This window comes from Halomonas sp. HNIBRBA4712, assembly GCF_043558675.1.
GTDB lineage: Bacteria > Pseudomonadota > Gammaproteobacteria > Pseudomonadales > Halomonadaceae > Vreelandella.
In genome coordinates this window covers 56,428-112,403 of the sequence record NZ_JBIFXR010000005.1, presented here as the reverse complement: position 1 = coordinate 112,403, position 55,976 = coordinate 56,428, and the positions used below count along the sequence as shown (strand labels likewise).

The 55,976-nt window shown below is 62.9% G+C and carries 54 protein-coding genes and 1 tRNA gene (2 of these 55 only partly in view); 31 read left to right on the top strand and 24 right to left on the bottom strand.

The features are described 5' to 3' along the window. The 4 genes in view from urtB to urtE are tightly spaced (at most 3 nt apart) and all read left to right on the top strand, a layout consistent with a single transcriptional unit that may run on beyond the window. On the top strand, window positions 1-1,005 hold the 3' portion of the coding sequence (urtB, locus tag ACGK9R_RS11410; protein WP_394581329.1) for an urea ABC transporter permease subunit UrtB. It extends 603 nt beyond the left edge of the window; only the last 1,005 of its 1,608 coding nucleotides appear in the window; the start codon falls outside the window, past its left edge; its stop codon occupies window positions 1,003-1,005. A 3-nt stretch (window positions 1,006-1,008) separates the two neighbouring features. Further along, a complete protein-coding gene (urtC, locus tag ACGK9R_RS11405) occupies window positions 1,009-2,145 on the top strand; it encodes an urea ABC transporter permease subunit UrtC (protein ID WP_394581326.1) in 1,137 nt (378 codons plus the stop codon). After that, window positions 2,142-2,978, top strand: coding sequence for an urea ABC transporter ATP-binding protein UrtD (urtD, locus tag ACGK9R_RS11400; RefSeq protein WP_394581324.1), 837 nt, complete (start codon window positions 2,142-2,144; stop codon window positions 2,976-2,978). Before urtC ends, urtD begins: the two co-directional genes overlap by 4 nt. Next, window positions 2,978-3,685: an urea ABC transporter ATP-binding subunit UrtE gene (gene urtE, locus ACGK9R_RS11395; RefSeq protein ID WP_394581322.1), complete on the top strand. Its 708-nt coding sequence runs from the start codon at window positions 2,978-2,980 to the stop codon at window positions 3,683-3,685. The genes urtD and urtE overlap by 1 nt, the downstream gene beginning before the upstream one ends. A 33-nt stretch (window positions 3,686-3,718) precedes the next feature. Here the strand turns inward: urtE and ACGK9R_RS11390 are convergent, their stop codons facing one another. Next, a complete protein-coding gene (locus ACGK9R_RS11390) occupies window positions 3,719-4,183 on the bottom strand; it encodes an RES family NAD+ phosphorylase (RefSeq protein ID WP_394581320.1) in 465 nt (154 codons plus the stop codon). Then, a complete protein-coding gene (locus ACGK9R_RS11385; RefSeq protein ID WP_394581318.1) occupies window positions 4,180-4,629 on the bottom strand; it encodes an antitoxin Xre/MbcA/ParS toxin-binding domain-containing protein in 450 nt (149 codons plus the stop codon). The genes ACGK9R_RS11390 and ACGK9R_RS11385 overlap by 4 nt, the downstream gene beginning before the upstream one ends. Before the next feature lie 488 nt (window positions 4,630-5,117). On the opposite strand from ACGK9R_RS11385, the gene ACGK9R_RS11380 reads away from it, so the two are divergent. The 7 genes from ACGK9R_RS11380 (at window position 5,118) to ureG (ending at window position 10,487) form a co-directional block, all read left to right on the top strand. Beyond that, complete coding sequence (locus ACGK9R_RS11380) at window positions 5,118-6,002, top strand: urease accessory protein UreD (protein ID WP_394581316.1); 885 nt, start codon at window positions 5,118-5,120, stop codon at window positions 6,000-6,002. A 30-nt stretch (window positions 6,003-6,032) separates the two neighbouring features. Then, entirely contained in the window at window positions 6,033-6,335 is a 303-nt protein-coding gene (locus ACGK9R_RS11375) for an urease subunit gamma (protein WP_394581314.1), read from the top strand. A gap of 37 nt (window positions 6,336-6,372) precedes the next feature. Next, window positions 6,373-6,702 carry an urease subunit beta gene (locus ACGK9R_RS11370; RefSeq protein WP_394581312.1) on the top strand — a complete coding sequence of 110 codons (330 nt, stop codon included), beginning with the start codon at window positions 6,373-6,375 and terminating at the stop codon, window positions 6,700-6,702. Next, window positions 6,699-8,411: an urease subunit alpha gene (gene ureC, locus ACGK9R_RS11365; protein ID WP_394581311.1), complete on the top strand. Its 1,713-nt coding sequence runs from the start codon at window positions 6,699-6,701 to the stop codon at window positions 8,409-8,411. Before ACGK9R_RS11370 ends, ureC begins: the two co-directional genes overlap by 4 nt. Before the next feature lie 201 nt (window positions 8,412-8,612). Beyond that, complete coding sequence (gene ureE / locus ACGK9R_RS11360; protein ID WP_394581309.1) at window positions 8,613-9,158, top strand: urease accessory protein UreE; 546 nt, start codon at window positions 8,613-8,615, stop codon at window positions 9,156-9,158. After that, window positions 9,130-9,831 carry an urease accessory protein UreF gene (locus ACGK9R_RS11355; RefSeq protein ID WP_394581308.1) on the top strand — a complete coding sequence of 234 codons (702 nt, stop codon included), beginning with the start codon at window positions 9,130-9,132 and terminating at the stop codon, window positions 9,829-9,831. Before ureE ends, ACGK9R_RS11355 begins: the two co-directional genes overlap by 29 nt. A 23-nt stretch (window positions 9,832-9,854) precedes the next feature. Beyond that, window positions 9,855-10,487 carry an urease accessory protein UreG gene (gene ureG, locus ACGK9R_RS11350; protein WP_394581306.1) on the top strand — a complete coding sequence of 211 codons (633 nt, stop codon included), beginning with the start codon at window positions 9,855-9,857 and terminating at the stop codon, window positions 10,485-10,487. Window positions 10,488-10,730: 243 nt separating this feature from the next. Here the strand turns inward: ureG and fdhD are convergent, their stop codons facing one another. From fdhD to ACGK9R_RS11330, 4 genes are read right to left on the bottom strand one after another with little or no spacing between them, the layout of a single operon-like run. Next, window positions 10,731-11,546: a formate dehydrogenase accessory sulfurtransferase FdhD gene (gene fdhD, locus ACGK9R_RS11345; RefSeq protein WP_394581304.1), complete on the bottom strand. Its 816-nt coding sequence runs from the start codon at window positions 11,544-11,546 to the stop codon at window positions 10,731-10,733. Between the two features lie 37 nt (window positions 11,547-11,583). Beyond that, entirely contained in the window at window positions 11,584-12,846 is a 1,263-nt protein-coding gene (locus ACGK9R_RS11340; protein WP_394581302.1) for a TRAP transporter large permease, read from the bottom strand. Further along, on the bottom strand, window positions 12,843-13,376 hold the full coding sequence (locus tag ACGK9R_RS11335) for a TRAP transporter small permease (RefSeq protein WP_394581300.1): 534 nt from the start codon (window positions 13,374-13,376) through the stop codon (window positions 12,843-12,845). The genes ACGK9R_RS11340 and ACGK9R_RS11335 overlap by 4 nt, the downstream gene beginning before the upstream one ends. Before the next feature lie 6 nt (window positions 13,377-13,382). Further along, a complete protein-coding gene (locus ACGK9R_RS11330) occupies window positions 13,383-14,381 on the bottom strand; it encodes a TRAP transporter substrate-binding protein (protein ID WP_394581298.1) in 999 nt (332 codons plus the stop codon). A 259-nt stretch (window positions 14,382-14,640) separates the two neighbouring features. On the opposite strand from ACGK9R_RS11330, the gene ACGK9R_RS11325 reads away from it, so the two are divergent. Beyond that, a complete protein-coding gene (locus ACGK9R_RS11325; protein WP_394581296.1) occupies window positions 14,641-16,026 on the top strand; it encodes an FAD-binding oxidoreductase in 1,386 nt (461 codons plus the stop codon). An 82-nt stretch (window positions 16,027-16,108) separates the two neighbouring features. Here ACGK9R_RS11325 and ACGK9R_RS11320 read toward each other — a convergent pair whose 3' ends face one another. Both ACGK9R_RS11320 and ACGK9R_RS11315 read right to left on the bottom strand, forming a co-directional pair. Then, a complete protein-coding gene (locus ACGK9R_RS11320) occupies window positions 16,109-16,723 on the bottom strand; it encodes an NYN domain-containing protein (RefSeq protein ID WP_394581294.1) in 615 nt (204 codons plus the stop codon). Between the two features lie 261 nt (window positions 16,724-16,984). Beyond that, complete coding sequence (locus ACGK9R_RS11315; RefSeq protein ID WP_394581292.1) at window positions 16,985-17,983, bottom strand: TRAP transporter substrate-binding protein; 999 nt, start codon at window positions 17,981-17,983, stop codon at window positions 16,985-16,987. A gap of 139 nt (window positions 17,984-18,122) precedes the next feature. On the opposite strand from ACGK9R_RS11315, the gene ACGK9R_RS11310 reads away from it, so the two are divergent. Continuing rightward, a tRNA-Arg gene (locus tag ACGK9R_RS11310) sits at window positions 18,123-18,199 on the top strand. Between the two features lie 63 nt (window positions 18,200-18,262). Here the strand turns inward: ACGK9R_RS11310 and ACGK9R_RS11305 are convergent. After that, complete coding sequence (locus tag ACGK9R_RS11305) at window positions 18,263-19,183, bottom strand: YihY/virulence factor BrkB family protein (protein WP_394581290.1); 921 nt, start codon at window positions 19,181-19,183, stop codon at window positions 18,263-18,265. Window positions 19,184-19,478: 295 nt separating this feature from the next. On the opposite strand from ACGK9R_RS11305, the gene ACGK9R_RS11300 reads away from it, so the two are divergent. Continuing rightward, window positions 19,479-19,964 (top strand): PepSY domain-containing protein, encoded by a 486-nt coding sequence (locus tag ACGK9R_RS11300; protein WP_394581287.1) that lies wholly within the window; start codon window positions 19,479-19,481, stop codon window positions 19,962-19,964. Window positions 19,965-20,041: 77 nt separating this feature from the next. Here ACGK9R_RS11300 and ACGK9R_RS11295 read toward each other — a convergent pair whose 3' ends face one another. Further along, window positions 20,042-20,341 carry a YciI family protein gene (locus ACGK9R_RS11295; RefSeq protein ID WP_394581285.1) on the bottom strand — a complete coding sequence of 100 codons (300 nt, stop codon included), beginning with the start codon at window positions 20,339-20,341 and terminating at the stop codon, window positions 20,042-20,044. A gap of 145 nt (window positions 20,342-20,486) precedes the next feature. Next, complete coding sequence (locus tag ACGK9R_RS11290; RefSeq protein ID WP_394581282.1) at window positions 20,487-22,790, bottom strand: TonB-dependent siderophore receptor; 2,304 nt, start codon at window positions 22,788-22,790, stop codon at window positions 20,487-20,489. A gap of 105 nt (window positions 22,791-22,895) precedes the next feature. Between ACGK9R_RS11290 and ACGK9R_RS11285 the strand changes: the two genes are divergently transcribed. Beyond that, on the top strand, window positions 22,896-23,630 hold the full coding sequence (locus ACGK9R_RS11285; RefSeq protein WP_394581280.1) for a winged helix-turn-helix domain-containing protein: 735 nt from the start codon (window positions 22,896-22,898) through the stop codon (window positions 23,628-23,630). A 45-nt stretch (window positions 23,631-23,675) separates the two neighbouring features. Here the strand turns inward: ACGK9R_RS11285 and ACGK9R_RS11280 are convergent, their stop codons facing one another. After that, on the bottom strand, window positions 23,676-23,804 hold the full coding sequence (locus ACGK9R_RS11280) for a putative transporter small subunit (protein ID WP_394581278.1): 129 nt from the start codon (window positions 23,802-23,804) through the stop codon (window positions 23,676-23,678). 50 nt (window positions 23,805-23,854) lie between these two features. After that, window positions 23,855-25,543, bottom strand: a complete 1,689-nt coding sequence (locus ACGK9R_RS11275) for a sodium:solute symporter family protein (protein WP_394581276.1) — start codon at window positions 25,541-25,543, stop codon at window positions 23,855-23,857. A gap of 724 nt (window positions 25,544-26,267) precedes the next feature. Between ACGK9R_RS11275 and ACGK9R_RS11270 the strand changes: the two genes are divergently transcribed. Then, the gene (locus ACGK9R_RS11270; RefSeq protein ID WP_394581274.1) at window positions 26,268-26,729 is read left to right on the top strand and encodes a DUF2243 domain-containing protein; all 462 of its coding nucleotides are present in this window, start codon (window positions 26,268-26,270) and stop codon (window positions 26,727-26,729) included. After that, entirely contained in the window at window positions 26,730-27,530 is an 801-nt protein-coding gene (locus ACGK9R_RS11265) for a cytochrome c oxidase assembly protein (protein ID WP_394581273.1), read from the top strand. Here ACGK9R_RS11265 and ACGK9R_RS11260 read toward each other — a convergent pair. From ACGK9R_RS11260 to ACGK9R_RS11235, 6 genes are read right to left on the bottom strand one after another with little or no spacing between them, the layout of a single operon-like run. Next, entirely contained in the window at window positions 27,527-28,903 is a 1,377-nt protein-coding gene (locus ACGK9R_RS11260; RefSeq protein ID WP_394581272.1) for a D-serine ammonia-lyase, read from the bottom strand. The genes ACGK9R_RS11265 and ACGK9R_RS11260 overlap by 4 nt on opposite strands. Before the next feature lie 47 nt (window positions 28,904-28,950). Then, complete coding sequence (locus tag ACGK9R_RS11255) at window positions 28,951-30,435, bottom strand: amidase (protein ID WP_394581270.1); 1,485 nt, start codon at window positions 30,433-30,435, stop codon at window positions 28,951-28,953. A 35-nt stretch (window positions 30,436-30,470) separates the two neighbouring features. Then, window positions 30,471-32,117: an ABC transporter ATP-binding protein gene (locus ACGK9R_RS11250; protein WP_394581269.1), complete on the bottom strand. Its 1,647-nt coding sequence runs from the start codon at window positions 32,115-32,117 to the stop codon at window positions 30,471-30,473. A 1-nt stretch (window position 32,118) separates the two neighbouring features. Continuing rightward, window positions 32,119-32,976 (bottom strand): ABC transporter permease, encoded by an 858-nt coding sequence (locus ACGK9R_RS11245; protein WP_394581267.1) that lies wholly within the window; start codon window positions 32,974-32,976, stop codon window positions 32,119-32,121. Between the two features lie 32 nt (window positions 32,977-33,008). After that, complete coding sequence (locus ACGK9R_RS11240) at window positions 33,009-33,950, bottom strand: ABC transporter permease (RefSeq protein WP_394581265.1); 942 nt, start codon at window positions 33,948-33,950, stop codon at window positions 33,009-33,011. A gap of 56 nt (window positions 33,951-34,006) precedes the next feature. Beyond that, a complete protein-coding gene (locus ACGK9R_RS11235; protein ID WP_394581263.1) occupies window positions 34,007-35,608 on the bottom strand; it encodes an ABC transporter substrate-binding protein in 1,602 nt (533 codons plus the stop codon). Window positions 35,609-35,824: 216 nt separating this feature from the next. Between ACGK9R_RS11235 and ACGK9R_RS11230 the strand changes: the two genes are divergently transcribed. After that, on the top strand, window positions 35,825-36,739 hold the full coding sequence (locus ACGK9R_RS11230; protein WP_394581261.1) for a LysR family transcriptional regulator: 915 nt from the start codon (window positions 35,825-35,827) through the stop codon (window positions 36,737-36,739). A 126-nt stretch (window positions 36,740-36,865) separates the two neighbouring features. Continuing rightward, window positions 36,866-38,248: an L-serine ammonia-lyase gene (locus tag ACGK9R_RS11225; RefSeq protein ID WP_394581259.1), complete on the top strand. Its 1,383-nt coding sequence runs from the start codon at window positions 36,866-36,868 to the stop codon at window positions 38,246-38,248. Here ACGK9R_RS11225 and speB read toward each other — a convergent pair. Beyond that, complete coding sequence (gene speB / locus ACGK9R_RS11220; protein ID WP_394581633.1) at window positions 38,235-39,149, bottom strand: agmatinase; 915 nt, start codon at window positions 39,147-39,149, stop codon at window positions 38,235-38,237. The genes ACGK9R_RS11225 and speB overlap by 14 nt on opposite strands. 145 nt (window positions 39,150-39,294) lie before the next feature. On the opposite strand from speB, the gene ACGK9R_RS11215 reads away from it, so the two are divergent. The 3 genes from ACGK9R_RS11215 to ACGK9R_RS11205 all read left to right on the top strand — a co-directional run bounded on the left by ACGK9R_RS11215 (window position 39,295) and on the right by ACGK9R_RS11205 (window position 42,551). Beyond that, the gene (locus ACGK9R_RS11215) at window positions 39,295-40,230 is read left to right on the top strand and encodes a LysR family transcriptional regulator (RefSeq protein ID WP_394581257.1); all 936 of its coding nucleotides are present in this window, start codon (window positions 39,295-39,297) and stop codon (window positions 40,228-40,230) included. Between the two features lie 132 nt (window positions 40,231-40,362). Next, complete coding sequence (gene hpxO / locus ACGK9R_RS11210; protein WP_394581255.1) at window positions 40,363-41,562, top strand: FAD-dependent urate hydroxylase HpxO; 1,200 nt, start codon at window positions 40,363-40,365, stop codon at window positions 41,560-41,562. Window positions 41,563-41,642: 80 nt separating this feature from the next. Then, on the top strand, window positions 41,643-42,551 hold the full coding sequence (locus ACGK9R_RS11205; protein ID WP_144981268.1) for a LysR family transcriptional regulator: 909 nt from the start codon (window positions 41,643-41,645) through the stop codon (window positions 42,549-42,551). Window positions 42,552-42,593: 42 nt separating this feature from the next. Here the strand turns inward: ACGK9R_RS11205 and ACGK9R_RS11200 are convergent, their stop codons facing one another. The 3 genes from ACGK9R_RS11200 to ACGK9R_RS11190 form a co-directional block, all read right to left on the bottom strand. Then, window positions 42,594-43,115, bottom strand: coding sequence for a gamma carbonic anhydrase family protein (locus ACGK9R_RS11200; protein ID WP_394581253.1), 522 nt, complete (start codon window positions 43,113-43,115; stop codon window positions 42,594-42,596). Between the two features lie 72 nt (window positions 43,116-43,187). Beyond that, window positions 43,188-45,383, bottom strand: coding sequence for a TRAP transporter permease (locus tag ACGK9R_RS11195; protein ID WP_394581250.1), 2,196 nt, complete (start codon window positions 45,381-45,383; stop codon window positions 43,188-43,190). A 170-nt stretch (window positions 45,384-45,553) separates the two neighbouring features. Continuing rightward, the gene (locus ACGK9R_RS11190; protein ID WP_394581631.1) at window positions 45,554-46,525 is read right to left on the bottom strand and encodes a TAXI family TRAP transporter solute-binding subunit; all 972 of its coding nucleotides are present in this window, start codon (window positions 46,523-46,525) and stop codon (window positions 45,554-45,556) included. Window positions 46,526-46,903: 378 nt separating this feature from the next. On the opposite strand from ACGK9R_RS11190, the gene ACGK9R_RS11185 reads away from it, so the two are divergent. The 9 genes from ACGK9R_RS11185 to ACGK9R_RS11145 all read left to right on the top strand — a co-directional run bounded on the left by ACGK9R_RS11185 (window position 46,904) and on the right by ACGK9R_RS11145 (window position 55,410). Next, window positions 46,904-47,761, top strand: a complete 858-nt coding sequence (locus tag ACGK9R_RS11185; RefSeq protein ID WP_394581248.1) for a MaoC family dehydratase N-terminal domain-containing protein — start codon at window positions 46,904-46,906, stop codon at window positions 47,759-47,761. Then, window positions 47,761-48,924 (top strand): acyl-CoA dehydrogenase family protein, encoded by a 1,164-nt coding sequence (locus ACGK9R_RS11180; RefSeq protein WP_394581246.1) that lies wholly within the window; start codon window positions 47,761-47,763, stop codon window positions 48,922-48,924. The genes ACGK9R_RS11185 and ACGK9R_RS11180 overlap by 1 nt, the downstream gene beginning before the upstream one ends. A gap of 97 nt (window positions 48,925-49,021) precedes the next feature. Then, window positions 49,022-50,422: an MmgE/PrpD family protein gene (locus tag ACGK9R_RS11175; RefSeq protein WP_394581244.1), complete on the top strand. Its 1,401-nt coding sequence runs from the start codon at window positions 49,022-49,024 to the stop codon at window positions 50,420-50,422. A gap of 34 nt (window positions 50,423-50,456) precedes the next feature. Beyond that, entirely contained in the window at window positions 50,457-51,659 is a 1,203-nt protein-coding gene (locus ACGK9R_RS11170) for a CaiB/BaiF CoA transferase family protein (protein ID WP_394581242.1), read from the top strand. Window positions 51,660-51,671: 12 nt separating this feature from the next. Next, entirely contained in the window at window positions 51,672-52,505 is an 834-nt protein-coding gene (locus tag ACGK9R_RS11165) for an HpcH/HpaI aldolase/citrate lyase family protein (RefSeq protein WP_394581241.1), read from the top strand. 17 nt (window positions 52,506-52,522) lie between these two features. Beyond that, on the top strand, window positions 52,523-52,942 hold the full coding sequence (locus ACGK9R_RS11160; RefSeq protein WP_144981294.1) for a PaaI family thioesterase: 420 nt from the start codon (window positions 52,523-52,525) through the stop codon (window positions 52,940-52,942). A gap of 30 nt (window positions 52,943-52,972) precedes the next feature. Then, on the top strand, window positions 52,973-53,722 hold the full coding sequence (locus ACGK9R_RS11155; RefSeq protein WP_394581238.1) for an electron transfer flavoprotein subunit beta/FixA family protein: 750 nt from the start codon (window positions 52,973-52,975) through the stop codon (window positions 53,720-53,722). A gap of 41 nt (window positions 53,723-53,763) precedes the next feature. Continuing rightward, window positions 53,764-54,690 (top strand): electron transfer flavoprotein subunit alpha/FixB family protein, encoded by a 927-nt coding sequence (locus ACGK9R_RS11150; protein ID WP_394581236.1) that lies wholly within the window; start codon window positions 53,764-53,766, stop codon window positions 54,688-54,690. Window positions 54,691-54,738: 48 nt separating this feature from the next. Continuing rightward, window positions 54,739-55,410 (top strand): alpha/beta hydrolase, encoded by a 672-nt coding sequence (locus ACGK9R_RS11145; RefSeq protein WP_394581235.1) that lies wholly within the window; start codon window positions 54,739-54,741, stop codon window positions 55,408-55,410. Here ACGK9R_RS11145 and ACGK9R_RS11140 read toward each other — a convergent pair. Further along, window positions 55,403-55,976, bottom strand: partial view of an NRAMP family divalent metal transporter gene (locus ACGK9R_RS11140; RefSeq protein WP_394581233.1) — the 3' portion only. 746 nt of this gene lie beyond the right edge of the window; the window shows 574 of its 1,320 coding nt (coding positions 747-1,320); the start codon falls outside the window, past its right edge; its stop codon occupies window positions 55,403-55,405. The genes ACGK9R_RS11145 and ACGK9R_RS11140 overlap by 8 nt on opposite strands.

The window sequence follows — 55,976 nt, the reverse complement described above, 5'->3', positions numbered from 1 at the left end:
AGCCTTCACCCGCGTGCCCGGGTAGCGCTCAACCGCGCCGCCAACGCCGAGAACCCGGCGGTGGCGGACGCCGCCCGCGCGGCGCTGACGAGCGTCGAGCAGAACCTGAAGATCAACCGCGGCGTCGAGACGCTCTACTTCGGCCTGAGTCTTGGCTCGGTGCTGGTGCTCGCCGCCATTGGCTTGGCGATCACCTTTGGCGTGATGGGTGTGATCAACATGGCCCACGGCGAGCTGATGATGCTCGGCGCCTACACCACCTGGATGATGCAGCAGCTGTTGCCCGGCCAGCCCGGCCTTGCGCTGCTGCTCTCGATCCCGTCGGGCTTTCTGGTCGCCGCCCTTGCCGGTATCGCCATCGAGCGCAGCGTGATTCAGTTTCTCAAGGGCCGCCCGCTGGAGACGCTACTGGCGACCTTCGGCATCAGCCTGATCTTGCAGCAGCTGGTGCGCACGGTGATCTCGCCGCTCAACCGCACGGTGGTGACCCCTGAGTGGATGAGCGGGTCGCTCGTCATCAACGATGCGCTGTCGTTAACGCTCAACCGCTTGTTTGTGATGGGCTTTGCGCTCTTCGTGTTTGCGGCGCTGATGCTGGTGATGCGCCGCACGCGCCTTGGCCTCGAGGTGCGCGCGGTGACGCAGAACCGCGCCATGGCGCGCTCGATGGGCATTCGCGCCACCCGCGTGGATATCCTCACGTTTGCACTCGGCTCCGGGGTGGCCGGGCTTGCCGGTGTGGCGCTTTCGCAGCTCACCAACGTCGGGCCGAACCTGGGCCAGAGCTACATCATCGACTCCTTCATGGTGGTGGTGTTCGGCGGCGTGGGCAACCTGTGGGGCACGCTGGTGGCGGGGCTGTCGCTTGGGGTGATCAACCAGGTCCTCGAACCCTGGGCGGGGGCGGTATTGGCCAAGATCATCGTGCTGGTGTTCATCATCCTGTTCATTCAAAAGCGCCCGCGGGGACTCTTCCCGCAGAAGGGCCGCGCGGCGGAGGGCTAATCGATGACGCCATCGCAATCGACTCGTTTCTGGCTGCTGCGCCCCTTCGGCGAGCGCACCACCCAGCTTTTCCTCGGCGTGCTGCTGGCCGCCCTTGCGCTCGTGACCGTGCTGCACGTGGTCGTACCTCAGGGCCATCCGCTGCATGTGAACGCTTACACCGTGAACCTGTTCGGCAAGTACTTGAGCTACGCGCTGCTCGCCGTGGCGGTGGATCTGGTGTGGGGGTATCTGGGCATTCTGAGCCTCGGCCACGGCGCGTTCTTCGCCATTGGCGGCTACGCCATGGGTATGTATCTGATGCGCCAGATCGGCGACCGCGGCACCTACGGCCATCCGGTGCTGCCGGACTTCATGGTGTTTCTCAACTGGGAGAGCCTGCCCTGGTATTGGCAGGGCTTCGACATGGCCTGGTTCGCGTTTGCCATGGTGCTGATCGCGCCGGGTCTTCTGGCGCTGGTGTTCGGCTTTCTGGCGTTTCGCTCGCGGGTGACCGGAGTGTATCTCTCGATCATTACTCAGGCGCTCACCTTCGCGCTGATGCTGGCGTTCTTTCGCAACGAGATGGGCTTTGGCGGCAACAACGGGCTGACGGATTTTCGCGAGATTCTCGGCTTCAACCTGAGAAGCAGCGATACGCGCCTGGGGCTCTTTCTGGCCTCCGGGGTGGCGCTGGCGCTCGGGTATCTTCTCTGCCGGGCGATCGTCACCAGCAAGCTTGGCCGGGTGTGCGTGGCCACCCGCGATGCCGAGGCGCGCACGCGCTTTCTCGGCTACCGGGTCGAGCGCTTTCAGCTCTTCGTCTTCGTGGTCTCGGCGATGCTCGCGGGCGTTGCCGGGGCGCTCTACGTGCCCCAGGTCGGCATCATCAACCCGAGCGAGTTCTCGCCGCTGTTTTCCATCGAGATCGTGCTGTGGGTGGCGCTCGGCGGGCGGGCCACGCTTTACGGCGCGGTCATCGGCGCGATTCTGGTCAACTACGCCAAGACCGTTTTCACCGGCGTGATGCCGGATGCCTGGCTCTTCGCTCTGGGCGGGCTGTTCGTGCTGGTCACGGTGCTTTTGCCCAAGGGCGTGGCGGGGCTTTTCGCTCACCTGCGCCGGCGGCGTGCCACTTACCCACAGGAGGCGAGCGCATGAGCTTCTTGCAAGAGATCAAGAGCCGCGACCGGGTGTTCGACTTCATGACCCCGCGGACTTCCAGCGTCGACGTGCGCCACGGCCCGATTCTCTACATGGAGGACGTCACCGTCAGCTTCGACGGCTTCAAGGCGATCAACAACCTGAACCTCACCATCGACGACGGTGAGCTTCGCTGCATCATCGGCCCCAACGGCGCGGGCAAGACCACCATGATGGACATCATCACCGGCAAGACCCGGCCCAACCAGGGCAGCGTCTGGTTCGGCAGCCGCCATAACCTTCTGCAGATGAACGAGCCGGAGATCGCAAGTTTGGGCATCGGGCGCAAGTTCCAGAAGCCCACGGTGTTCGAGGCGCTCAGCGTGTTCGAGAACCTGGAGCTCGCCATGGCGGCGGACAAGCGCATTCTGCCGACGCTGACCGCGCGCCTGACCGGCGAGATCAAGGATCGCATCGACGAGGTGTTGGAAACCGTCGGCTTGAGCACGCTTCGCTTCCAACCGGCGGGGATTCTCTCTCACGGCCAGAAGCAGTGGCTCGAAATCGGCATGCTCCTGATGCAGCGCCCGCGCCTTCTGCTGGTCGACGAACCCGTAGCGGGCATGACCGAGCAGGAGATGGAGCGCACCGCCGAGCTCTTGACGCGCCTGGCCGGCAAGCAGTCGGTCGTGGTGGTCGAGCACGACATGGGCTTCGTGCGCTCGATCGCGCGCAAGGTCACGGTGCTGCACCAGGGCAGCGTGCTGGCGGAAGGCAGCATGGATCAGGTGTCGAGCGACCCGAAAGTGGTCGAGGTGTACCTGGGCGCGGACGACGAGGAGATGGCCTGATGCTCGCAATCGAAAAGCTCAACCAGTTCTACGGCGAAAGCCACACCCTGTGGGATCTCGATCTCGACGTATCCAAGGGGCAGTGCACCTGCGTAATGGGGCGCAACGGCGTGGGCAAGACCACGCTGATGAAAGCGATCATGGGCGAGGTCGCGGTGAAAAGCGGCGCTCTTCGATTCCAGGCGGAAGGCGGCGAGATCGAGCTGACCCAAAAGGCGATCGAGGCGCGCTCGCGCATGGGCATCGGTTTTGTGCCCCAAGGGCGGCAGATTTTTCCGCTGCTCACGGTGGAGGAGAACCTGCGCACCGGGCTTGCTGCCCGCGGTGACGGGCTCAAGAAGATTCCCGAACGTATCTACGAGCTCTTCCCGGTCCTCAAGGAGATGAAGCACCGTCGCGGCGGTGATCTCTCCGGCGGCCAGCAACAACAGCTCGCCATCGGCCGCGCGTTGGTGATCGAGCCGAAGCTATTGATTCTAGACGAGCCGGGCGAGGGCATTCAGCCCAATATCGTCACCCAGATCGGCCAGGTGATCCGCCAGCTGATCGAGGAGGACGGCCTGACAGTGCTGCTCGTCGAGCAAAAACTGCCCTTTGCCAGAAAGTACGCCGACCGCTTCGTGATCATGGACCGCGGCCGCCCGGTGGCGAAAGGTGAAATCAGCGAGCTATCTCAGGAGCTGATCAAGCAGCATCTGACGGTGTGAGTTATCCACACCGGGTTCATGGCGCTGCTGTGTTTACAGCCGTGAATCGGGATGAAAAGAAAGTGTTTCGGCCGTTGCGACAACCTGATCGAACAGCGGGTGCTTGGGGTTGAGCAGGTAATTGAGCTCTCGAGGAACGACGGTGCTGGGTAGCGCCAACGCCAGGCTCTGGTTCGAGGCCAGCCATCCATCGCCAAGCTCCGCCGTTTCTGCCGGGGCGGGCGCTTCCTGCCAGTTGGCCGGCAGGTCTTCGACAGCTACGCTCAGGATGCTGTCGGCAGGTAGCGTCAGGCGTATCAGCGCGTAGGCGTTCAAAAGGCGGTAGCTCTCAAGGTGTACCATGACTTCGAGCAGCGCCAGCGACTCGGAACTCGCCACATAGATGCAGGCCTTGCCGGGGCTGTTCCAGCGTCCGCCATAAAGCCGCGCGCCTTCGCCATCAAAGGCATTCTCCTGGTATTTGCGTTTTACCAGCCGGTAGGCATGAATCTCGCTCACGCCATGACCCCATGCTCCAGCCGCCCGATCAGGTTTAGCACCGTCTGATACTCGGCAGAGGTGGCGCTCATTTCCACTGGTAAACGCCCTCCGAGCCCTTTGTTAGGCTTGAGCAGCCAGGAACGCGCCTGCTCGGCATCCCCTTCGAAAAGATCCAGCGCCGCCTTGTAAAGCTCCGCAAAGCGGTAAAGCCGGTCGCTTTCTGCCATTTTGAACCGACCCGTTTTAGCGCGACGGCTCAGCGTCGCTGGGGCGATGTCGACATAGCGCGCCAGGGTTTTCTGCTCGATGCCCGATATTTTGGCGAGCTGAGGATACACCCGGTACGCCACGCCTTCATGCAGCAGCTCGTGGAGCTTACGCCCGCGAGCGGGCAAGCCGACCTCGTGCCAAAAACCGGCGGCCACTGCTTTTGGAGGTTGGTATTGGCTGAAATGCAGGCCCATGGTTGTCTCTTTTGATAATTAGTAATTCTATCATTTGATATATACGGTTGTGAGCTTATCGTCAAGTTGAGGTTAAAACGTTCTTACCCTGGGCAGCTTAATCGTTGCACAGGATTCGATATCTTGCCTCATGGAAAGGCTGCGTCCGCCATGAGGCGGACGCTTTGCGGCCTAAGTCGGCGCTTAAAAACGCAGGTCCGCGCGCGCCCAGACCATGCGGCCATGCTCATTGATGCCGATTTCAAGATCGGCGGGGTTCAGGTGATTGGTAGGCGGTATAGCCCCCTCCTATTTCTGCACCATGCTGGTGCTTTTGGGATGTTGATGGTGACTTTTTGGTGCGTAACCTGTGATGAATGTGCACTTCTGGCGCCTCCGCAGTACCTCAAATAGCCCGTGGTGCGGTTGTTGAGAGGCTGTTCACCATTTTGGCGCACTCCTTGCATTTGAAGCGGTAACTACTTTTAGCAAGGACGCGACCGCGTTTTATGACCTTCTGCGATACCGCCAGCCCCCCGGTGGCGTCAGGCCACCGCTTCGACGATCAGCGCCGCTGGGCGGCGCGGCTTTCGCTGCGCTTTGCCCGGCGCGACGAGGCCACGCGGCTGGTTCAGGCCCGCCATCACGGGCCGCTGCGCGTCCAGCGGCCTTTTTATCCGGAAGGCCGCAGTGAGGCCTGCCATGTCTACGTTCTGCACCCGCCAGGAGGGCTGGTCAGCGGTGATGCGTTGGAGATCTCCGCCCACGTGGAACAGGGCGCCCACGCGCTTCTGACCACCCCCGCCGCCAACAAGCTCTACAAGGCAGACAGCCAGGGTGTGGCCTGGACCCAGCGCACGAAGCTTACCGTGGAGGAGGGTGCGGTGCTCGAGTGGCTGCCCCAGGAGACCATCGCCTTCGATGGCTCGAAGGGCGAGCAGCACACTGAGATTGCACTATACGGCAGCGCTCGCTGTTTGGGGTGGGAGGTCATGGCGCTGGGCCGCCCGGCCAGTGCGCTTCCTTTTGTTTCTGGCCGCATCGAGCAGCGCTTTCGTCTAACGCTCGATGGCAAACCGCTATGGCTCGAACGCCAGCCGCTGGACCCGAAGCACCCGCGCTTCGTGGGCCGCTGGGGCCAAGGTGGGGCGAGCGTGCAGGCCACGCTCTGGGCGGTAGGGCTTGCCGATACGCCAGCTGCCATCGAAGCGCTGCGCGAACATTTGCCAGCCAGTGCGCGCTGGGCGGTTACCGCCCGCCACGGCGTTTTACTGCTGCGCTATTTGGGCAACGCGCGCAATGAAGCCTGGGCGCTATGCGAGCAGGCCTGGCAGCTTCTGCGCCCGTTGCTGATCGACCGCGAGGCGCACACGCCGCGTATCTGGTTGACCTGACCGTTTATCGATTTTTGAGAGGATGTGCCCATGGAACTGACCCCGAGAGACAAGGACAAGCTGTTGCTCTTCTCCGCCGCGCAGCTGGCCGAGCGCCGCCGCGCGCGCGGCTTGAAGCTCAACTACCCGGAAGCCGTAGCGTTGATCAGCTTCGAGATCATGGAGGGTGCGCGCGACGGCCGAAGCGTCGCCGACCTCATGAGCTTCGGTCGCGAGATTCTGACGCGCGACGACGTGATGGAGGGAGTGGCCGAGTTAGTCGACGAAGTGCAGGTGGAAGCGACCTTCCCCGATGGCACCAAGCTCGTCACCGTGCATACGCCGATTGTGTGAGTCGTGAAGGGTGAGTCGTAAACAACAGGAGCACGTCATGATTCCGGGTGAGTACCAGTTGAAAGAGGGCGAGATCGAGCTTTGCGCAGGCCGCGAGCGGATCACGGTAGAGGTCGCCAACACCGGCGATAGGCCGATTCAGATCGGCTCCCACTACCACTTTGCCGAGGCCAACCCGGCGTTGATCTTCGACCGTGAAAAGAGTCGTGGCTTTCGCCTAGACGTGGCAGCAGGCACAGCGATTCGCTTCGAACCCGGCCAGAGCCGTGAAGTGACGCTGATCCCCTTCGTCGGCAAACGCTCGATTTTTGGTTTTCGCGGTGACGTGATGGGGCCTCTGGATAGCGCAAAGGAAGATGACCAATGACCACCAACAAGATCAGCCGTCGCGCCTACGCCGATATGTACGGCCCCACGGTGGGCGACCGCGTGCGCCTGGGCGACACCGAGATTTGGATCGAAGTAGAGCAGGATGCCACCCACTACGGCGAGGAGGTGAAATTCGGCGGCGGTAAGGTGATCCGCGATGGCCAGGGCCAGAGCCAGCGCGCCGATGCCAGCGTGATGGATACCGTGATCACCAACGCGCTGATCCTCGACTGGTGGGGCATCGTCAAGGCGGATGTGGGCCTGAAAGCCGGGCGAATTGCGGCGATCGGCAAGGCGGGCAACCCGGATACCCAGCCGGACGTCGAGATCGTCATTGGCCCCGGCACCGAGGTCATCGCCGGCGAGGGCAAGATCCTCACCGCCGGCGGTATCGACGCCCACATCCACTTCATCTGCCCTCAGCAGGTAGAGGAGGCGCTGATGAGCGGCGTGACCACCATGCTCGGCGGCGGCACGGGGCCTGCTACCGGCTCGAACGCGACCACCTGTACGCCTGGCGATTGGCATATCGGCAAGATGCTCCAGGCGATGGACGAGCTGCCGATGAACATCGGCCTGCTCGGTAAGGGTAACGCCAGCCTTCCGGAAGGGCTGGAGGCGCAGATCGAGGCCGGCGCCATGGGGCTCAAGCTCCACGAGGATTGGGGCACCACGCCCGCTTCGATCGACACCTGCCTGAGCGTTGCCGAAAAGTACGATGTTCAGATCGCGATCCACACCGATACGCTGAACGAATCCGGCTTCGTCGAGGACACGCTCGCCGCGTTCAAGGAGCGCGGCATTCACACCTACCACACCGAAGGGGCGGGCGGCGGCCACGCGCCGGACATCCTCACCGCCTGCTCGAAATCCTACGTGCTGCCGTCCTCCACCAACCCGACGCGCCCCTACACGGTCAACACCATCGACGAGCATCTGGATATGCTGATGGTCTGCCACCACCTGGACCCGAACATTCCCGAGGACGTGGCCTTTGCCGATTCGCGCATTCGCCGCGAGACCATCGCCGCCGAGGACATCCTGCACGATCTCGGCGTGATCTCGATGATCGCTTCGGACTCCCAGGCCATGGGGCGGGTGGGCGAAGTGGTCTGCCGCACCTGGCAGACCGCGCACAAGATGAAGCTTCAGCGTGGCCTCTTGCCGGAGGACGAGGCGCTCGGCGCCGACAACCTTCGCGCCAAGCGCTATATCGCCAAGTACACCATCAACCCGGCTATCACCCACGGCATTGCCCATGAAGTGGGCTCGATCGAGGTCGGCAAACTGGCCGATCTGGTGCTGTGGAAACCGGCGTTTTTCGGTGTGAAGCCGTCGCTCATTCTGAAAGGCGGGATGATCGCCGCCGCGCCGATGGGCGATCCCAATGCGTCGATTCCCACGCCCCAGCCGGTGCACTACCGGCCGATGTTCGGCGCCATAGGGCGCGCGGCGAGTCTGACGCGGCTAAGCTTCGTCAGCCAGGCCGCCATCGACGCCGGGCTCAAGGAGCGCCTGGGGCTGCAAAGTACACTGGCAGCGTGCAAAAACGTACGCGGCGTGCGTAAGCAGGACATGAAGCTCAACGACGCCTGCCCGGAACTCACCGTCGACCCTGAAACTTACGAGGTGCGCTGCGACGGCGAGCTACTCACCTGCGAGCCCGCCACCGAGCTTCCGCTGGCGCAGCGGTATCATTTGTTCTGAAGGGTTCTCGCTGCAGGGGGCGCCGGGGGTAGGCCTACGAGAGGGCGCTGTGAATACGTCCCTGTACGCTACTTTTGCCATCTGACCGCCAAGGAGGGCGGGAATGCCGAAAATGTAGGGAACAATTTTCGGCCATGGCAAAAGACCCTCTCTACGGCCTACCCCCGGCACAGCCTTCACGGATCGCATAAGGAAGAGATCATGCTGAAACTGATAGAACGCCTCGGCCCCATCGCCGAAAGCGCCGCCAGCGACACCCTGACGCTGCCCTTCGAGCTGCGCATTCGCGGGCGGCTCAAGGCCGAAAGCGACGCCGGTCAGGCGCTAGGGCTGTTTCTCGACCGCGGCCCGGTGCTGCGCGACGGCGACGGTCTGAAAGCCGAGGATGGTCGCGTAGTGCGGGTGCGCGCCGCCATCGAGCCGGTGGTCACCGCGCGGGTGGCTTCGGGCCTGCCGCTAGCGCGGCTCGCTTACCATCTGGGCAACCGCCACGTGCAGCTGGCACTCGGCGAGGACGAACAGGGCGGCTGGGTGCGCTTCCCGCCGGACCACGTGCTCGAGGAGCTGGCAACGCTTCTGGGCGCGCGTCTTGAACACCACAACGATACCTTCGACCCGGAGCCCGGCGCCTACCAGCAGCTCGGTCACGCCCATGCGCACGACCACGGTCATCACGACGATGAGGCGCAGGGCCTGGAACACGCCCACGCCCATTCGCATGAGCATTCGCACGACCATGGCCACTGAATCCCGGGGCGATCTGGCGCTGCTAGGCCTTTTACAACTGGTCAGCCCGGCGCTGCCGATCGGCGCCTTCGCTTTCTCCCAGGGGCTCGAAAGCGCCTTCGAGCTCGGCTGGGTAAGTGATGAGGAGAGCCTGGCCGAGTGGCTTGCCGGCGTGCTCGACGATGGCCTGGCCCGCTGCGAGCTGCCGGTGATCGCGCGCCTTTATGAGGCGTTCACCCAACGCGACGGCGAAAGCGTGGCCGAGTGGGATGCCTGGCTGGCCGCCACCCGGGAAACCGCGGAGCTTGCCGCCGAGGATGCCAGACTCGGGGCCTCTCTCGGGCGTCTTCTGGGTAGCCTTGCGCTGTTACCGGAAGAGGAGTGGCTGCCGCACCCGGCGGGTTACGTAACGCTTTTCGCTTATACAGCGTTTACACGTGGCGTCAGTTCTCGCCAGGCGATGCTCGGCTTTGGCTGGGCGTGGCTCGAAAACCAGCTGGCGGTGGCCTGCAAGGCGCTGCCGCTGGGTCACACAGCCGCCCAGCGCCTTATCGAGCGGCTACGCCCGGCGCTCTCCAGCGCGGTGGATGAGGCGCTTTCGCTTGATGACGGCGAGCTTGGCCCGGCGCTGCCCGGCGTGGCGCTGGCAAGCGCGCTGCACGAAACCCAGTATTCCCGACTGTTCAGAAGCTGATTCGATCAATACAGGAGAACGAGATGACACACTGTTTACGCGTTGGAGTGGGCGGCCCGGTCGGTTCCGGCAAGACGGCGCTGTTGAAACAGCTCTGCCTTTCGCTGCGCGATCATTACGATATCGCCGTAGTGACCAACGATATTTACACCCGCGAGGATGCGGATTTCCTGCTCAAGCACGACGCGCTCCCGGCAGATCGCATTCTGGGCGTGGAGACCGGCGGCTGCCCGCACACCGCGATTCGCGAGGACGCTTCGATGAACCTGGCGGCGATCGACGAGCTGCAGGCGCGCCACCCGGGGCTCGAGCTGGTGCTGGTGGAGTCCGGCGGTGACAACCTCTCCGCCACCTTCAGCCCGGAGCTTTCCGATCTCACCCTCTACGTGATCGACGTCTCCGCCGGCGACAAGATTCCGCGCAAGGGTGGACCGGGCATCACCAAGTCCGATCTGCTGATCATCAACAAGATCGATATCGCCGAACAGGTGCACGCCTCGCTCGAGGTGATGGAGCGGGACTCGAAAAAGATGCGCGGCGAGCGGCCCTTCGTCTTTACCAACCTTTACGACGGGGTGGGGCTCGAGGAGATCATCCGCTTCATTCTCGACAAGGGGATGCTGGAGGAGCGCCGCGGGCAAAGCGCGAACGCCTGAAAACGGTGAAGCGTTCAAGGAAGAGAAGGGGTTAAAACGTAAAATGGCTGCCCTGGCCAGACGGTTAAATGGTCAGAGCAGCCCAAACGATGTGGTCACATCCTGTCCAACCAGGCCCTTCCTGGGCACCACGGCCTCAGAGTGAACCTCTCACCTTTATGCCGCCTTAATCCACGTTAAGTTTCTTGCTGAATGGCCGCTCGAGCCCGGTCAAACTGCTCAAGTGGCGGCTATTCACGCGTTTCAGGCCGTGGGGCGAGCCGGCTGGTGATAGATCACGTGACGATGGTCGCGAGCAAAGCCGACCAGTAGCAGGTTGGCCGCCTCGGCCTGGCGCACGGCCAGCGCCGTCGCTGCCGAAACGGCGACCAGCGCGCCGATGCCGGCACTGGCGCACTTGTGCACCATTTCGTAGCTGGCGCGGCTCGAGACCAGCACGAAGCCGCTCTCAAAGGCCTCCCTGCTTACTGCGAGCGAGCCGATCAGCTTGTCAAGCGCGTTGTGGCGCCCCACGTCCTCGCGCACACGCTCGATTTCGCCATCCAGCCGGCACCAGGCGGCGCCGTGCACCGCGCCGGTAGCGGCTTTCAGCGGTTGATGCGCAGAAAACGTCGCCAGGGCCCGGGCGATGGCGTCGTCCGTCAGCGCAGGTGCCTTGACCGAGGGAATCGGCCGAATCGCCTGGTCGAGCGCCTCGGTACCGCACAGCCCACAGCCGGTGCGCCCGGTCAGGCTGCGCCGGCGCGCCTTGAGCTCTGCCAAGCGCTGACTGGCAATGGTCAGGTGCACGGCGACGCCGTTGGCCTCTTCCACGATCTCCCAGTCGTAGCACTCGTGCACGTGGGCGATGATGCCCTCGGTGAGGCTGAAACCCAGCGCCATCTCCACGAGATCCGCCGGGCTTGCCATCATCACCGCGTGAGAGATGCCGTTGTAGATCAGCGCTACCGGCACCTCCTCGGCGAGCACGTCCTCGGTGCATTCGCCGTGCCAGCCCTGAGCGTTGCGGCGCACCTCGACCGGCAGGCGGGTGTACGGTGCTTCAGACGGCTCGTTCATGCGACCTCCCTGGCTTTTTCGATAACGCGGCGCCGGATCAGCCTCCCGACCAGCCCATGAAGATCGGCACGTAGACCACCAGCAGCAGCACGCCGATCAAACCCAGCAGATACGGAATGATCGCCCGGGTGATCCGCTCCAGCGGCAGCTGGGTGACCGACGAGGCGACGTACAGGTTGATCGCCACCGGCGGGGTGATCATGCCGATCGAGAGCCCCACCACGATGATCAGCCCGAAGTGGATCGGGTCGATCCCGAGCTGCAGGACCAGCGGCAATAGCACCGGGGTGAGAATGATCAAGGCACTGGCGGTTTCGATGAATACGCCCGTAAGCAAAATGACCGCGACCACCAGCAGCATGATCACCAGCGGGTCGGTCGAAAGCGAGAGCACCGAGGCGGCGATGGCGCCGGGCACCTGCCAGCTCGAGAGCGTCCAGCTCAGCACCGCCGACATGGCGATCACCAGCATGATCACCGCCGTGGTCATCGCCGAGCGGATCAGAAGCCGGTAGGCCTGGGATAGCGTCAGATCACGATAGACGAACAGCGACACTAAAAGCGCGTAGTTCACCGCCACCACGGCGGCCTCGCTAGGCGTAAAAATCCCCGAGAAGATGCCGCCGAGAATGATCACCGGGGTCATCAGCCCCCAGCTCGCCGCCTTGAAGGTGCGCCAGATGGTGGCCGGCGACAGCGGCGTGCCCTTGGGGTACTGGCGCTTGTAGGCCTGCACGATGGCGATCGCCATGAGCCCCAGGCCCATGGCGAGCCCCGGCAGAAAGCCGCTCAGAAACAGCTCGGACACCGACTGCTGGGCGATGACCGCGTAGATGATCATCGGCACCGAGGGCGGAATGACCACCCCGATGGTGCCGCTCGCCGCGATCAAACTCGCCGCGGAGGCCGGCTCATAGCCCTTGCGCTTGAGCTCCGGCACCAGGCTCGAGCCCACCGCCGCGGTGGTCGCCGCCCCGGAGCCGGAGATCGCGGCGAAGAACATGCCCGCCATGACCGAGACGATCGAAAGCCCGCCGCGCAGAAAGCCCACCAGCGAATCGGCAAAGCTCACCAATCGCTCGCTCACCCGGCCCTGGGCCATCAGATCGCCGGCCAGAATGAACATCGGAATGGCCACCAGCGCAAAGGAGTTGATGCCCTGGAACATCTGCTGGGTCACCACCATCAGCGGCACGCCGCCCTGGTAGAGCGCGTAGAGCGAGCTTGCGCCGATGGCGAAGGCGATCGGCACGCCCAGCAGCATGAGCAGGAAAAAGAGCCCGAACAGAAGTAGCGTCATGGTGTCTGCTCCCCCATCGGTTTGCGCGGCTCACCCTCAAGCACGATTTCGCAAAGATCCACCAGCGCGTACCAGGCCATGATCGCAGCACTCACCGGCATCACCGCGTAGACATAGGACATCGGCAGGCGCAGCGACGCGGACTTCTGGAAGCTCTGCACCTGCATGTAGCGATAGCCGATTACGATCAGCGTGATCATGAACGCGATCACCGCCAGCACCGCGATAAAGCGTGCCGCTTGACGAAGCCGCTCCGGCAGGGCGTCGACGGCGAAGGTGACCGCGATATGGTGGCCGCGCTGAAAGGCCAGCGTGCCGGCGAGAAAGGTGATCCAGATCAGCAGAAAGCGAGCGAGCTCCTCGGTCCAGCCCACCGCGGTAAAGAACACCCTTGAGACGATCTGCAGCGTGATCACCACGATCAGCGCGGCCATGCCGATAAAGACGACAGGCTTGAGCACGGCGTCCAGGCCGCGCTCGATAGCGCGAAGAGCGGTTACCACAGGGTCGAGAAACGAAAGCGTCGCCATGGCGGTTTACTCGAGCGCTGCCTGAATGCGCGGCAGGTAGTCGGCGAACTGATCGCCGTAGCGCTCATACACCGGCGCCACGGCTTCGCGGAAGGCGTCGAGATCCGGCGACTCATTGATCTCCATGCCGGCCTCTTTGAGCGAGGCGAGCTGCTCGGTTTCCATCTGCGCGTTCTGCTCACGCGCGTAGGCGGAAGCCTCGACGGCGGCTTCCTGCACCAGCGTCTGTACCTCCTCGGGCAGGGCGTTCCACTTGGGCAAACCCATCACGAACAGCGCCGGCGCGTAGATGTGGCGCGTCATGGTCAGGTAGTCCTGGGTCTCGGCCAGATCGAAGGCGTAGATGGCGTTGATCGGATTCTCCTGGCCGTCGATGGCACCCTGCTGTAGCGCGGTCAGCGCCTCCGTCCAGGCCATCGGCACGGCGTTGGCACCGAGCGTGCGGAAGGTATCGACGTAGACTTCGTTCTCGATCACGCGCAGGCGCAGCCCGTCGAGATCCGCCGGCTCGTTGATCGGGTTGCGGCTATTGGTGATGTTACGAAAGCCGCGCTCGGCAAACGCCAGCCCCTTCAGGTTGGCACCTTCGAGCTGGTCGAGAATCTCCTGACCCACTTCGCCGTCGAGCACTTCATAGGCGTCCTCGGCGGTGGGGAACAGAAACGGCAGCTCGAACACCGAAAACGCATCGACGAAGTTGGCCACCGGACCGTTGGTGATCACGCCCATATCGACGACGCCGATCTGCATGCCCTCCAGCAGCGTACGCTCATCGCCCAGGCTCGCGTTGGGGAAAATCTCGACACTTACCGCACCGTCGCTTCGCTCGCTCAGAATCTCCTGAAAGCGGGTCGCGGCGATGTGGTAGGTGTCGTCGCTGTTGACCACGTGGGCCAGGCGCAGCGAGGTTTGCGGAATCTCGGCGTGGGCGGTGGCCATGCCGAAAAGGCCAGCGGCGGCCAGCGCAAACAGGCGGGTGGTGAGACGAGAAGGGGCGTGTTCCACAGGATCTCCTTGAGAGACGAAGCTGTTTTAATCGTTTGTAGGCGTTTTATCGCCGCAGGCACTTTATCATACCGGCGTCGAACTTCCCTGCTCCTGCCCGCCCGGCGCTTGAGCGCGAGCGGGGTTGGCGGTAGCCTTCAGGGCCCGTGCGACGCCCGGGGCTTTCGCAAAGGGCGAGGGCAGGATAACGTTGTATGCGCATTAGCTAAATTAAAAACAGGCGGGCCGGTGAGTCAGGCCCGCTCGACAGGGTAATACGATGGACACGCTGATTAACGAGCTTGAAGGTATCGTCGGTAGTAACGGTGTTTTGCTGGGTGATGACGTGGCCCAGCGAAGCGTCGACTGGTTCACCAAGGCGCCCTGCGAAGCCATGGCGATCGTGCGCCCGAAAAACACCGAGCAGCTAAGCCAGGTGATGGCCGCCTGCCACGCAGCCCGCCAGCCGGTGGTCACCCACGGCGGCCTGACCGGCGTGGTGCATGGCGCGGTCGCAAGCCCTAACGAACTCGTAATCTCGCTCGAGCTGATGAACCAGATCGAAGAGGTCGACGCGCTGGGCTCGACCATGCGCGTACAGGCGGGCACGACCCTGCAGCGCGTGCAGGAAGCCGCCGAGGAGATCGACATGCAGTTCCCGCTCGATCTCGGCGCGCGCGGCTCCTGCACCATCGGTGGCAATATCGCCACCAACGCCGGCGGTATCCGCGTGATTCGCTATGGCATGATGCGCCAGCAGGTGCTGGGGCTCGAGGCGGTTCTGAGCGACGGCACCGTGGTCAGTTCAATGAACACCATGCTCAAGAACAACGCCGGTTACGATTTGAAGCAGCTCTTCATCGGCAGTGAAGGCACACTCGGCATCGTCACCCGCGCGGTGCTGCGCCTTCAGCCCAAAATGCCCAGCGAGCAGACAGCGCTGGTCGCGGTGCCGTCGTTCGACGCGCTCACACGGCTTTTGCAGTTCGCCTCCAAAGAACTTGCCAACAGCCTGAGCGCGTTTGAAGCGCTGTGGAACAACCACTACGCGCTGATGACCAGTGAGGCCACCAAACACGCGGAAATTCTCGCCGGCGACTCGCCCTTCTACGCCATCATCGAAACCCTGGGCGCCGACGAGGAGAAGGACGCCGAGGCCTTCGCCGCCATGCTCGAAAAAGCGCTGGAAGAAGAGCTGATCACGGACGCCGTACTGGCCAGCTCCAGCATGCAGCGCCAAGGCATCTGGGACATTCGCGAGGATATCGAGACACTGGTGTACGAGCTGAACCCGATGTTCTCTTTCGATATCAGCCTGCCGATCGTGCACATGGACGAGTACGTCACCCAGCTTGAAGAGAAGCTGAAAGCGCAGTGGCCGGAAACCGGCCAGATCGTGGTATTTGGCCACCTGGGCGACGGCAACCTGCACATCATGATCACCGTGCGCGACTCAAGCCCCCACAGCCGCCGCGAGGTCGAAGAGCTCGTTTACGGCACGCTCGGCCAGTACACCGGCTCGATCTCCGCCGAACACGGCGTCGGCCTTGAAAAGCGCGACTACCTGAGCCTTTCGCGCACCCCGGAAGAGATCGCGTTGATGAAGCGCATGAAGCTCGCGCTCGACCCGAAGGGGCTTTTGAATCCGGGCAAGGTGCTGGCGTAGCTGTACAGCGGTGCTCAGGCAGGGCAGGCTACCGAAAGGTGGCCTTGACCCGGATTATCCAATGCCAAAAGCGCGGAAGACGCTACCAGTAACCGGGTTTATCGGCCGGTTTTTTGCGGGTATGAACGCGATCGGGAAACTGATGCAACGCCAATTCATCGTTCGAGACGTAGCGGCGGACCCAGTTGGCATTATTCTTGAGCGAGCCCGGTGGGGTTCTCTCAGCACCTTGGCGGTGCGGCAGGATGATACCGATGCGTAGCTGAGGAAAATCGCAGCGAATCGCTTCTAATGCTGGCGTCATATCGGTATCGCCGGATACAAGCACCAGCTGTTCGATAGGATTCTCTGAAGTGCTTCTCCAATACTGCGTTGCGGCCAAGCGGTACATGGCGATGCCGATTCGTACATCGGTCTCTTTCTCTTCCAGATGCCATATATCGACCTGGTCCTGGCGTGAGGCAGGTGTGTTTCTGGAAATGAAGCGAGGCGCCTTTCGATGATCCAGCCGGTGACGGCCCCAATGTACGGTCACATCGCCTGCCTTCAAGGCTCGGATATAGACATCTTGTGCCTGCTTGGATAGCAGCCCGCGAGTCGCCAGTGCTGGTTGAACAGGAGACGTAAAGTAGTGAACGCTGGCCAATTGGCTCGAAGGGTCGTTTTCATGCGTGATGGCGTCGAGCAGCCCCGGCAAGTCAAGCCACTTGTAGGGTGTGCCGGCTAACAAACCGTAAAAGAGGTTGTACCCATCGATGAAAAAAAGCGGTTCGCACGAGCTGAATCCTTGAAAACGAAAAAACCGGCGCAGTGGCCGGTTTTTTCACCCTGACTGCCAGCGAACCGAATCGCTGCGTACGGGGCTGAGTCGTGGAAATATTCTTGCCTATACGAAGCTTCGCGTCAATGGGCAGTAAAACCAGTAGCGGTTTCTTTCGGCTATCGACTCAAACACGCTTTACTGCCCGATCGCCTCGCGGATTCGCGGCAGGTAGTCGCCAAAGCGCTCGCCGTACTGCTCGTAGATCGGCTCGACGGCGCTCTGGAAGGCCTCGAGGTCCGGTGAGTCGTTGATCTCCATACCGGATTCCCGCAGTGAGGCGAGCTGCTCGGCTTCCATGTCGGCGTTGAGCTGACGCTCGTACTCGGCGGCTTCCTGGGCGGCCTCTTCCAGTACGGTTTGAGCCGCTTCCGGCAGCTGGTTCCAGGCGGGCAGGCCCATCACGAAGATCGCCGGGGCGTAGGTGTGGCGCGACAGCGTCATGTAGTTCTGCGTCTCCTCCAGGTTGAAGGAGTGGATCACGTTCACCGGGTTCTCCTGCCCGTCGATAGTACCCTGCTGCATGGCGGTGAGCGCCTCGGTCCAGGCCATCGGCACCGCGTTGGCGCCCAGCGCCCGGAAGGTATCGGTGTAGACCGGATTCTCCATCACGCGAATGCGCAGTCCGTCCATGTCCTCCGGCGTATTCACCGCGCGCTCGCTGTTGGTCAGGTTGCGAAAGCCACGCTCGGCATAGGCCAGGCCTTTCAGGTTCACGTCACTGAGTTTGTCTAAAAGCTCCTGACCGATCTCGCCGTCCAGCACGCGATAGGCGGCCTCGGGGGAGGGGAAGAGGAAGGGCAGCTCGAACACTGCCATCTCTTCAACGAAGTTCGCTACCGGCCCGTTGGTGATCACGCCCATATCGACGGTGCCGATCTGCATGCCTTCAAGCAGGGTGCGCTCGTCGCCCAGGCTCGCGTTGGGGTAGATCTCGATATCGACCTTGCCATTGGTGCGCTCCTCGACCAGCTCCTCGAATTTGGTCGCGGCCATGTGAAAGCCGTCCTGCTCGTTGACCACGTGGGCCAGGCGCAGCGTAATGGGGTCCATGTCATCGAAATCGTTGGCGTGGGCGTTACCCACCGCCGCCAGGGAAACCGCGAGGGCTAGCGTACTCAGCGTAAAATTCTTCATTTTTATGAGGTCCCGATGGGTTGCGAAAAGCCGTGCCCGCTCAGCATGCCTCAGGCTACTGAAAGCGGCAATTCGACCCCCGTCTAAACCGCCGCCCGCTGGACAGCGCCCGCCCACACAGGTAGGATACGCCCCCTACGCGCCCGTAGCTCAGTTGGATAGAGTATCGGCCTCCGAAGCCGAGGGTCGCAGGTTCAAATCCTGCCGGGCGCGCCAGAATTTGCAAAAAGCCCACACTCTTGTCGTGGGCTTTTTCGTATCTGCTCTCCTCGCTGTTCCTTACTCCACTCGACTAATCGGCGCCCGATCCGGATCCACATACCACTTGAGCCCCAGCCGCGAATTGCGCTCCAGCTCCGCGATCACCTGAGCGCCGAGCAGCAAAATGATCGCGCCAATTTCGAGGCTGAGCAGCACGATGATCAGCGCCGCCAGCGAGCCGTAGATAGCGTTGACGAAGGAGAGATGCGCGAAGTAGTAGACAAGCAGAAGCCGTACCCCCTCCCATAGCAGCGCGGCGACGAAGCCGCCTATGATCGCGCGGTTCAGGGCAATTCTGACCACCGGCAAGACCTTGTAGATAGCGCTGAACAGTAGAAACACGCCAAAAAAGCTGATCAGGTTGAGGACCGGATCGGAGAGCCCGGCCAACGGCAGCTGCTGTGCGAACAGCGCCTGGGCCAGGGTATTGAGCGAGCTGATCAGCGTGACCACGAGCGTCAGCGCCATCAGCCCGGCGCCGAGCACCAGCATGAAGGCGTAGGGCAGCAGCACCGAGACCCAGAGGCGGCGGCGCGGGGTCTCCGAGGTGTGGAAGATCAGCGCCAGCGCATCTTCGAGCATGCGAAAGGCAAAGGAGCTCAACAGCAGCAGAATCGGAAAGCTTAAAATGCTGATTACGTCGCGGGAATCCAGCAAGCCCCGCACCGCGTCCATCACTACCTCGGCGTGGGCCGGAGCGAGGTGGCGCGCCTGTACCGCCAGCACTTCGAGCAAGTGCTGTTCGTCTACCACCCGGGTCAGCATGACGCCGATCAGGGCGAACATCGGCACGATGGACAGCAGAATGTTGTAGCCCACGCCGCCGGCCAGCAGAATGCCGCGGTTGTGCAGAAAGTGCAGCAGTACCCGCCAGCCAAAGGCGGCGAGCCGGGGCAGCAGGAGCAGAACGCTCGCAACCAGTGTGCGGTGTCGGGCCATGGCGAACCACGCTCCTTGTGCAGCAGGGCGGTGTGGGCGAAATGAGTACACGTTTGGCGTGCGTGCCAATATCTTACCCTGATTTGACCGCCAGGAGCGCCAGTCCAGTGCCCACAGTGGCAATGCTGGACCATCCGGGCTTCGAAACGCCTTGATGAACATGAACGAAGTCTGAATGACGCCATCACGCTTGTGTAAGGTAGCCGTGAGTAAGGTGAGTAGCCATGGATGGGTCGCCTCCTTTTGAGGCGTTGCATTCAGCGAAGCGTCACTTCATTGAAAAAGGACTATCACCATGAAAAAGACATCGATCGCACTCGCTATTACCGCCGCTGCCGCACTGGGTCTTGGCCAGGTGGCCATGGCCGATCAGAACGACTATCAGGAAGCGCTCGACCAGGCAGGCTTCTCCAACATGATCGAGCAAGCGGCTAACGCCGGTGTGGCGTCGTTTCGTGAACTGCAGGTCGATGAAGAGCGCGGCACGCTCGAATTCGAAGTCGAAGGTTGGGATGAGGAAGGCCAGCAGCTCGACCTCACTCTGAATGGCGAAAGCGGCGAGGTCATCCGCCAATCGGCCAGTCAGACCCAGGTCGCGCCCTGGGGGCTCGATTCGCAGCAGCTCAATAGCCTGCTCGACCGCGCAAGCCAGGACGGTTTTGATCGCTTCGAAGATATCGACCTCGACGAAGACGGCTCGGTCGAAGTCAGCGGCTTCGATAGCAACCAGCGCGAAATGGAACGCAGCTACGGCATCAACGAGTTCAACGGCGGTCAGTAACCGCTAACGCTTGAAACGTTACGCCCCCGTCGGCTCGCGCCGGCGGGGGCGTTGTCGTTACCGGCCATGATCGCGCTTTAATGCTCGTCGCCCAACGGCACGAGCCGTACTTCGCGAATGTCCAGGGTTTCCCATACTCGGCCCAGGGTATAGGGGTCCTGCTCGATCCACTCATCCAGCGCCGCGCGGTTTTCGAACGCGACATGGACCGTCGAGCCGATCATCCGCCCCTCATCGTCCAGAATCGCACCGCCGCTTAAAAATTTTTCTTGTGCGATCAGTTTTTTCACTCCCGCTAAATGCGCCTCACGATTCGCCATTCGACGCGCAAGCGCGTCTTCATCAGTAAAGTCGTAGGCCGTGATTACATACTGCATGAAGCTTTTCCTCATTGGATGACGTGTATGAGCGGGGTGCCATGATAAACAGGGTATCCTCTGGCCGGAAAAAAATCGCGCCATGCCGAGAGGTCGTCATGGCGCGATCGTGTGGGTGTAAAGCCCGTTTACCTTACTCCAATGTTCAGAACTCGGTGCGCAGCGTCAGCATGGCGCTGCGCGGGGCGCCGTAGATCGAGTGGGCGTAGAAGCCGTAGCGCTCGTAGTAGTGCTTGTCGAACAGGTTGTCGACGTTGAGCGTCAGGTCGGTGGCATCGGTGATGTCGTAGCGCGCCATGGCGTTGACCGTGGCATAGCCTGCCCAGTTGGCGGGGGTCGAGCCGGTGCTCACGCCATCCACCGGGCGCCCGGCGGGGCTCGAAATGGCGTTGATGTTGCTTTGCGCGTAAACGCCAGTGCCGAAGGTCCAGCGGTTGAGAGCGCCTGCCGGGGCGTAGGTGGTAGAGAGCTTGAACAGGTGCTTGGGATCGCTTCGCCCGTCGGCGTCGATACGGCGAAAGTGCAGGTAGGTGTAGCCGCCGTAGACGTTCCAGTTCGGCGTGATGGCGCCGGCGATCTCGAGATCCACGCCGTCGGTTTCGTTGCCGGTACCGGCGCGGTAGGCCTGGTCGCCGTCCGGGGTCAGGTTGGCGCCGTCGAGCACCGCGCTGTTCTCCTGGCGGGTGCGGAAATACGCCGCCGAGGCGTTCAGGCGCCCATCGAACCACTCACCCTTCACGCCGGTCTCGAAACTGTCGCCTTCGATCGGCTTGACCGTGTCGCCGCTGACGGTCTGACGGGTCTGCGGGGTGAAGATGTTGGTGTAGCTGGCGTAGAGCGAGTGGTTGTCCGTCAGGTCATAAACCAGGCCCGCGTAGGGGGTGAATACGCCGGTTTCGCGCCGGCTGGTGGTATCGCCGGCGTAGCTTTCGTCCTCGGTCTTGTAGTAGCTGGTGCGTCCACCCAGGATCAGCGAAAGCGGCTCGGAAAGGCTCAGCCGCGTGGCGGCGTAAAGCCCGCGCAGCTCGGTTTCGGTGGTGCTGACCCGGCCGCTACGCCCGCCCTGCAGTCGGATGTCGCGGTCCACGCCCTGGCGCCAATCGCTGATCGGCAGCCCGTTGGTGGCGCGGTACATGCAGCCCTGGGAGTACGCGGACTCGGTGGCGCTGGACATCGTGCAGTTATTCTCGAAGCCGTGCTCCCGGGCGTGGCTCTCGCTATAGCCGACGGTCACGTCGTGGCGGCGCTCGGCAAGATCGAAAGCGCCGCTGAGCTCCACCTGGGCGGAGCGCTGGCGCGTCTCGTTGTCGCTGCGCAGGCCGTTGAGCACCGCGCCGCCGCCGTCCTCTTCCCAATAGCCGATGTAGGTGCCGCGCGGGCCGCGGTTCACCTTGCCCAGCGCCAGGTCGTTGAAGGCGTCGGTGTCGCTCTGGGCGGCCTGGATTTCCAGCGACCAGTCGTCGTTGAAGCGGTGGGTCAGCGAGGTGAACAGGGTGTCGGTTTGCTGCTCGGCGAAGCTCCACTCCGGCACCAGGTTGGTGCTGCGCGGAAGATCCGTCACGCGGCCGCTGGCGAACCAGATCGGCACGTTGGCGCCCCAGCCGGCGCCGCCGGTCTTGTTGTACTCGTACTGATAGCCCGCGCCCAGGGTGGTCGAATCGGTCACGTCCACCTCGAAGCTCGCCAGCGCCCCACGGGTACGGGTGGATTCATGATCGCGGAAGGCGTCGCCTTCGCCCTGGGTGACGACGAAGCGCGAGCGCACGCTGCCGTCTTCGGTCAGCGGCAGGTTGAGGTCCACGCTGCCCCGGGCGTTGTCCCAGCGTCCGTAGGAGGCGTAGGCGCTGCCGCCGAACGCCCGGCCCGGGCGCTTGCGCTGCAGGTCGATAGTCGCCGAAGGGTCGCCGGTGCCGCCAAGCAGGCCGTTGGCGCCGCGCACGATGTCCACGCGCTCGTAAAGATCCAGGTTCAGCGCACCACCGCCGCCGCTGAAACCGGTATCGCCGGGGAACTGCAGACCGTCGATTCTCCAGTTGTTCACGTTATAGCCGCGCGCCCGGTAGGAGGTACGCACGCCGACTTCCGCCTTGTTGGCGGTAATGCCCGGCGTCAGTTCCAGCGCGTCTTCCAGGCTTACCGCCTGACGGTCGTCGAGCTGCTGGCGGGTGATGGTGGTCACCGACTGCGGCGTCTCGCGGGGTGAAAGATCGAGCCCGGTGGAGCTCGAAGTCTGCTCCACGGTGTAGCTTTGGGCCTGATCGCCCTGGTAGCTGCCAACGACGCGGATGGCCTCCATCTCGACGGGATCTGTGCCCGCAGTGGAGGCGGACGTTTGGGCCAGCGCAACACCGCTGAACAGGGCGTTGCCCGCAGTGAGCCCAATGACGATGGCAAGCGACGTTCTGGGAAAAGCGGCGGCGCCCCGGGCCGCCTGGTGTAAAGGCTGCATCTAACTATCCCTTGAAAATAATAATGATTAGTATTTACCGGAGTTGGTGGCAAGATTATATTGGTCCTGCTTGTTGAGAAAGTGTTGATATACGGGGCGTATGTAATGGAGTGTTGGGAAGAGGGGGCGTCCGCGGTCAACGCCGACGAGTGCGTGCTGGTAGTGGACAACGACGAGCGCTACGGCAAAAGCACTTGCGACTACCTGGTGAAGATGGGCTATCGCGCGCGCCTGGCGATCAGCGGACGCGAGATGTGGGAGTGCCTCGATGAAGGCGTGGATCTGGTCGTACTCGAGCACTGGCTGCCCGGCGAGGAGGGGCTCGGCTTGTGTCGTGTGTTGAAGCATCACGAGCGCCTGGCGGTCATCATGACCGGCGCGCACGACCTGGCCACCGAGCGCATCATCGGGCTCGAGATCGGCGCCGACGACTACCTGTGCAAGCCTTTTGAGCCGCGCGAGCTGCTCGCCCGTATCCGCGCCGTGCGCCGCCGCGTCAAGGCCGTGGCCGAACCACCGGCCGAGGCGCGCCACTTCGCCGGCTGGCGGCTCGACTTGCGCCTGCGTCGACTTCACTCGCCCAGAGGCGAGACGATCGACCTCACTCGTTCGGACTTCATGGTGCTGGAGGCGCTCAGCGACACGCCCAACCGCATCATCAGCCGCGATGCGCTAAGCCGTCACGCCTTCGGCCGGGAATACTTCATCAACGACCGCTCGGTGGATGTGTGCATCAGCCGCCTGCGCCAGGCGCTGGAAGATGACGCCCGCCACCCGCGCCTGATTCGCACGGTGCGCAACGAAGGGTATTTCCTCGAGCAGCCCGCCCTGGCCGAGTGAGTGAATGCGATAAGCGGCGCAGGCCGATGAAAGGCGGCGCGGGCGCTACACCAGTTCGCGGTTTTGCGCGCGCGCCGCTTTACGGTCGCGCAGCACGGCGCGACAGATCAGTACGAGTACGCCCAGCGTAAGGGCGGGCCAGATCAGCACATAAAAGGTCATTAGAGCGGTCATGGTAACGTTCTCCCGAGTCGTTCGTTGTAGTGCGTCGTTATATCAAGCCATCAGCTCGTGGCAGGCCGTGCGTTAAAGCTCTCGCGTTCGCTTGGCTCGGCCGACGCCTGGTCGTAGCTGCCCACGCGCTCACCGATGCTGGCGAAATCGAAGCGCGGCTGGCGGCTGGCCAGACTCAGCGCGATGCAGACGATCGTGCTGGCGCCGTAAGCGGTGAGTGAGGCCAGCAGCACCGTGTAATCGCGTAGAAAGCCCGTGGCGAAGATCAGCATGGCGATCAGTGCCAGGCCGCCCGCGACCATGCCGGCGATACGGCCAAAAAAGCCGAAAACCATCAACCCGATGATCACCCCACCGCCGACGCTTGCCAGCAGCTCGAAGAACAGGCCACCGGCGCCGGACAGCGGGATAAGCTCGAAGCGGGCCGCGCAGAACAGCACCATCGCGACCAGCACCGCAGCGGTGAATGCCGTGTTGGTGATCCGGTCCCAGAAGCAGCTGGCGATGACGGGAAAGACGATGGCGCCCCAGAGCGCGCCGACAAACACCAGCATGACCAGAATATCCAGCGAGAAGCTGGCGAAGACGATGCCCAGCACGGTCGCAACGACCATGGTCAAACGGCCGATCAGTAGCATACGCTGCGGGTTGGCGCGCCCACGGGCTATGTTCTTGCCATAGATGTCGGCCATGACGATCGCCGACAGCGCCGAGAGATCGGAGTCGGCGGTGGACGAGAGCGAGCCGATCACCAGAATGAAGAACAGCGCAATGAACAGCGGCGGCAGATAGCTCGAGACCATCTGCGGGATCAGGTTATTCATGTCGCCGTCGAGCGGCGTGACGCCCAGCGTCAGCGCCATCAGGCCTATCATACCCAGACCAATGACGATAGCGCCGTAGCCTACCGTCGCGGTCAGAAAGGTCGGCTTGATGTGATCTTCGTTGACCGCGAACAGGCGCTGGGAAATCGTCTGGTTACCGATCGCGTAGGCCAGCACCGCCACGAAGAAGGGTGCGCCCTGGTTGAGGATGGCATCGGTGGAGAAGAAATTGGCCTGCTCGAGGGTCAGGTTATCCAGCCCCGCGACCAGCTCGCTCGGCCCGCCCATGGCGAAGAACACCGCGGGAATGATGACGATGGCGATGGCCATGAGCGCCACCAGCTGGGCGAAATCGGTAATGACCGAGGCGCGAAAGCCCGACCACAAGGTGTAACACAGCACGCCAAGGCCTGCGATGATCACCCCCGCCTGGAAGGAGAGCGGCGAAAGCACCGATACCAGGGCCCCTGCGGCGGTGAAGTTGACCATCAAGCTGATCACGCTACCCAGAATGTTGGAGAAGGCGAGGATCAGCTGGCTCGACGCACCGTGGCGCGCGTGGATCAACTCGCCCAGGGTATGGGCATTGGGCGCGAGCTTGCGAAAGCGGCGGCCAAAGGGATAGATGAACAGAATCATCAGCGCGCCCCACAGCCCGTAATGAATCGGCCCGGAAACGCCGTAGGTATAGCCCGACGTGGCAGCGGCGTAAAACGAGGCCGCCCAGATCCAGGTCGCGGTCATGCTGGCCGCGCCGATGCCGAAGCCCACGCGATGGTTGGAGACCATGAAAGCATCGGCGTCTTCTTTTTTCTTGCGAATGCCCAGGGTCATCAGGTAAGTGCCGCCGTAAAAGGCGAGCAGCAGCAAAACGACGGTCAAGGTCGAGAATTGATACAAGGATTCGTTGTTCAAAGAGAGTCCCTCGGTGAATGGCAAGGCGCACTCACACGCGCGCGGCAACGCACGCCGAGTACAGCGAGTGAAGGCGCAAGGCAGTGACGAGGCACGAAATTCGCGTTGAGCGGCGATCTCACAGCATGGATCGCGCAGCGGCCATACGGGGCTGTAGTGCCGGTTAGCGGTTCGGCGTATCGACGAACGATGGTCGAGGGCCGATACCAAAGGCGCGATGAATACAGCCTCTGGCGAGGCGCGTTTACGCGCTAGCGAGCGGCGTCAAAGCCTGGCATTACCCAGAGCGATGGCTGGGCGGAGGACGGCGGGGCATGCAGCGGCCCGCGTCGGCATAGTGGATCGACATGGATTCCCTCTTCTATCGATGATGCCCGCAACAGGCAGGGCGTCGAAAGTACTGGTGATCCAGCTCGATGGGTCTACCGCAGTAAACCTGATTGATGGCCCCGGGAAACGCTCGGGGAGGGATACCTTAGAGGGTCCAAAAGCGAAAGTCCAACGGGACGCCAGCGTCATGGGTAGAGGAGCGCAACATTTATCCGAGCAACGAATATCAGTGAAAGTTGGCCATTCGCTTTGAAAAAAAGCACGTTGTTCAAGCGCGAGCATCCAAGCCTGGTGATGAATAACCCCTTTGCACCAGGCTTGGACTGGCGGCTGTGATGCATTGCAGCGTTTTCCAGCGCTGTCTATGCTGACCTGACGACCAGGGAGTCCACACATGACACAACGAACGGATGCTCACATCAACAAGGAGTTCCGCCGCTCGCTCTGGGCGGCGGTACTGGTGGGCATCGGCGTCATGGCCGCGCTCGACGAGATCGTCTTTCATCAGCTGTTGCAGTGGCACCACTTTTTCGACTTCTCCACGCCCGCCTTGGGCATCCTCTCCGATGGCCTATTACACGCCTTCGAACTGCTGGCCGTTGTGATCGGCGTTTTTCTACTGCTCGATCTTTCCCAGCGCGGGCGCTTGAGCGTGGCCTGGGCGAAGGCGGGGTTCTTTCTGGGGATGGGTGGCTTTCAGCTTTTCGATGGCATCATCAACCACAAGATTCTGCGCCTGCACCAGATTCGCTACGGCGTGGATCCGCTGATGTACGACCTGGTCTGGAACGCCTTCGCGGTCGTGTTCTTGCTGATCGGCGCCTGGCTCTGGCGCCGCGCCCGCGCCGCGCGCTGAATGCACGCCGCCTACCACGGCGCGCTGGACTGGCTGCCTTTTCTGCTGGTCGTGCTCGTCACCTACCAATATCTGGCCGCGGCCTGGCTTCAATGGAAAAGCGAACCAGGCTGGCGTCTTTGGCGCTGCGGCTTTTTCCTTCTGGGCAGTACGCTTCTGGCCATCGCCTTCTGGCCTTCGCTGATGATCTGGGCGCATGGGGATCTGGTCGGCCACATGACGCTGCATCTTTTAATTGGCATGTTCGCCCCGCTTTGTTGGGTGCTGGCCGCGCCGATGACGCTGCTGCTCAAGACGCTGCCCCAAACCGGCGGTAAGTGGGTAGTAGCGCTGCTGCATAGTCGCTTCATGCGTGCTGTGGCTCACCCGGTCACGGCGCTGTTGCTCAACGTGGGCGGCATGTACGTGTTGTATCTGACGCCGCTCTACGCGGCTTCGCTTGAAAGCCCGCTGCTGCACTACGCGGTGCACCTGCATTTTCTGCTCGCGGGCTATCTCTTCTGCTGGGCGATCCTCGCCGAGCCCGACGCCTCACCGCACCGGCTAAGCCTGCGCTTTCGCCTGATCGTGCTTTTCGCCGCGATCGCCACTCACAGCCTGCTGGGCAAGCTGATGTACGGGTGGGGCTTTCCCCGCGGCACCGGCCATACCCTCGAACACATCCAAGCCGCCGCCCAGTGGATGTACTACGGCGGCGACCTGGCCGAGGTGCTGTTGGCGGTAGTGCTGATGACGTGTTGGCTGCGCCGGCCGATGGGGCGGCGGGAAGGGCTATTGGGTGCCGGGGCACATCCCGATTAGGCGGTGGATGACTCGACGGTTTTCAAAAGCGCTCGCCCTTTTTCCAGATACCCGGTCATTTCCTCCTCGGGCACCATCGAGCCCCCGGTGGCCCAGACCAGATGCGTGGCGTGACCCAGGTGACCGGCCAGGCCAAGGGTGTCGAGGGTGGCGCGATCGGCGCGGGCCAGGTGCGCAAAGCCCGGCAAACCCGCCACGGCGGAGGGTTCCAGCGCCAGCTTTTCGTGCTTTTGCGTCAGGGCGACCAATGCGTAGAGCTCGTCGTCGCTGACGGTGTAGAGCGCGTCGAGCAGCGGCTCCATCAGCGTGCCGACGAACGCCGAGGGGCGCCCGACCGCAAGACCATCCGCGCAGGTGAGGTTATCCAGGCCGATATCCTGCACGCTGATGGCGTTGTGGAGTTCGGTGGCCATGCCCAGCAGCATGCAGGGCGACGAAGTAGGCTCGGCGAACAGGCAGTGCACCGCGTCGCCGAAGACGTGCTTCAGGCCGAAGGCGACCCCACCCGGGCCGCCGCCCACCCCACAGGGCAGATGGACGATTAGCGGGTGCTCGGCATCGACCCGAATGCCTTCTGTTTCGAGCTGGCGCTCGAGGCGCCGGGCGGCCACGGCGTAGCCCAGAAACAGCGCGGTGGAGTCCTCGTCGTCGACGAAGTGGCAGCGCGGCGTGGCCAGCGCTTCCTCGCGCCCCTCGGCCACGGCGACGCTGTAGTCGGACTTATGCTCGACCACCTGAACGCCTTTCTCGCGCAAGAGGACCTTCTTCCAGGGCCGCGCATCGGCGGACATGTGCACCGTCACCTTGAAGCCGAGCTGAGCGCTGAGAATACCGATACTCAGCCCCAGGTTGCCCGTCGAGCCCACCACGATCGAATGGTGCGCGAACATCGTCTTGAACGCCGGCGTGGCGAAGCAGACGTAGTCGTCTTGCCGGGTGATCAGCCCATGCTCAAGGGCCAGGGTTTCGGCGTGGAGCAGCACCTCGTGAAAGCCGCCCCGGGCCTTGATCGAGCCCGAGATCGGCAGGTGGCTGTCGCACTTGAGCCACAGGCTCGCCGGGGCGGAGACCTTCCAGCGCTCGGCGGCGGCGAAGGCGAGCGAGTCGGCGCGGTGCAGCGGCGACTCGATGATGCCCCCGGCCGCAGCGGTTTCAGGAAACACTTTAGCGAAGTAGGGGGCGAAGCGTTCAAGCCGCGCGGCGGCTTCGTCGATATCTGCCGCGCTCAGCGGCAGCGCGTCGCGAACGCTCTCGAAAAAAGTGCGTTTTGGATTCACCCAGAAGGCCGCCTCGCGCCGGGTCAGCGCGCACAGGAGCGGGTCGGTGCCGGCGCGGGCGAGCGCCTGCCAGTGGTCGAGTGCATTGTCGGCCATGCGGTGTCCTTTTGTTCAGGAATCGAAAATGAGGCGTCAGGCGCGCGCTAAAACCCCATGAAGCCCTCGGCACTCTTGAGCGGCGCTGCCTCCATCAGGTAGTCGAGATCGACTCGGGGGCGCGCAAGTGCCTCGTCGCCCTCGAAAAGCGTTTCGAGCTCGCGGGCGAAGGCCAGGGTCTCCAGGTCGCTGCCGCGCCGGCCGATGATCTGCAGGCCAAAGGGCAGCCCGTTTTCGTCGCGCCCGGTGGGCAGCGTCACCGACGGGTGGCCGGCAAGCGTCGAGGCGTAGGCCATCGAGAGCCAGTGGTAGTAGCTTTGCGTCGGCTCGCCGTCGATCTCGGTCGGGTAGAGCTCGTGCCAGTCTCGCGGGCTGATGGTGGTGGTGGGCGCCAGCACGAAGTCGTGATGCTCGAAAAACGTCTGCCAGTGACGGTAAAGATGCTGCTGATTGGTCAGCGCGCGCACCACGTCCAGCGCCGAGTAGCTTTCTCCCTCGCGCACGTTGTCGCGCACGTTGGGGCCGACCAGGTCGGGATACTGCTGCAACAGCTCCCGGTGCATGCCGGAGAAGCAGAGCGCGCGAATCACCGCAAAGGTGTCATCAGCGTCCGGGCATTCCGGGTGGGTATCGTCAAGCTGGCCGAACACGTGGCCAAAGCGGGCGAGCTTGTCGTTGAAGCTTCGACGCACCAGCCGCTCGGTCATGGCGAAGCCGAAGTCCTCGGTGAAGGCGACGCGCTGGCTGCAGAGATCCACCCGGGGCAGCTGGCGAAACGCGGCGGGCGCGTGAACGCCTTGGCCATCGACGATTGGCGTCCAGGGGTCGCGGCGGTCCGGGCGAATCATCGTCGAGAGCATCAGCGCGGCGTCCTCCACGGTGCGCGCCATGGGGCCGTTCATCGACATCGGAAGCCAGGCCTGAGCGCGGTTGCCGGGCACGAGCCCAGGCGTGGGGCGAAAGCCCACCACGCCGCAAAACGCTGCCGGGTTGCGCAGGCTGCCGCCGGTGTCGGAGCCGGTGGCCAGTGGCGCCATGCCGCAGGCCAGCGCCACGGCGGAGCCGCCGGAGGAGCCCGCGGCGGAGCGGGTCACGTCAAAAGGATTGGCGGTCGCGCCGTAAACGGCGTTGCGGGTGTTGCCGCCAGCGCTCCACTCGGGGTTGTTGGTCTTGCCGACCATCAAGGCGCCGGCCTCACGCAGCTGCGCCACCATCGGGTCGTCGCCCTGGGCGACGTTGTCGGCGTAGATCTGGCTGCCGAAGGTGGTGGGCAGCCCGGTCACGTCGACCATGTCCTTCACGCACAGCGGCAGGCCGTGCAGTGGGCCGAGCCGCTCGCCCCGGTCGATAGCGCGCTGGGCGTTCTTCGCGCCTTCGCGCCAGGCGTCGACGTCCTGGGCCACCAGCGCATTGACGGCGGGGTTGACCGCCTCGATACGCGCCATGCAGCTTTCGGTCAGCTCCAGCGCGGAGAGCTTTTTCGTGGCCATCAGGCGGCGCGCCTGGGTGGCGCTCAGGTCACAGGCATTCATGGCGTTGCCTCCTTTTATGAATCTTTTATAAAGCGTCAGGCGACCGGCGCAAAGGCGGCGAAATCCCAGCTTCGTCCGGGCGCGACCTCGATCAGCTGGCGGGTGTAGTCAGCGCGCGGGTTGCCCAGCACGTCCTCGGCGGGGCCGACTTCGACCACCCGACCGCGCTGCATCACCAGCACGTCGTCGCAGATCTGCGCGGCCACGCGAAGATCGTGGGTAATGAACAGTACCGCCACCCCCAGGCGTGCCTGAATATCGTCCAGAAGCGCCAGCACCTGGGCCTGCACCGAGACATCCAGCGCCGAGACGGCTTCGTCGGCGACGATCACGTCCGGCTCCATAGCCAGCGCCCGGGCGATGGCGATGCGCTGGCGCTGGCCGCCGGAGAACTGGTGCGGGTAGCGCTCGATGGCATCCGCTGGCAGGCCGACCAATTCCAGCAGTTCACGCGCTCGGGCCAGGGCTTCCTTGTAGGGCTTGCCGTAGTTGGTCGGGCCTTCGGTCAGGCTCTGGCCAATGGTCCGGCGCGGGTTCAGCGAGCGGTAGGGGTCCTGAAACACCATTTGAATGCGCCCGCGGTGCGGCTTGAGGCTTCGCGAGCGAAGAGCGGCGATGTCCTGGCCGTTGACGCGCACGGTACCCCCGGTCGGGGTGATCAAACGCATTACGCAGCGCGCAAGCGTCGACTTGCCCGAGCCGGATTCGCCCACAATGCCTAACGTGCGCCCGGCCTTGAGCTCGAAGCTGACGTCATTGACCGCGTGGGTGGCCGCGCGGCGCGGTTTCAAAAAGCCCAACAGGCCGCGTTTGGGCGCAAATTCCTTGTGCAGCTCGGTGACATCGAGCACGCGGCGCTCGCTCTTGAAAGCGCGAGCCGGGCGCGGGGTCAGGCTCGGCACCGCTTCCAGCAGGCGTCGGGTGTAGGCGTGCTGCGGTTTGCCAAGTACCTCGCGCACCGGGCCGGTTTCCACGATCTCGCCGGTTTTCATCACGCAAACGCGGTCGGCGATATCCACCACCACGCCCATGTCGTGGGTGATGAACAGCACCGCGGTGCCGTGGCGCTGCTGCAGTTCGCGAATCAATTTGAGTATCTGGTGCTGGGTGGTGACGTCCAGCGCCGTGGTGGGCTCGTCGGCGATCAGAAGTCTGGGCTTCAAGAGTAGCGCCATGGCGATCATGATGCGCTGACGCTGCCCGCCGGAGAGCTGATGAGGAAAGCTCTGGTACACGCGCTCGATATCCGGCAGGTGCACCTGTTCGAGTGCCTCGAGCACCTGGGCGCGGCGCTGCCCGCCGGAGAGCGACGTGTGGCAGGCCAGCACCTCATCGAGCTGCTTGCCTACGCCGAGCACCGGGTTGAGTGCGGTCATCGGCTCCTGAAAGATCATCGCCATGCGGCTGCCGCGAAGCTGGCTCAGCCGTTTGGGCGTGGCGTCCAGCAGCGATTCGCCGTCCAGAGTGATGCGCCCGCCGGTGGTTTCAAGGCTTCGCTTGGGTAAAAGCCCCATGGCGGTAAGCGATGATACCGACTTGCCGGAGCCGGATTCGCCCACCAGGCACAGGGTTTCGCCGGCGTGAATGTCGAAGGAGACGCCCTTGAGAATGCGCTTGGGCGTCCTGTCTGTGGTATCGACGATCAGCTGATCGACGCTCAGCACGGGAGATTCGGTGGACATCTCAACTCTCCTTACGCTTCATGGTGGGATCCAGCGAGTCGCGCGCCGCGTCGCCCAGCAGATTGATCGACAGAATGCACAGCGACAATAGAAAGCCTGCCCAGAAGATCAGCGACGGCTTGAGCTGAAAGTAGATGCGACCGTCGGACATGATGTTGCCCCAGGTGGGAATTTCCGAGCTTAGCCCGACGCCCAGAAACGACAGCGTCGCCTCGGTCAGAATCGCCGCGGCGCACACGTAGGTGCATTGCACGATCAGCGGGGCGAAGGTGTTGGGCATCAGGTGGCGCCAGAGAATCGTGCGAGTGGGGGTGCCCATGAGCGTCGCGGCTTCCACGAAGGCCTCTTCGCGCGTGGCGAGCACGTTGGAGCGCACCAGGCGCACGATCTGGGGAATCTCCGGCACCGTGATCGCGATCATCAGCATCCACAGGTTCGCCGAGGTGAGCGAGACGATGGCAATGGCGGCCAGAATGCCGGGAATCGCCATCAGGCCATCCATGAAACGCATCAGCACCGCATCGATGGCGCGAAAGTAGCCGGCGATCAGCCCCAGCGGTAGGCCGATCAGAAGCGTGAGCGCCGCCACGCCGACACCCACGGTGAGCGAGACGCGAGCGCCGTACACCACGCGTGAAAACAGATCGCGGCCGTAGGCATCGGTGCCCAGCCAGTAGGTGGCGTTGGCGTCCTGCAGCCGGTTGGCTGGATTGATCGCGGTCGGATCGAAAGGCGCGATCAGTGGGGCGAACAGCGCCATCAGCGTAATCACGACCAGAATGGCGGCGGCGATCCACGTGGTGGTGAGCGGGCGCAGGTGCAGCAGTCGGGAGGTCACGGCGTGCAGTGATGGACGCATGCCAAACCTCCGGGGGGAGGTGTGAGTGATCATCAGTAGCGAATCCTCGGGTCGGTCACGGCGTAGGAGAGATCGATCAACAGATTGATCAGCACGTAAAGCCCGGCGGTCAGCAGGATGATCGCCTGGATGACGGGATAGTCCCGCGCCAGCACGGCGTCGATGATCAGCCGCCCGAGCCCGGGAATGTTGAACACGCTTTCAGTGACCACTACGCCTGAGACCATCAGCGCGAAACCGGTACCGATGACGGTCAGGATCGGCACGCCGGCGTTTCTCAGCGCGTGGCGAAACAACACCAGCCGCTCGCCCAGGCCCTTGGCGCGGGCGGTGCGGATGTAATCCTCCTTGAGCACTTCGAGCATGCTGGCGCGGGTCATGCGAGCGATCAGCGCGATATACACCGACGACAGCGTCAGCGCCGGTAGCACCAGGCGGCTGGCGTACTCGCCAAAACCGTGATCCAGGCTGCGATAGCCCTGTACCGGCAGCCACCCCAGGTTGATCGCGAACACCTGAATGACGATGTAACCAATCACGAATACGGGCACGGAGAAGCCGACCACGGAAATCGACATGACGAGATTGTCGATCCAGCTTCCCTGACGCCAGGCGGCGATGACACCCAGGGGCACCGAGATCAGCACAGTGAAGACGATCGCCGCCACCGCCAGGCTGATAGTGGGCGCCAGGCGCTGGATGATCATCGACAGCACCGAGGTCTGGGATATCAGCGAGGTGCCGAAATCGCCCTGGAGCATGTTGCCCATCCAGATGAAAAACTGGGTGTAAATGGGTTGGTCGAGCCCGAGTGCTACGCGAATGCTCTCCACCTGGGCGGGGCTTGCCATGTCGCCGGCGATGATCACCGCCGGGTCGCCCGGGGCCAGGCGCAGTAGAAGAAAGACGCTGAGCGCGACGACCAGCATTACCGGTATGGCCGCCAGCAGTCGGCGAATGAAGTAGCTGAGCATGGGAAACTCCTCACGTGGGCAGGCAGAAGCCCCCGCCCGCAGGCGAGGGCGACGGGTCATTCGGCCTTGTGCATGCCCCAGAACACCGGGATGGGGCCGGCGACGACATCGCTTAGCTCGTCACGCCAGGAGATCACGTTCTGGAACTGGCCCAAGGGTACGAAAGTGGCCTGCTCCATGGCCTGGCGTTGAATGTCCTCGGCAAGCGCCTGGCGCTCGTCGCCGTCGGTCGCGAGAGCAAACTCGTCGAGCAGCGTTTCCATCTCAGGGTCCGTGGGCCAGCCAAACCAGCTCTCCTCTTCACCGGTGCTGATCAAAAGCGGATTGATGCTCGGCGACCAGAGGCTATCCACGCCGAAGTTGGTGAAGATCATGTCCCAGCCGCCGTTGCTCGAGGCCTCGCGGCTGGCGCGCTGGCTGACCAGGGTCTGCCAGTCCATCTGGCGAAGCTCGACGTTGAAGCCGGCGGCTCTCAGCGCTTGGGCGACCACCAGCGGCTGCGGCGTCAGGGTCGCTACATCCGAAGGCTGCAGCAGCACGATGGGCGTGTCGTCGTAACCCGCCTCCTCGAGCAGCGCGCGGGCCTGGTCGAGATCACCGCCATCCTTGAGTGACTCGCCACCGGCCTCACTCGAGAGCGCGGTGTTGCAGCCGTAGACCGACGCGCAGGTCTCGTAAAAGCGCGGGTCGCCGACCAGCGCGGCCATCACGTCATCCTGGCCGATGGCTAAAAGCGCGGCGCGGCGGATACGCGCGTCGTCGAAGGGAGGGTGGAGGAAATTCATGCGGGCGAGTGTGAGCATGCCCAGCGGGTCGAGCACCTCGGCGTGGATCTCGGGGTTGCTCTCCAGAAGCGGCAGCAGATCGAAGGGCGTGCGCTCGATGTAATCGATATCGCCGCTGTTGATGGCGTTGACCATGGTCTGCACGTCCGGCATGTGGATCCACTCCACCCGGTCAACAAACACTTCCTTGCTGCCTGCGGTGCCGGAGGGCGCCTCGTCGCGCGGCACGTACTCGTCGAAGCGCGCGTAGACCGCTTTCACGCCAGGCTGGAAGGCGTCGCTCACGAAGCGAAACGGCCCGGAGCCAATCTGGTTAGGCAGCGGCTGGCCCGGCTCGATCGAGGCGACTGCCTCGGGCATCATGAACGCCGCTACCGCCGAGGGCTTGGCCAAAAGGCCGATCACGTCGCCAAGTTCGGTGGTGAGGGTGAGCTCGAAGCGGTGGTCGTCAAGCGCCGTCAGGCTCTCGAGATGATCGAAGATCAGCGTGCCGCCCGGGTCGAAGCTCGACCAGCGCTCGAGGGAGGCGATGCAGTCCGCTGCCGTCACGGGGCTACCGTCGTGCCAGGTCAGTCCCTCGCGCAGGGTGAAGGTGTAGGTGAGGCCATCCTCAGAAACCTCCCAGTCCGCCATCTGCGGCTGTGGAGTCAGATCTGCATCGAGCCCGATCAGCGTGTCATAGATCATGTAGCCGTGGTTACGGGCGATGGTCGCGCTGCTCGATACCGGGTCGAGTGCGCGAAGCGCCGAGTGCATCACGGCGTTGACGGTGGTATCGGCCTGGGCCTGGGCGGTAAAGGTAAGCGCGCTTGCCATGCCAAGGGCAGTCAGCAGCGCCTTTTTCGGGAAACGGTTCGGTAGTATCGTCTTCATCGCACTCTCCATTGATATTATTAGCGGCTGGCGATCACCACGTCATGGGTCGGCAAATCGGCGCTTGTTATTGGAGGTGCGCCTTATCGATCTGCCTCGGGCGTTACTTCTTTCTCGATACTAGTGCTGGCAAGGGGTAACAAGTTAGCGGTATTTTTCGAAAGCGGTGTTGCCTTTTCGGCAATACCCTGACCCGCCCTGAGCTGGAGGTTTTCAATGAACGAGCGGCTTCTGATCGACCCCGCGCTGCGCTATTTTCTGGAGATCGTGCGCCACGGCTCGATCAACAAGGCCTCCCAGGCGCTGCACGTCGCGCCCTCGGCGGTCAGCCGTCAGATCGCCCGGCTCGAGTCGGAGCTTGGCAGCCAGCTCTTCGAGCGCCACCCTTCCGGCATGCGACTGAGCCCCTCTGGCGAGCTTCTCGCCGCCCACGCGCGCAAGGCGCGTCTGGACGCCGCCCGGGTGATCGAGGAAATCACCGGGCTTGAGGGCATTCAGCGGGGAACGGTGCGTATCGCGAGCATCGAGGGGCTGGCGAGCTTTCTACTGCCCCACGTGATCAGCCTTTACCGCGAGAAGCACCACGGCATTCACTTCGACGTGACGGTGACCTCCTCGACGGACGTGATTCAGCGGGTGTGCGAAGGGCTTGCGGACATCGGGCTTACGATCTCGCCGTCGCCGGAGAAGAACATCAAGGTGGAAAAGCGCGTCATGGCGCCGATTCACGCGGTCATGCACCGCACGCATCCGCTGGCGGGCAAGAAGCAAGTGTCGCTTTCTCAGCTGGCCAATTTCGATCTGGCATTGCCTACCGAGAACACCACCATCCGCCAGCTGTTCAACGTCAGTTGCAGCCGTCAGGGGCTTCTGATCGAGCCGGTGATGACCAGCAACTTCGTCACGACGCTGGTGCACTTTGCCGTGTGTCAGGGTGGCATCACGCTGATCGGCGACGTCTCGATTCGCCATCTGCATGAGTCTGCGGAGCTCGTCTCACTGCCGATTCGTGACCGGGAAATGAGCGGACGCACGCTGGAGGTGCAAACACTCGCCGGGCGCGTGCTGCCCAAGGGCGTGGCGGATTTTCTGGGCGATCTATGCCAGGCACTGGAGACTCAGACGCCCTGACGCCAGGGAGCGATTCGGGGTGATCAAAATATCTGAAGGAATGGCCCCCGGGTACGCCTGCCTGCATTGACGATACTGACGCCTCTGGCCTTTACTTTATCAACCCCAACGTTCTGGAGGACTCCTATGCCCATCAGCGTCTTCGATCTGTTCAAGATCGGTATCGGTCCGTCCAGCTCGCATACGGTGGGCCCCATGCTGGCGGCGTACAAGTTCGCGGCGGCGGTGGAGGCGGCGGGCGTGGTCGATCGTGTGCAGCGGCTGGAAGTGCACCTTTACGGGTCGCTGGCCGCCACGGGCGTGGGGCATGGCACCGATCACGCCATTGTCGTGGGCCTGATGGGCGAGCGGCCGGACCAGATCGACCCGGCGATCATTTCTGCGGCGATCCAGGCGGTGAAAGAGACGCAAACGCTGGCGCTGGGGCGTCGGCGCGAGATCGCCTTCGTCCTGGAGCGGGATCTGATCTTTCACGATGAAAGCCTGCCGCACCACCCTAATGCCCTGACGCTTCGCGCCTTCGATGAGGGCGGCGAGGAGCTTCTGGCCAACACCTACTACTCGGTGGGCGGCGGTTTCGTCGTCGACCAGCACCAGGTGGACGAGCGGCTCGAGGATATGGACAGCGCCGCGATTCCCTTCGATTTCAGCTCCGCCGAGGAGCTTCTGGCCCACTGCCAGCGCGAAGGCCTGCGTGTCAGCGAGCTAATGATGGAAAACGAAAAGACCTGGCGCAGCGAGGCCGAGGTGCGAAGCGAGCTCTGGCGGATCTGGCAGGTGATGCGCGAGTGTATCGACAATGGGCTGACCCACGAGGGCGTGCTGCCCGGCGGGCTCAACGTCAAGCGCCGCGCCCGACTTCTGCACCAGCGCCTGCAGGCCGCCGAACAGAACCCGTGTTTGATCGCCTCGACCTTCTCGGCGATGGAGTGGGTCAACATCTTCGCACTCGCCGTGAACGAGGAGAACGCCGCCGGTGGGCGCATGGTCACCGCGCCGACCAACGGCGCAGCGGGAATCATTCCGGCGGTGCTTGGCTATTACATGAAATTTCAGCCGGGGGTGGGTGAGGGCGACGTGGTGGACTTTCTGCTCGCCGCCGGCGCCATCGGCATTCTGTGCAAGAAGAACGCCTCGATCTCCGGGGCCGAGGTGGGCTGTCAGGGCGAGGTCGGCTCCGCCTGCGCGATGGCCGCGGCAGGCCTGGCCGAGGTGATGGGGGCGACGCCCGCCCAGGTCGAGCACGCCGCCGAAATCGGCCTCGAGCACAACCTGGGGCTGACCTGCGACCCGGTGGGCGGTCTGGTTCAGGTGCCCTGCATCGAGCGCAACGCCATCGCCACGGTCAAGGCGATCAACGCCGCCCAGATGGCGTTGCACGGCGACGGCTCCCACTTCATCTCGCTGGACAAGGTGATTCGCACCATGCGCGACACCGGCCGCGACATGCTCGACAAGTACAAGGAGACCTCGAAGGGCGGCCTCGCGGTCAACGCTATCGAGTGCTGATCGGTACCTTGCCCGCTGCCAGTACGTAGAGAAACTCCAGCCCCAACGTTGCGGCGGCGAGCGAGGTGATGTCGGCGTGGTCATAGGCCGGGTTGACCTCGACCACGTCCATACCGACGAGCTCCATACCCACCAGGCCGCGAACGACTTTCAGCAGTAAATCGGTGCTCATGCCGCCGCATACCGGCGTGCCGGTGCCCGGGGCGAAGGCCGGGTCGAGGCCATCGATGTCCAGGGTCACGTAGGCCGGGTGGTGGCCGACGCGGGCGCGAATTTTCTCGAGCACCGCTTTCGAGCCGTGGTCGTTGACCCAGTCGGCGTCCAGCACTTCATAGGGGTGGTTGGCGCGATCGTAGCTGGTGCGAATGCCGATCTGCAGCGAGTGCTCCGGCACCACCAGGCCTTCCTTCAGCGCGTGGTGGAAGATGGTGCCGTGATCGAAGCGCGTGCCCTGTTCGTAGGTGTCGGTGTGGGCGTCGAAATGGATCAGCGCCAGTGGACCGTGCTCGCGGGCATGCGCGCGTAGAAGCGGCAGGCTGATGTAGTGATCGCCGCCGAGGGTGAGCATCTTCTTGCCCGCGGCCAGCCAGCGCCCGGCGTGGCTCTCCAGGTTGTCGACCAGGCTCTCCGGTTCGCCGTAGGCGTAGTCCAGGTTGCCCGCGTCCACGACCTTCAAGCGCTCTTCCAGCGCGAAGTCCCAGGGCCAGCGCTTGCCTTCCCAGATCAGGTTCGCCGTGGCCTGGCGAATGGCATTCGGCCCCATGCGGGTGCCGGCACGCCCGGAGCAGGCCAGGTCGAACGGCACACCGCTGACGACCACGTCGGCCTCGGTGGTTTTGGGGTCGAACGCGCGAGGCACGTTCATGAAGCTGGTAATCACGTCGCCGAAAAGACTCGGCATGAGCGGGGAGGGTTGAGCGATGTGTGCGGCCACCGGCGAGCGTCTCCTCGAGGAGAAAGGAAAGTCGCGACGATAAGGAAGATCGAGCAATGAATAAAATGAATGTTTAGAATCGAGCCATAAAAAACCTGAATAATGGTGCGTCATGGCGCTGCCCCGACATTTCGACCTCAACCTGCTGCCGATCTTCATCACGCTGATGCGCGAGCGTCACGTCACCCGAGCGGCGCAGAAGCTGCACCTCTCCCAGCCCGCCATTAGCCACGCGCTGCGTCGGCTGCGCGAAGCGCTCGATGACCCGCTTTTCGTGCGTACCGACCAAGGGATGCAGCCCACGCCCCGGGCCGAGGCGCTGCTGCCCGCGGTGGTTCAGGCGCTGGGGCTTCTCGAAGAGGGGCTGGCCCCGCCGCCGGCCTTTGCCGCCGCGACCAGCGCACGCCACTTTACCCTGGCCACCACGGACTACTTCGAGGAGCTGTTGTATCCGCCGTTTCTGAGCCGGCTGCTTCAGCAGGCGCCCGGGCTGAGCTTCTCGATCGAGCTGATCACTCCGCAGGTGCTGAGCGAAGGCCTGCAGAGTCGCCAGGTGGATATGGTGGTGGGGCTTGACCGGCGGGTCGAGCTGCCGGCCGGCGTGCTCTCTACCCCCTGGTTCGAGGAGGAGTGGGTGTGCCTGGCCGCCCGCGATAACGCCACCGTCGGCGACTCGCTTTCCCTTGCGGCGTTTGCCGGGGCGGCCCACGTGGAGCTTGCCGATATCAGCGGGCTGGGGCCAGGCCCTATCGACGAGTGCCTTGGCGCGCACGGCCTTGGCCGCCGGGTGATCTCGCGTAACCTCAATTACATCGCCGCGGCGCGTGTGGTGGCGCTGACCGACGCGATCATGACGCTGCCCCGGCGCATGGCCGAGCGCTTCACCGCGCTGTTGCCGGTGCGCCAGGTCGAGGCGCCTTTGGCGCTTGGTGCGCTTACGCTCACGCTGATTCAGCACGAACTCTACGCGCGCGATCCCGCCACCGTCTGGCTGTTCGACGAGCTGACCGCTTTCGCGCAGGCGTTCGATACGCGCGGAGTGCGTTGACTGCGCGTGGTCTGATACTTCGATGGGCCATCCATCGCGAGCTAAAGCTTCCTCCCACAAGCATTAGCGAGGCGAATGCGGTAGGCTCAAAACCAGGTGGTTCGAAGGGTATTTCAAATAACGGGAGGCGGTATGGCGCTGGAGATTGTCGTGATTGGCGCGGGTATGGGCGGGTTGAGCGCGGCGCTGGCCTTTCAGCGCCAGGGGCATCGCGTGCGGGTCTTCGAGCGCGTCGAGGTCATGCGCCCGGTGGGAGCGGCCATTTCGCTGTGGCCCAACGGCGTCAAGGTGATGCACCGGTTGGGGCTGGGCGACGCCATCGAGCGCATCAGCGGTGAGATGACCCGTATGCGCTACTTAAGCCACGACGGCCAGCTTCTCAGCGACTTCTCGCTTACCCCCCTTTACGAGGCGGTTGACCAGCGCGCCTGCCCGATTTCCCGCGCCGCGCTGCAGCAGACGCTGTTCGACGCCGTGGGCGCCGAGCATATCCAGCTGGGCCGCCACTGCACGGATTACGAAGCCGAAGATGACGGCGTTACCGCCGTGATGGCGGACGGCGAGCGCGTGCGCGCCGACCTGCTGGTAGTGGCGGACGGCACCCACTCGCAGCTTCGCAACAAGCTCGCCGGGCGCCCGGTGGAGCGCCAGTACGTGGGCTACGTGAACTGGAACGTGCGCGTGGCGGCTGATCCGGCGCTTGCCCCGCTCGAAAGCTGGGATCAGTACGTCGGCGAGGGCAAGCGCGTCTCGTTGATGCCCATGGGCACCGGCGGCAACCAGGAAGGCCGGCAGGAGTTCTACTGCTTTTTCGACGTGCCGCTCGAGGCAGGCACGGTAAGCGAGCCGGCCCGCTACCGCGACGAGCTGACAGCGCACTTCGATGGCTGGGCGCCGGCGGTGCAGGCGCTGATCGAGCAGTTCGACCCGGCGCGCATGGCGCGGGTCGAGATTCACGACATCGAGCCTTTGGCAACACTGACGGACACCCGCGTGGCGCTACTTGGCGACGCCGCTCACGGCATGGCGCCGGATCTCGGCCAGGGCGGCTGCCAGGCGATGGAGGATGCCTGGGTGCTGAGCGAGGCGGTCCGCGCCGCGCTCGAAGCGGGTGCTGAGACCGGGGCGGCGATCGCAAAGGCGCTGGCCGAGTACGACGAGGCCCGGGTCGAGCGGGTTGGTGAAATCGTCACCCGCGCCCGCAAGCGCGCGGCGATGATCCACGGCGACAACCCCCGCGAGACCCAGGCCTGGTACGACGAGCTTGCCCGCGAGGATGGCACCGGTGTGCTCGAGGGCATCAAGAAAACGGTGGTGGGTGGCCCACTGTAATCCTGACTCGGTTCAGCGTTGAGTGAGCCGCTTGATAAGAAAATAGGGTCGCACCGCTTGTGGGCCAACGGAGCATCGCCGTGCATTTTGATATTGCGGATCTGAAGCTGTTCATACACGTGGCCGAGGCCTCCAGCCTGACCGGCGGAGCCAAACTGGCGCATCTTTCCACCGCGGCCGCGAGTACCCGGATAAAATCGTTTGAAGGCCAGCTAGGGACGCGCCTTTTCTACCGGGGCAGCCATGGGGTGGAGCTGACACCCGCCGGCCATAATATGCTGCACCACGCGCGCACCATCATGCGCCAGGTCGATTACGTCAAAAGCGATTTCTCCAACTACAGCAGCGGCGAATCGGGCCACATTCGCATTTTTGCCAACACCGTGGCGGTGACCGAGTTCATGCCCGAAGTGCTGGCGAGTTATTTGAGTAGCCGCCCGGGCATCACCATCGATCTCAAGGAGCGGCTCACCCGGGATATCTTTCGAGGGGTGCTGGACGGCGCGGCGGATTTCGGGGTGACCTCCGGTGAGATAAAAACCAAAGGGTTGGAGATACTGCCCTTTAGCGTCGACCGCCTGGTGGTGGTCGTGCCCAAGGGGCATTCGCTGACGCGCGCCGAGAAAGTCCATTTCAGGGAAACGCTCACCTACCCCTACGTGGGGCTTCACGACGGCAGTACCTTGCTGGAGTTTCTCAAAAAGGAGGTCAGCGAGTACGGGCAAACGCTGCCGCTGCGTATTCAGGTCTACGGGTTCGAAGCCGCTTGCCGCATGATCGAAGCGGGCGTGGGCATCGGTGTCATCTCCGAATCGAGCGCTCTGCGCTATCAAAAGACGATGCAGCTGGAGATCGTGGCGCTGCAAGACGCCTGGGCGACTCGCGAGCGCTCTGTCGTGGTGAGGGAGTTCGAATCCTTGCCCGAAGCGGCGAAAAGCCTGATCCGTGAAATCCGCAATCACCACCACTATGCCGGCGAGCCGCGCTAGGCGGGGCATATGGCCATGGGGTAGGCGGGCGCCGAGAATTGATCAACAGGGAACGAGTGCGGCTAATGAGCGCTTGGCCAGCGCCATGTAGCGTTGGGTTGCTTCGCGCTTTTTGTCGATTTCTCGCTGGCTCAGGGGTTTGTGTACTTTGGCGGGCACCCCCATCACCAGGGATTCAGCGGGGCAGGAGAAGCCCGCGCGCACCATGGCGCAGGAGCCAATGATGGAGCGGGCGCCGATCACGCTGTTATCCATCACGACAGCATTCATGCCGACCAGTACATCCTCTTCGACAAGACAGCCGTGCACCACGGCGCCATGGCCGATATGCCCTCTGGCACGGATAATGGTTTCCGAGTCTATCGTGCCGTGCAAGACACAATTGTCCTGCACGTTCGCATCATGTTCGATACGAATATGGCCGAAATCCCCTCTGAGGCTGGCCCCGGGGCCTATGTAGCAGCCATCGCCAATGATCACGTGACCAATGATCACCGCGGTCGGATGAACATAAGCACTGGCTGATACGATCGGTTGATGGTTTTCAAAACGGTAACATGTCATACCCGTTGCCTTTCTAGCGGGCAGAGCCCCGGAACAGCGGGCTCTGCCTCGTGACAGGGAAATGGCTTCCGCTCATTCGCTCAAAGCGGTTTGAGGCGGGCGCTTGCTCACTCGAACCTGGTAGCCGATCACCAGCAGGCCCAGCGCAATGCCGATGAGATCGGTCGTGATGCCGCCAGCCAGCATCGTCAACCCGGCGATCAGCGCAATCGCGCGTAACGCCCAGTTGAGCGAGCTCAAAAGCCACGCTTGAACCGCCGCCGAGAGAAGGTAAATCCCCACCGACCCGGTGATGACGACCCGGACGACATCCAGCCAGTCGCCCTGCATCAAAATGGCCGGGCTGTAGAAAAATATGAAGGGCACCACGAAAGCCGCCAGGCCAAACTTGAACGAGGTCAACGAGGTTTTGAGCGGGTCGGTGTTGGCAATCGCGGCCGCCGCGTACGCGGCCAGCGCGACCGGCGGCGTGATGGAGGAGATCACGGCATAGTAGAAGACGAAAAAGTGAGCCACCAGCGGCTCGATACCGATCTGCTGAAGCCCCGGTGCAATCACGGAGGCCGCCACCGCGTAGGCGGCCGTGGTCGGCATGCCCATGCCCAGCAAAATGCTGATCATCATGGCGAAGAAGAGCGCCAGAAATTGGCTGCTGTCCGCGATATCGAGCAACAGCGAGGCAAAGCGGGCCCCTACGCCGGTCAACGCGATCACCCCCACGACAATCCCCGCGCAGGCGCAGACCGCGACCAGGGGAATCACCATGCGCGCGGAGAGCGCCAGAGCGCCGAGGATGGCCCTGGGCCCCATCCAGTGAGGTGTTAGCCAGGAAACCATGGCGGCGGATACGAGCGCCAGCGTACCCGCTCGAATGACGGAATATCCCATGAAGAGCGTCGCAATCAGGATGATGACCGGCATGAACAGGTAGGCTTGCCTTAACAGAGGGCGCAAGCGCGGAAGCTCTTGGCGGGCAAGCCCCCGCATCCCCTTGCGCTGGGCCTCCAGGTCGACCATGAAATAGATGGAAAGAAAGTAGAGAGTGGCCGGGATGATCGCCGCGATGGCGATATCGGTATAGGCAATCCCGGTGACCTCGGCCATGATGAACGCCCCCGCGCCCATGATGGGCGGCGCGATCTGGCCGCCGGTAGACGCCGCCGCTTCGATGGAGCCGGCGCTGCGGGCCGGGTAGCCGACCTTGCGCATCAACGGAATGGTCAGGCTACCGGTCGAGACTACGTTGCCCGCCGAGGTGCCATTGATCATACCCATCAAGCCCGAGGCGAAGACCGCGACTTTCGCGGGCCCGCCGCGCGAGCGGCCCGCCACGGAAAACGCGAAGTTGACGAAGTACTCGCCCACCCGCGATTTTTGTAAAAAAGCGGCAAACGTAATGAACAGCACGATATAGGTCGAGGACACCGCGATGGTGGGGCCCAGAACGCCGTTATCGGTATACAGATAGGTGAAAAAGCGGGCCGGTGCATAACCGCTATGCTCAAAAATACCGGGCAACCAGGGGCCGATGAACGCGTAGAGGATGAAGACCCCGGTAATCACCACCAGCGCCATTCCCGCGACCCGGCGAGTGAGTTCCAGAATCAGCACTATCCCGGCCGCCGACATGAGGAAATCCAGCTCGCCGGCCATGGCCGTGCCGGCCATCAAGCGCCAACGAGATAGCGATAGAATCAGGTAGCCCGCAATACTGAGCGCCAGAATTCCGAGTGCCAGATCCGACAGGTGAAGGCGCTGACGGTTGCCGGCACAGAAGTAGCTTCCCAGCAGCGCAACGCCGAGACCCACGGCGGTGACCCAGCCGAGCTGGCTCTGCACCCACGCCTGGTAATCCGCTAACGCGCCATGGCGCACCTGCCACCAAAGCGTGATGACCAGTAGCGCGGCATAGGCCGCGATCAGCAGTGCCGATCCCCCCAACGCCTTGCCCGTGAAGCTTGCAGGGGAGGCGTCTGTGAACCGGCTGGTGGCACCGAGGATCCAGAAACCGATCGCCAGCCCAGCCGACACGTGAATGATGCGGAACATCCAGGTTTCGATGGGCTGAATGTTGAGCACGTAGAGATGAAACCCTATATACAAAAAGCCGATGACAAACATGAAGCTGGCGGACAGGCCGCTCAGCAGACGCTCGTTACTGGCGGGGTGAATTTCATCGACACTGGCGGTGTCGAAGGTGGCTTTTTCAGGGTCTTTCTGCCCGGATGGCTCCACTGCGGAAAAGCCGTTACTAGTCTCTTTGCTCATCATGGCACCTGAGGGTTGCCGTCGAGGTGGCGCTCGAAGGGGTATGATTGGATGAGAGTGGACATGAAACCGTCGCGGTTTCCGTTCAGGCTTTTAACCGTGCGGCAACGCAGCGCTTGCCACCCCATAGGCAGCAAGCGGCGTGCGGCACGAAAAGCGCGATGTGGCTCTTACGATGAGCCGTCCAGTTCGGCCGGGATGTCATACCCGTGCTCTTCAAACCATCGCACCGCGCCCGGATGAAAAGGAATCGAGTTGTTGTAGACGATATTTTCCGGCAGGGTTTCAGCGGCCGCCCCATGGACTTGCAGCATTTGCTCGTGATTGCTCATGACCACATCCACGATGGCGTACACCAGCGATTCGGGCATGTCCTTGTGGGTAATGGCAAAGTTCCATAGCGAGACGGTGGGGATATCTTCCTCGATCGACCGATAGGTACCGCCGGGTACCGTTGCCGGTGAAAGGGCAGGGAAGGCTTCGAGGATCTGAGCGATCTCCTCCTCGTTATAACTGAAGATGTTGACATCCGCCTGCGCTTCCAGCTGGCTGAAAGAGGCGATGGGGAGTCCCGCGCCGAAGGCGAAGGCATCGATCAGGTTATCCTGTAGCTGCCCGGCCTGGTCGGAAGCGCCGCCCTGGAGGGTTTCGACATCGTACCCGAGCGCCTCGAAAAGCCTGGGGTGATACTCGTCGTTGGTGCCGCCGGCCGGGCCAACGCCCACGCGTTTGCCCGCCAGGTCCGCCACGCTGCTGATACCGGAGCCTTCCAGGCTGACAATGTGCAGTGCCGTTTGATACATGGGAAACATGGCACGCACATCGCTGTGGGGGTCGTTGGGCAGCAGCGGGCTGTTACCTTCCATGGCATCCAGCGCGGGGCCCATCGTGACCATGCCGAAATCGTGCTCGCCGAGTTGAACCATGCTGACGTTTTGTACCGGCCCGCCGGTGATTTCGGCGCCGATACGCGTTCCCAAGTGCTGGTTGGCGAGATTGGCCCACCCGGAACCGTAAATATAATAAGTGCCGCCCTGGCTTGCGGTACCCATGGTCATGCTATTGGGCCAGTCAGCGCGATCGTCTGCCCCACTATTCAAGGAGCAAAGTGAGAGTGCCGTAATGCTTGTCACGAGTATCATGTTTTTCATGAGTAAGTCCTGACGCCGTTTTGTTGTTGAGATAAGCAGCCATGGCACCTGATAAGGCGCGCATGGTTAACGCTAAAAAACGAGACTGCAACAACGCCTCACCAATGAGAAGTTGGAATTTCCAACCCCCCCTTTTAGTTTTCTTTAATAAGACCTTGGTCTAGTGGGAAACAGGGTTTATCAAGAGTGCTTAGCAATTAAGTTCGAGTCTTTTGTTTTTATTTATTTGTTTTTCAAGCGAATTGTTTTTGATTTAGGGTAAGTCTAAAGCCCCGTTATCCTTTTTTTGATTCCTGTGAAATTTATCTTTCAGGCATGCTGATCACCCTAACGAATAAATAATGATTGTCGTGAGAAAGGGAGCTCAGCATGCCCCAGCTCGATACAACACCATCCAACGGTGAAAACTCACCCTGGGTCGGTAAGCAAGAAGAGAAGCAGGACGTTATTTCACTACAGCTGTCGGTGCGCCTCGCCGCCCTGTTCGGTGAAGCCTGCCCCGAGGAGGGGCAGCCGCTGCCCTACTTGTGGCATTGGGCGTTCTTTCAATCCCCGGTGGTCGAAGCGGAGCTGGGTGAGGATGGCCATCCCGCTCGGGGGCGTTTTCTTCCCCCCGCCGAGAACCGGCAGCGCATGTGGGCCGGCGGGCGCGTCACGTTCCATCAGCCGCTCATCGTCGGCCAGCGGGCAACGTGTCGTTCCACCATCCTGGCGGTGAAAGAGAAGCATGGTCAGACCGGCTCGCTACTCTTCGTCACCGTCGAACACCGGTATTTCCAGGGCGATGCGCTGTGTATCAGCGAAGAGCAGGATATCGTCTATCGCGAACCCAGCCCGCCCAAATTGACCATCGACAGAACATTGCCTGCGCTTGAGTGGACCGACACGATCCAGCCGACGCCCGTCATGCTCTTTCGCTACTCGGCGGTCACCTTCAACGGCCACCGTATTCATTACGACTACCCCTATGCCACTCAGCAAGAGGGGTATCCGGGGCTGGTCGTACACGGGCCGATGATCGCCACGTTGGTGATGCGCAGTATTACCCGCCAGCACCCGCACCACTCCCCCGCAAGACTGAGCTACCGCGGCTTGCGTCCGCTCATTGCCGATACGCCCTTCTCTATTGGAGGAGTGGCCGATGGCGCCCGGACCTGTTCGGCATGGGCGTTCAATGATCAAGGTCCCGCGCATCAAGCGGACGTCACCTTCAAGGAGAGTCACTAATGTTCCATCATGATCCGGAGTCCCTGGAAGCGATTCGCGATGGTGTACGCGCGCTGTGCGCGAATTTCGATGAGGCGTACTGGCGCGGCGTGGACGAGCGCAAGGCCTTCCCCGAAGAGTTCGTGGATGCGCTGACGGAGGCGGGCTGGTTGGCGGCCATGATACCCGAGGAGTATGGCGGCTCGGGTCTGGGGCTGACGGAAGCCTCGGTCATTCTGGAGGAGGTGAACCGCTGCGGCGGCAACTCCGGCACCGTTCATGGGCAGATGTACAACATGTTCACCCTGTTACGCCACGGCAGTGAGGCGCAGAAACGCGAGTATCTGCCCCGGATTGCCGCCGGAGAGTTGCGCCTGCAGTCCATGGCGGTCACCGAGCCCACGACCGGCACCGACACCACCAAAATCAAGACCACGGCGGTGCGTCAGGGCGATAAATACGTCATCAATGGCCAAAAGGTCTGGATCTCGAGAATCCAACACTCGGATCTGATGATTTTACTGGCGCGCACCACCCCGCTGGATCAGGTCACGCGCAAATCGATGGGGATGTCGATCTTTCTGGTCGACCTGCACAAGGCGATCGGTGATGGCTTGACGGTGCAGCCGATCGCCAACATGGTCAACCATGAAACCAACGAGCTCTTCTTCGATAACCTGGAAATTCCCGCCGACAACCTGATTGGTGAGGAAGGAATGGGCTTTCGCTATATTCTCGATGGCCTGAATGCCGAGCGGGCGCTGATCGCGGCCGAGTGTATTGGCGACGGGCGCTGGTTCATCCAGAAAGCGAGCCAGTACGCGCGTGACCGCGAGGTCTTCGGGCGCCCGATTGGCCAGAACCAGGGCGTACAGTTTCCCATCGCCCAGGCGCATATCGACGTCGAAGCCGCGGATTTGATGCGTTGGCGTGCCTGCCACGAATACGACAGCGGTCAATCGGTCGGAGCCAGTGCCAACATGGCCAAGTATCTGGCGGCGGAAGCCTCCTGGAAGGCGGCCAACGTCTGCCTGCAGACGCACGGCGGCTTCGGGTTCGCGGCCGAGTACGATGTCGAGCGCAAGTTCCGCGAAACCCGCTTGTACCAGGTCGCGCCTATTTCCACCAACCTGATTCTATCCTACGTCGCGGAGCATCTGCTGGAGCTGCCGCGCTCATTTTAATCCCCTTTCGCATTTGCCCTCGGGATGGCCGGGTTTGGCAATGTGCCGCGAAGGCCTTGAGCGCCGCTATGTCACGGGTGCTGCATAGGAGATGGTCATGACAAGTACAACCAATGAGCTCGCGACCTTTCTCGCGGAGCTTCGCTACGACGACATTCCCACCGAGGTGGTGGATCGCTGCGAAGAGCTCTTTCTCGACTGGTTGGGGTCGGCGCTGGCGGGTAAAGGCTACCCCCCCATTCCCCTGTTCGAGCGGTTCGCCCAGCGCATGGGGCCCGCGTCGGGCCGCAGTGAACTGTTGACGCTGAGCGCGACAACGTCGCCCTATTTTGCCGCGTTCGTGAATGCCGCCGCCTCGCACGTGGTGGAGCAGGACGATTTGCACAACTCCTCGGTGCTGCACCCCGGCACCGTTGTCTTCCCCGCGGTGCTGGCGGCGGCACAAAGTGAAGGTAAGTCCGGGCGCGAGCTGATCCTGGCGGCAGTGGCCGGTTACGAAGCGGGCATTCGTATCGGCGAGTTTCTGGGGCGTTCGCACTACACCGTCTTTCATACCACCGGTACGGTGGGCACGCTGGCGGCGGCGGTGGGGGTCGGCAAGCTGCTCAATTTCTCGGCGGAGGATTTTCTTCATACGCTGGGCAGTGCGGGTACCCAGGCCGCCGGGCTATGGGAGTTTTTGCGCGATGGCGCGGACTCCAAACAGCTACATACCGCTAAAGCGGCGGCCGATGGTTTGTTGGCGGCCTACATGACCGCGGATGGCTTGACCGGCGCCCAGCGCATTCTGGATGGCAAGCAGGGGTTGGCGGCGGGCATGTCCAGCGACGCGAACCCCGCCTGCCTGAGCGATCGGTTAGGGCGCCGTTGGGCGCTGGCGGAAACCTCCTTCAAGTTTCACGCCTCGTGCCGCCACACCCATCCCGCCGCCGATGCCCTGCTCGTCATCTTGCAGCGCGAAAACCTGTCGCATACCGATATCGCGGCGGTCGATACCCATGTTCACCAGGCGGCGATAGACGTGCTCGGGCCGGTCGAAACCCCGACGACGGTTCACCAGGCGAAGTTCTCGATGGGAACGGTATTGGGCCTGTTGGCCGTGCATGGCAGTGCCGGTTTGGCGGCGTTTCAGTCCGCCGCGCTTCAAGACCGGGAGGTCGCGGCGTTCCGGCAGCGGGTGCGTATGCACCTGGATGACGAAGTGGACAGCGCCTACCCCCATAAATGGATTGGCAAAGTCGTGGTGACGACCCACCAGGGCGGGTGCTTCGAGGCCACGGTCCATGATCCCAAAGGCGACCCGGGTAACCCACTGACCCGCCCGGAGCTCGAGCAGAAATTCAAACGCCTGGTGAGCTTCTCCGACGCGGTGAACGAGCGGGCCTGCCAGCGGCTGATTGACGTTGCCTGGGGGGTAAGAGAGGCCGCCACGATCCCCTTATTGCTCACGCCTCGCCGGGCGCATGGGGGTGCAAGTGTGGCCTCCATCACGGAGTAAGCGGCGTTAACGTTCAATGATCAAGGAGTGCACCATGACCAAGGCAGCGACGCTTCGGCCGTTGGAAGGCGTTACCGTTTTAAGCCTCGAGCATGCCATCGCCGCCCCCTTCTGCACGCGCCAGTTGGCCGATCTGGGGGCGCGAGTCATCAAGGTAGAGAGACCCCGAGTGGGGGATTTTGCGCGTCAATACGATGAGCGGGTCGATGGGTTGGCATCGCATTTCGTGTGGACCAACCGCTCCAAGCAGAGCTTGACGCTCGATGTCAAAGCCGCCGGGGCGGATGAGGTGCTGGAGCGGCTACTTCAGGAAACCGATGTGCTGGTACAAAATCTGGCGCCCGGTGCCGCCGCCCGGCTAGGCCTCTCTTATGAAGCGCTGCACGAGCGTTTTCCGCGGCTGATCGTTTGCGATATTTCGGGCTATGGTGACGATGGCCCCTATCAGAAGAAAAAAGCCTATGATTTGTTGATTCAAAGCGAGGCGGGGTTTCTTTCCACCACCGGCCAGCCCGGTGAAGATGGAATGGCGAAAGCGGGATGCTCCATCGCCGATATCGCCGCCGGCATGTACGCCTATACCAATATACTCTCTGCGCTGATTCTACGGGACCGCACGGGAGAGGGCAGCCATATCGATGTCTCGATGCTGGAGAGCCTGGTGGAGTGGATGGGATACCCCATGTATTACGCTTATCAAGGCGCCGAGCCGCCGCCCCGCGCCGGAGCGTCCCACGCCACCATTTATCCTTACGGGCCTTTCCCCACAGGCGATGGTCAATCGGTCATGCTGGGGCTGCAAAACGAGCGTGAGTGGTCCGCCTTTTGCGAGGTAGTGCTGCAGGATTCATCGATCGCCCGGGATGCGCGCTTCGAGAGTAACGCCCGCCGCTCCGCCAACCGCGAGGCGCTGCGAGCACTGATATGCCAGGTGTTCGCGAGCTTGTCGGCACAGGACGTGGTGGTCCGCCTGGAGGAGGCGCGTATAGCCAATGCCCACGTCAACGATATGCACGATGTCTGGCGCCACCCCCAGCTGGAAGCCCGCAAGCGTTGGGTCAACGTGCATAGCCCTTCGGGGTCACTGCCCGCGCTACTCCCCCCTGGCCGCAGCAGTGCCTTCCACCCGCGGATGAGTGCCGTGCCCGGCCTTGGTGAGCATAGCGACGCGATTCTGGCGCAACTGGGTTACGACCACGAGCGCATCGCCGCTTTCAAAACCGCAGGCGTGATTTAACCGGAGAGTCCCATGCAACACCATCCACAGCGTTCGCTGCTCTTTGTGCCGGGTACGCACACGCACCGCATCACCAAGGCGCTGGATAGCGACGCCGACACCGTGATCGTCGATCTGGAAGACGCGGTGGCGCCCGCCGACAAGGCCACCGCGCGCGAGGCCCTCGCGCATTTTCTGGCGACCTCCCCGGAGGTGTCGTTGATCGTGCGAGTCAACGCGGCCACCCATGACGACACCGATCACTTCCAGCGCGACCTGACGCTCTGCACCGACTACCCCGCGGTCATGGGGATCATGCTACCCAAGGCGGAAAGTGCCGAGCAGGTGACGCTCGCCGCGCGCAGCGGTAAGCCCGTTTGGCCGCTGATCGAAACCGCGCGCGGGATTACCGCGCTGGCTGAAATCGCGGCCACCCCGGGGGTGGCGCGGCTGGTGTTGGGCGCTCTGGACATGACCACCGACCTGAACATGGAGCCGGGAAGCGCGGGAGCCGAGTCGGTGCTCGACCACTGCCGCCATCAATTGCTGCTGCATTCTCGTGCGCAGGCACTACCGCCGCCCATCGAGAGTGTCGTGCCGGAGATCCAGGACCTTTCCGCGGTGTCCCAAACGGCTAAAAAAGCGATGGAGATGGGGTTTGCGGGCATGCTGTGCATACACCCCCGGCAGGTAGCGGCGATTCATGCGGCCTTCACGCCGGACGACGCAGCGCTTGAGTGGGCACAGCGCGTGGTAGCACTGGCCGCCAAACAAGGGGGTGCCTTCCAGTTGAATGGCAAAATGATCGACGCGCCCGTGATTGCCCGTGCCGAAACGCTGATCGCCCGGGCAGCCGCCGGCCGCTAATCAAGAAGGCTCGGAGTATGGATCTAAACGTACTGCATAATCCGTTTATCGACATGTTGGGCGCACAGCTGGTGGAGTGGCAGCCGGGGCAGTGTACGTGGCAGTTGGCGCTGGCGGCCCACCACACCAATACCCAGGGCAGCCTGCACGGCGGGGTGATCGCCACGCTGCTCGATGTGGCGTGTGGCTACACCGGTTTCTGTCCCGAGAATGGTCAGCTGCCGCATCGTGCGGCCACCCTGTCGCTCACGGTGCAGTACATCGCCAAAGTCAACCAGGGAACGCTCGTGGCGAAAGGGCGCCTGCAGGGAGGTGGCCAGCGCGTTTTTTTTGCCGATGCGCAACTGCTCGCGGGGGATCGGCTCATCGCGACCGCATCCGGGACTTTCCGGCGCCATCGAGTATCGCCTGAAGAGGCCGTCATCACGGCGTCTTGAGCGCTTATTTCACGTTAATGGGTACTACTTATGAAAATCCTCGTCGCCGTTAAACGCGTCATCGACTACAACGTCAAGATTCGTGTGAAAGCGGACCACTCCGATGTCGACCTGACCAACGTCAAAATGGCCATGAACCCCTTCTGCGAAATCGCCGTGGAAGAGGCCGTGCGCTTGAAAGAGAAGGGGGTCGCAACGGAAGTGGTCGCCGTTACGATCGGACCCAAAGCCGCGCAGGAGCAGCTGCGTACGGCACTGGCGTTGGGTGCCGACCGCGCCCTGCATATCGAGACCGACGAGCGCGCCGAATCCCTCGCGGTTGCCAAATTGCTGGCCAAAGTGGTGGATGAAGAGCAGCCGGGCCTGGTGATTCTCGGCAAGCAGGCGATCGATACCGACAACAACCAGACCGGCCAGATGCTCGCCGCGCTGACCGACCTGCCGCAAGGCACATTCGCCTCGGAGGTGGCGGTGGACGGTGACAAGGTTCAGGTAACGCGGGAAATCGACGGCGGCCTGCAAACCATTGCCCTGACGCTACCGGCGATTGTCACCACCGACCTGCGCCTGAACGAGCCGCGCTACGCCAAGCTGCCGGACATCATGAAGGCCAAGAAAAAGCCACTGGATGTCAAAACGCCCGCCGACTACGGCGTCGAGGTCGCCTCCAGGGTCAGCCTGCTCAAGGTCGAATCCCCCGCCGAGCGCAAAGGCGGCACCAGGATCGCTTCGGTCGACGAGCTGGTCGACAAGCTGAAAAACGAAGCCAAAGTGCTTTAAAGCAGGCACTTGGTTAAAAGAGCCTTGAAAGGAGTTAACCCATGCGCATTCTGGTACTTGCCGATCTGCACGAAGGCCAACTGGCCGGCGCTACCGCCCACGTCGCCGCCGCGGCCTGGGCCATTGGCGGTGATATCGATATTCTGGTCGCCGGTGAAGGCGTCCAGGCGGCCGCACAGGCGGCCGCCACGCTCGACGGCGTCAACAACGTGCGCGTCGCCGACAACGCCGTCTACGCCCACCAGCTCGCCGAGCCCTTGAGCGCCCTGCTGGTCGAGTTGGCCGGCGACTACACCCACGTGCTGGCCAGCGCCTCCACTACCGGCAAGAATGTTCTGCCGCGTTTAGCCGCCCTCAAGGAGGTCAGCCAACTCTCCGATATCATCGCCGTGGAGAGTGCCGATACGTTCAAGCGCCCGATCTATGCCGGTAACGCCATTGCCACGGTGAAAAGCGACGACGCGCTGAAAGTCATCACCGTGCGCGCCACCGCCTTTGACGCCGTGGGTGGCAGCGCCAGCGCCAGCGTGGAAGCGGTGGACTTTACACCCGACAACGCCCAGTCCCGTTTCGTCGACGAGTCGTTGGCCCAGAGTGACCGTCCAGAGCTTGGTGGCGCCAGGGTCGTCATCTCCGGTGGGCGCGGTATGGGCAACGGCGATAACTTCAAGCTGCTGGACGGCATTGCCGACAAGCTGGGAGCGGCCATTGGCGCCTCGCGCGCCGCGGTGGACGCCGGTTTCGTGCCCAACGACATGCAGGTCGGCCAGACCGGCAAGATCGTCGCGCCGGAGCTGTACATGGCGGTCGGGATTTCAGGGGCGATTCAGCACCTGGCCGGTATGAAAGACTCCAAAGTGATCGTGGCGATCAACAAGGACGAAGAAGCGCCAATCTTCCAGGTCGCCGACTACGGCCTGGTAGGGGATCTGTTCGAGATTTTGCCGGAGCTCGAGAGCAAGCTGTAAACCAGGTCCCGATACGCTAAAGAGTCCACTTCGAGAAATGAGCGCGGCATGACGACGTTACGGTCACTGATCGACACGCAAGCCCCTGGCAGGCAGACCCCCTTGTTCGAGACCCGGCAGGGAAACATGGAGCTGCTGGTCGATGTTCCCGGGGCGCCTTTAAAGGGCATTGCGCTCATTGCGCACCCCCAGCCGCTGCTGGGGGGCAGTGCTCGGCACAAGATTCCTTTCAGCCTGGCGCGAGCGTTGAGCGATGACGGTTGGCTCGCCATTCGCCCGAACTTCCGAGGCGTGGGGCGAAGCGAGGGCGAGCATGATCAGGGCGAGGGGGAAAGTGACGATCTCTTGTATCTGGTGCATGCGCTTCGCGACGCCTGGCCCGCGTTACCGATCGCGCTGATCGGTTTCTCTTTCGGCGCCTATGTGCAGGCTCGCGTTGCCAACGCGCTGGCGCAAAGTGGCCAGCCTGCCGAGCACGTCGTGCTGTTGGGGTTGCCCGTCGGCCTTGTGCCCGACGGGCGTTTCTATGCAACGCCTTCACTGGCGAGTGACACGCTGCTGATCCACGGCGAGCACGACGAGCACGCGCCCCTGGCCCTTTTGTCGGCGCACGTTCGCCAGCCTCCCATTCCCATTGTCATGGTGCCGGGGGCGGATCACTTTTTCTCTAATAGCATGGCGCTGCTGTTAGCGCTGGTGCGCCAAGCACTTGTTATATAAAAAGCACGACGATATAGCCCACCGACAACAGCGTCAGCGTGGCGATCGCCAGCCAGCTCCAGGCGTTGATCAGCTTCGATGGGCGAAGCGACACCGGCACGGTCGGGCCGTTGGCGGTGAAGTGGTTGAGCGCGGCGAGGATCGGGCTGAGCAGAAACGCCACGACCATCACGAAGTCCATGAACAGACGGAAGTTGCCCATCAGGGTATAGAGAATCACCGCCGCCAGCAGCGAAAGCCCGATCAGCGAGACCAGAAACGCCGGGCTGCCCTCGAGCGTACGCGAGGTTTCCGTGTCGTTGGCGGGCCGCGTGAAGGTGTACCAGGAGGCGCTGAGGATACGCGGAAAGCCGTCCAGCACGGTCAGAAGCGTGGTCAGCATGACGGTGAACGCGGAAATGCCCACGACCACGCCGCTCCACTCGCCGAGTGTGGAGGTGTAGAGGCTGATCACCTGGGTGGCAAAGCCCACCGCGCCGTCGGCGGGGCTCACGCCCTGGCTGTGCATGACGCCGGCACCCATGATCACGAAGCACGCCGCCAGCACGCCGGCCCCGATATAGCCG

Bases quoted from the DNA above. Each gene is read 5' to 3' on its own strand.
- urtC (WP_394581326.1), top strand. From the start codon at position 1,009: ATGACGCCATCGCAATCGACTCGTTTCTGGCTGCTGCGCCCCTTCGGC.
- urtD (WP_394581324.1), top strand. From the start codon at position 2,142: ATGAGCTTCTTGCAAGAGATCAAGAGCCGCGACCGGGTGTTCGACTTC.
- urtE (WP_394581322.1), top strand. From the start codon at position 2,978: ATGCTCGCAATCGAAAAGCTCAACCAGTTCTACGGCGAAAGCCACACC.
- ACGK9R_RS11385 (WP_394581318.1), bottom strand. From the start codon at position 4,629: ATGGGCCTGCATTTCAGCCAATACCAACCTCCAAAAGCAGTGGCCGCC.
- ACGK9R_RS11380 (WP_394581316.1), top strand. From the start codon at position 5,118: ATGACCTTCTGCGATACCGCCAGCCCCCCGGTGGCGTCAGGCCACCGC.
- ACGK9R_RS11375 (WP_394581314.1), top strand. From the start codon at position 6,033: ATGGAACTGACCCCGAGAGACAAGGACAAGCTGTTGCTCTTCTCCGCC.
- ACGK9R_RS11370 (WP_394581312.1), top strand. From the start codon at position 6,373: ATGATTCCGGGTGAGTACCAGTTGAAAGAGGGCGAGATCGAGCTTTGC.
- ureC (WP_394581311.1), top strand. From the start codon at position 6,699: ATGACCACCAACAAGATCAGCCGTCGCGCCTACGCCGATATGTACGGC.
- ureE (WP_394581309.1), top strand. From the start codon at position 8,613: ATGCTGAAACTGATAGAACGCCTCGGCCCCATCGCCGAAAGCGCCGCC.
- ACGK9R_RS11355 (WP_394581308.1), top strand. From the start codon at position 9,130: ATGAGCATTCGCACGACCATGGCCACTGAATCCCGGGGCGATCTGGCG.
- ureG (WP_394581306.1), top strand. From the start codon at position 9,855: ATGACACACTGTTTACGCGTTGGAGTGGGCGGCCCGGTCGGTTCCGGC.
- fdhD (WP_394581304.1), bottom strand. From the start codon at position 11,546: ATGAACGAGCCGTCTGAAGCACCGTACACCCGCCTGCCGGTCGAGGTG.
- ACGK9R_RS11340 (WP_394581302.1), bottom strand. From the start codon at position 12,846: ATGACGCTACTTCTGTTCGGGCTCTTTTTCCTGCTCATGCTGCTGGGC.
- ACGK9R_RS11335 (WP_394581300.1), bottom strand. From the start codon at position 13,376: ATGGCGACGCTTTCGTTTCTCGACCCTGTGGTAACCGCTCTTCGCGCT.
- ACGK9R_RS11325 (WP_394581296.1), top strand. From the start codon at position 14,641: ATGGACACGCTGATTAACGAGCTTGAAGGTATCGTCGGTAGTAACGGT.
- ACGK9R_RS11315 (WP_394581292.1), bottom strand. From the start codon at position 17,983: ATGAAGAATTTTACGCTGAGTACGCTAGCCCTCGCGGTTTCCCTGGCG.
- ACGK9R_RS11305 (WP_394581290.1), bottom strand. From the start codon at position 19,183: ATGGCCCGACACCGCACACTGGTTGCGAGCGTTCTGCTCCTGCTGCCC.
- ACGK9R_RS11300 (WP_394581287.1), top strand. From the start codon at position 19,479: ATGAAAAAGACATCGATCGCACTCGCTATTACCGCCGCTGCCGCACTG.
- ACGK9R_RS11295 (WP_394581285.1), bottom strand. From the start codon at position 20,341: ATGCAGTATGTAATCACGGCCTACGACTTTACTGATGAAGACGCGCTT.
- ACGK9R_RS11290 (WP_394581282.1), bottom strand. From the start codon at position 22,790: ATGCAGCCTTTACACCAGGCGGCCCGGGGCGCCGCCGCTTTTCCCAGA.
- ACGK9R_RS11285 (WP_394581280.1), top strand. From the start codon at position 22,896: ATGGAGTGTTGGGAAGAGGGGGCGTCCGCGGTCAACGCCGACGAGTGC.
- ACGK9R_RS11280 (WP_394581278.1), bottom strand. From the start codon at position 23,804: ATGACCGCTCTAATGACCTTTTATGTGCTGATCTGGCCCGCCCTTACG.
- ACGK9R_RS11270 (WP_394581274.1), top strand. From the start codon at position 26,268: ATGACACAACGAACGGATGCTCACATCAACAAGGAGTTCCGCCGCTCG.
- ACGK9R_RS11265 (WP_394581273.1), top strand. From the start codon at position 26,730: ATGCACGCCGCCTACCACGGCGCGCTGGACTGGCTGCCTTTTCTGCTG.
- ACGK9R_RS11260 (WP_394581272.1), bottom strand. From the start codon at position 28,903: ATGGCCGACAATGCACTCGACCACTGGCAGGCGCTCGCCCGCGCCGGC.
- ACGK9R_RS11255 (WP_394581270.1), bottom strand. From the start codon at position 30,435: ATGAATGCCTGTGACCTGAGCGCCACCCAGGCGCGCCGCCTGATGGCC.
- ACGK9R_RS11250 (WP_394581269.1), bottom strand. From the start codon at position 32,117: ATGTCCACCGAATCTCCCGTGCTGAGCGTCGATCAGCTGATCGTCGAT.
- ACGK9R_RS11245 (WP_394581267.1), bottom strand. From the start codon at position 32,976: ATGCGTCCATCACTGCACGCCGTGACCTCCCGACTGCTGCACCTGCGC.
- ACGK9R_RS11240 (WP_394581265.1), bottom strand. From the start codon at position 33,950: ATGCTCAGCTACTTCATTCGCCGACTGCTGGCGGCCATACCGGTAATG.
- ACGK9R_RS11235 (WP_394581263.1), bottom strand. From the start codon at position 35,608: ATGAAGACGATACTACCGAACCGTTTCCCGAAAAAGGCGCTGCTGACT.
- ACGK9R_RS11230 (WP_394581261.1), top strand. From the start codon at position 35,825: ATGAACGAGCGGCTTCTGATCGACCCCGCGCTGCGCTATTTTCTGGAG.
- ACGK9R_RS11225 (WP_394581259.1), top strand. From the start codon at position 36,866: ATGCCCATCAGCGTCTTCGATCTGTTCAAGATCGGTATCGGTCCGTCC.
- speB (WP_394581633.1), bottom strand. From the start codon at position 39,149: ATGCCGAGTCTTTTCGGCGACGTGATTACCAGCTTCATGAACGTGCCT.
- ACGK9R_RS11215 (WP_394581257.1), top strand. From the start codon at position 39,295: ATGGCGCTGCCCCGACATTTCGACCTCAACCTGCTGCCGATCTTCATC.
- hpxO (WP_394581255.1), top strand. From the start codon at position 40,363: ATGGCGCTGGAGATTGTCGTGATTGGCGCGGGTATGGGCGGGTTGAGC.
- ACGK9R_RS11200 (WP_394581253.1), bottom strand. From the start codon at position 43,115: ATGACATGTTACCGTTTTGAAAACCATCAACCGATCGTATCAGCCAGT.
- ACGK9R_RS11195 (WP_394581250.1), bottom strand. From the start codon at position 45,383: ATGAGCAAAGAGACTAGTAACGGCTTTTCCGCAGTGGAGCCATCCGGG.
- ACGK9R_RS11190 (WP_394581631.1), bottom strand. From the start codon at position 46,525: ATGATACTCGTGACAAGCATTACGGCACTCTCACTTTGCTCCTTGAAT.
- ACGK9R_RS11185 (WP_394581248.1), top strand. From the start codon at position 46,904: ATGCCCCAGCTCGATACAACACCATCCAACGGTGAAAACTCACCCTGG.
- ACGK9R_RS11180 (WP_394581246.1), top strand. From the start codon at position 47,761: ATGTTCCATCATGATCCGGAGTCCCTGGAAGCGATTCGCGATGGTGTA.
- ACGK9R_RS11175 (WP_394581244.1), top strand. From the start codon at position 49,022: ATGACAAGTACAACCAATGAGCTCGCGACCTTTCTCGCGGAGCTTCGC.
- ACGK9R_RS11170 (WP_394581242.1), top strand. From the start codon at position 50,457: ATGACCAAGGCAGCGACGCTTCGGCCGTTGGAAGGCGTTACCGTTTTA.
- ACGK9R_RS11165 (WP_394581241.1), top strand. From the start codon at position 51,672: ATGCAACACCATCCACAGCGTTCGCTGCTCTTTGTGCCGGGTACGCAC.
- ACGK9R_RS11160 (WP_144981294.1), top strand. From the start codon at position 52,523: ATGGATCTAAACGTACTGCATAATCCGTTTATCGACATGTTGGGCGCA.
- ACGK9R_RS11155 (WP_394581238.1), top strand. From the start codon at position 52,973: ATGAAAATCCTCGTCGCCGTTAAACGCGTCATCGACTACAACGTCAAG.
- ACGK9R_RS11150 (WP_394581236.1), top strand. From the start codon at position 53,764: ATGCGCATTCTGGTACTTGCCGATCTGCACGAAGGCCAACTGGCCGGC.
- ACGK9R_RS11145 (WP_394581235.1), top strand. From the start codon at position 54,739: ATGACGACGTTACGGTCACTGATCGACACGCAAGCCCCTGGCAGGCAG.